At 68.4% G+C, this 57,055-nt stretch carries 54 protein-coding genes and 1 tRNA gene (2 of these 55 cut by a window edge); 41 read left to right on the top strand and 14 right to left on the bottom strand.

Annotated features, from left to right (window positions below):
• From AACX88_RS07470 to AACX88_RS07455, 4 genes are all read left to right on the top strand, one after another.
• Nucleotides 1-1,670: the 3' portion of an MMPL family transporter gene (locus tag AACX88_RS07470; RefSeq protein ID WP_339392407.1), read on the top strand. The gene continues 565 nt to the left of window position 1, outside the view; the window shows 1,670 of its 2,235 coding nt (coding positions 566-2,235); its start codon lies off the left edge, out of view; its stop codon occupies nucleotides 1,668-1,670.
• Between the two features lie 170 nt (nucleotides 1,671-1,840).
• The gene (locus AACX88_RS07465) at nucleotides 1,841-3,037 is read left to right on the top strand and encodes a sensor histidine kinase (protein ID WP_339392406.1); all 1,197 of its coding nucleotides are present in this window, start codon (nucleotides 1,841-1,843) and stop codon (nucleotides 3,035-3,037) included.
• Nucleotides 3,034-3,654, top strand: coding sequence for a response regulator (locus tag AACX88_RS07460; protein ID WP_339392405.1), 621 nt, complete (start codon nucleotides 3,034-3,036; stop codon nucleotides 3,652-3,654). The genes AACX88_RS07465 and AACX88_RS07460 overlap by 4 nt, the downstream gene beginning before the upstream one ends.
• A 90-nt stretch (nucleotides 3,655-3,744) precedes the next feature.
• A complete protein-coding gene (locus AACX88_RS07455) occupies nucleotides 3,745-5,136 on the top strand; it encodes an amidohydrolase family protein (RefSeq protein WP_339392404.1) in 1,392 nt (463 codons plus the stop codon).
• A gap of 91 nt (nucleotides 5,137-5,227) precedes the next feature.
• Here AACX88_RS07455 and AACX88_RS07450 read toward each other — a convergent pair whose 3' ends face one another.
• Nucleotides 5,228-5,848, bottom strand: coding sequence for a DJ-1/PfpI family protein (locus tag AACX88_RS07450; RefSeq protein WP_339392403.1), 621 nt, complete (start codon nucleotides 5,846-5,848; stop codon nucleotides 5,228-5,230).
• A 120-nt stretch (nucleotides 5,849-5,968) separates the two neighbouring features.
• Between AACX88_RS07450 and AACX88_RS07445 the strand changes: the two genes are divergently transcribed.
• A complete protein-coding gene (locus tag AACX88_RS07445; RefSeq protein WP_339392402.1) occupies nucleotides 5,969-7,483 on the top strand; it encodes an outer membrane protein assembly factor BamB family protein in 1,515 nt (504 codons plus the stop codon).
• A gap of 2 nt (nucleotides 7,484-7,485) precedes the next feature.
• Here AACX88_RS07445 and AACX88_RS07440 read toward each other — a convergent pair whose 3' ends face one another.
• The gene (locus AACX88_RS07440; RefSeq protein WP_339392401.1) at nucleotides 7,486-8,139 is read right to left on the bottom strand and encodes a hypothetical protein; all 654 of its coding nucleotides are present in this window, start codon (nucleotides 8,137-8,139) and stop codon (nucleotides 7,486-7,488) included.
• A gap of 164 nt (nucleotides 8,140-8,303) precedes the next feature.
• On the opposite strand from AACX88_RS07440, the gene AACX88_RS07435 reads away from it, so the two are divergent.
• The 4 genes from AACX88_RS07435 to gap all read left to right on the top strand — a co-directional run bounded on the left by AACX88_RS07435 (nucleotide 8,304) and on the right by gap (nucleotide 13,932).
• Complete coding sequence (locus AACX88_RS07435; RefSeq protein WP_339392400.1) at nucleotides 8,304-9,536, top strand: cation:proton antiporter; 1,233 nt, start codon at nucleotides 8,304-8,306, stop codon at nucleotides 9,534-9,536.
• 251 nt (nucleotides 9,537-9,787) lie between these two features.
• On the top strand, nucleotides 9,788-11,659 hold the full coding sequence (locus AACX88_RS07430; RefSeq protein WP_339392399.1) for a serine hydrolase domain-containing protein: 1,872 nt from the start codon (nucleotides 9,788-9,790) through the stop codon (nucleotides 11,657-11,659).
• 31 nt (nucleotides 11,660-11,690) lie between these two features.
• Complete coding sequence (locus tag AACX88_RS07425) at nucleotides 11,691-12,722, top strand: GlxA family transcriptional regulator (RefSeq protein WP_339392398.1); 1,032 nt, start codon at nucleotides 11,691-11,693, stop codon at nucleotides 12,720-12,722.
• Nucleotides 12,723-12,936: 214 nt separating this feature from the next.
• Entirely contained in the window at nucleotides 12,937-13,932 is a 996-nt protein-coding gene (gap, locus tag AACX88_RS07420; RefSeq protein ID WP_339392397.1) for a type I glyceraldehyde-3-phosphate dehydrogenase, read from the top strand.
• Nucleotides 13,933-14,183: 251 nt separating this feature from the next.
• Here the strand turns inward: gap and AACX88_RS07415 are convergent, their stop codons facing one another.
• A complete protein-coding gene (locus tag AACX88_RS07415; protein ID WP_339392395.1) occupies nucleotides 14,184-14,501 on the bottom strand; it encodes an XRE family transcriptional regulator in 318 nt (105 codons plus the stop codon).
• Nucleotides 14,502-14,723: 222 nt separating this feature from the next.
• Between AACX88_RS07415 and AACX88_RS07410 the strand changes: the two genes are divergently transcribed.
• Complete coding sequence (locus tag AACX88_RS07410) at nucleotides 14,724-15,683, top strand: hypothetical protein (RefSeq protein WP_339392394.1); 960 nt, start codon at nucleotides 14,724-14,726, stop codon at nucleotides 15,681-15,683.
• Between the two features lie 31 nt (nucleotides 15,684-15,714).
• Here the strand turns inward: AACX88_RS07410 and AACX88_RS07405 are convergent, their stop codons facing one another.
• On the bottom strand, nucleotides 15,715-16,263 hold the full coding sequence (locus AACX88_RS07405) for a DedA family protein (RefSeq protein ID WP_339392393.1): 549 nt from the start codon (nucleotides 16,261-16,263) through the stop codon (nucleotides 15,715-15,717).
• Between the two features lie 481 nt (nucleotides 16,264-16,744).
• Here AACX88_RS07405 and AACX88_RS07400 point away from each other — a divergent pair, with 481 nt between their 5' ends.
• From AACX88_RS07400 to AACX88_RS07365, 8 genes are all read left to right on the top strand, one after another.
• Entirely contained in the window at nucleotides 16,745-17,101 is a 357-nt protein-coding gene (locus tag AACX88_RS07400) for a hypothetical protein (RefSeq protein ID WP_339392392.1), read from the top strand.
• A complete protein-coding gene (locus AACX88_RS07395) occupies nucleotides 17,034-18,608 on the top strand; it encodes a sensor histidine kinase (protein WP_339392391.1) in 1,575 nt (524 codons plus the stop codon). The genes AACX88_RS07400 and AACX88_RS07395 overlap by 68 nt, the downstream gene beginning before the upstream one ends.
• The gene (locus AACX88_RS07390; RefSeq protein ID WP_339392390.1) at nucleotides 18,605-19,264 is read left to right on the top strand and encodes a response regulator transcription factor; all 660 of its coding nucleotides are present in this window, start codon (nucleotides 18,605-18,607) and stop codon (nucleotides 19,262-19,264) included. Before AACX88_RS07395 ends, AACX88_RS07390 begins: the two co-directional genes overlap by 4 nt.
• A gap of 65 nt (nucleotides 19,265-19,329) precedes the next feature.
• Nucleotides 19,330-20,568 (top strand): glycosyltransferase family protein, encoded by a 1,239-nt coding sequence (locus AACX88_RS07385; RefSeq protein WP_339392389.1) that lies wholly within the window; start codon nucleotides 19,330-19,332, stop codon nucleotides 20,566-20,568.
• A gap of 46 nt (nucleotides 20,569-20,614) precedes the next feature.
• A complete protein-coding gene (locus AACX88_RS07380; RefSeq protein WP_422614419.1) occupies nucleotides 20,615-21,826 on the top strand; it encodes a glycosyltransferase in 1,212 nt (403 codons plus the stop codon).
• Nucleotides 21,823-22,953 carry a glycosyltransferase family 4 protein gene (locus AACX88_RS07375; RefSeq protein ID WP_339392387.1) on the top strand — a complete coding sequence of 377 codons (1,131 nt, stop codon included), beginning with the start codon at nucleotides 21,823-21,825 and terminating at the stop codon, nucleotides 22,951-22,953. The genes AACX88_RS07380 and AACX88_RS07375 overlap by 4 nt, the downstream gene beginning before the upstream one ends.
• Nucleotides 22,950-24,929: an ABC transporter ATP-binding protein gene (locus tag AACX88_RS07370; RefSeq protein WP_339392386.1), complete on the top strand. Its 1,980-nt coding sequence runs from the start codon at nucleotides 22,950-22,952 to the stop codon at nucleotides 24,927-24,929. Before AACX88_RS07375 ends, AACX88_RS07370 begins: the two co-directional genes overlap by 4 nt.
• Nucleotides 24,926-27,316: a hypothetical protein gene (locus tag AACX88_RS07365; protein WP_339392385.1), complete on the top strand. Its 2,391-nt coding sequence runs from the start codon at nucleotides 24,926-24,928 to the stop codon at nucleotides 27,314-27,316. The genes AACX88_RS07370 and AACX88_RS07365 overlap by 4 nt, the downstream gene beginning before the upstream one ends.
• Nucleotides 27,317-27,332: 16 nt before the next feature.
• Here AACX88_RS07365 and mgrA read toward each other — a convergent pair whose 3' ends face one another.
• The 3 genes from mgrA to AACX88_RS07350 form a co-directional block, all read right to left on the bottom strand.
• On the bottom strand, nucleotides 27,333-28,373 hold the full coding sequence (gene mgrA, locus AACX88_RS07360) for an L-glyceraldehyde 3-phosphate reductase (RefSeq protein ID WP_339392384.1): 1,041 nt from the start codon (nucleotides 28,371-28,373) through the stop codon (nucleotides 27,333-27,335).
• Between the two features lie 45 nt (nucleotides 28,374-28,418).
• On the bottom strand, nucleotides 28,419-28,736 hold the full coding sequence (locus tag AACX88_RS07355) for a 4a-hydroxytetrahydrobiopterin dehydratase (RefSeq protein WP_339392383.1): 318 nt from the start codon (nucleotides 28,734-28,736) through the stop codon (nucleotides 28,419-28,421).
• A gap of 72 nt (nucleotides 28,737-28,808) precedes the next feature.
• Nucleotides 28,809-29,375, bottom strand: coding sequence for a CGNR zinc finger domain-containing protein (locus AACX88_RS07350; protein WP_339392382.1), 567 nt, complete (start codon nucleotides 29,373-29,375; stop codon nucleotides 28,809-28,811).
• A gap of 25 nt (nucleotides 29,376-29,400) precedes the next feature.
• Here AACX88_RS07350 and AACX88_RS07345 point away from each other — a divergent pair, with 25 nt between their 5' ends.
• From AACX88_RS07345 to AACX88_RS07285, 13 genes are all read left to right on the top strand, one after another.
• On the top strand, nucleotides 29,401-29,784 hold the full coding sequence (locus tag AACX88_RS07345) for a hypothetical protein (protein ID WP_339392381.1): 384 nt from the start codon (nucleotides 29,401-29,403) through the stop codon (nucleotides 29,782-29,784).
• Nucleotides 29,785-29,914: 130 nt separating this feature from the next.
• Entirely contained in the window at nucleotides 29,915-31,702 is a 1,788-nt protein-coding gene (locus AACX88_RS07340) for a hypothetical protein (RefSeq protein ID WP_339392380.1), read from the top strand.
• 157 nt (nucleotides 31,703-31,859) lie between these two features.
• Nucleotides 31,860-32,273, top strand: coding sequence for a MarR family winged helix-turn-helix transcriptional regulator (locus tag AACX88_RS07335; RefSeq protein WP_339392379.1), 414 nt, complete (start codon nucleotides 31,860-31,862; stop codon nucleotides 32,271-32,273).
• A gap of 172 nt (nucleotides 32,274-32,445) precedes the next feature.
• Entirely contained in the window at nucleotides 32,446-32,766 is a 321-nt protein-coding gene (locus AACX88_RS07330; RefSeq protein WP_339392378.1) for a DMT family transporter, read from the top strand.
• Nucleotides 32,767-32,822: 56 nt separating this feature from the next.
• Nucleotides 32,823-33,173 (top strand): DMT family transporter, encoded by a 351-nt coding sequence (locus tag AACX88_RS07325; RefSeq protein WP_339392377.1) that lies wholly within the window; start codon nucleotides 32,823-32,825, stop codon nucleotides 33,171-33,173.
• 150 nt (nucleotides 33,174-33,323) lie between these two features.
• Nucleotides 33,324-33,578 (top strand): PspC domain-containing protein, encoded by a 255-nt coding sequence (locus AACX88_RS07320; protein ID WP_339392376.1) that lies wholly within the window; start codon nucleotides 33,324-33,326, stop codon nucleotides 33,576-33,578.
• A gap of 172 nt (nucleotides 33,579-33,750) precedes the next feature.
• Nucleotides 33,751-34,047: a hypothetical protein gene (locus tag AACX88_RS07315; RefSeq protein WP_339392375.1), complete on the top strand. Its 297-nt coding sequence runs from the start codon at nucleotides 33,751-33,753 to the stop codon at nucleotides 34,045-34,047.
• Nucleotides 34,048-34,178: 131 nt separating this feature from the next.
• Complete coding sequence (locus AACX88_RS07310) at nucleotides 34,179-34,940, top strand: DeoR/GlpR family DNA-binding transcription regulator (RefSeq protein WP_339392374.1); 762 nt, start codon at nucleotides 34,179-34,181, stop codon at nucleotides 34,938-34,940.
• Nucleotides 34,937-35,884, top strand: coding sequence for a 1-phosphofructokinase (pfkB, locus tag AACX88_RS07305; protein ID WP_131247914.1), 948 nt, complete (start codon nucleotides 34,937-34,939; stop codon nucleotides 35,882-35,884). Before AACX88_RS07310 ends, pfkB begins: the two co-directional genes overlap by 4 nt.
• A 41-nt stretch (nucleotides 35,885-35,925) precedes the next feature.
• On the top strand, nucleotides 35,926-38,109 hold the full coding sequence (locus AACX88_RS07300; protein WP_339392373.1) for a PTS fructose transporter subunit IIABC: 2,184 nt from the start codon (nucleotides 35,926-35,928) through the stop codon (nucleotides 38,107-38,109).
• Nucleotides 38,110-38,183: 74 nt separating this feature from the next.
• Nucleotides 38,184-38,453 carry an HPr family phosphocarrier protein gene (locus AACX88_RS07295; protein ID WP_009380974.1) on the top strand — a complete coding sequence of 90 codons (270 nt, stop codon included), beginning with the start codon at nucleotides 38,184-38,186 and terminating at the stop codon, nucleotides 38,451-38,453.
• Nucleotides 38,450-40,171: a phosphoenolpyruvate--protein phosphotransferase gene (gene ptsP / locus AACX88_RS07290; protein WP_009380973.1), complete on the top strand. Its 1,722-nt coding sequence runs from the start codon at nucleotides 38,450-38,452 to the stop codon at nucleotides 40,169-40,171. The genes AACX88_RS07295 and ptsP overlap by 4 nt, the downstream gene beginning before the upstream one ends.
• A 127-nt stretch (nucleotides 40,172-40,298) precedes the next feature.
• Nucleotides 40,299-40,811 carry a hypothetical protein gene (locus tag AACX88_RS07285; RefSeq protein ID WP_131247918.1) on the top strand — a complete coding sequence of 171 codons (513 nt, stop codon included), beginning with the start codon at nucleotides 40,299-40,301 and terminating at the stop codon, nucleotides 40,809-40,811.
• A 145-nt stretch (nucleotides 40,812-40,956) separates the two neighbouring features.
• On the opposite strand, the gene AACX88_RS07280 is transcribed toward AACX88_RS07285, so the two are convergent.
• Both AACX88_RS07280 and AACX88_RS07275 read right to left on the bottom strand, forming a co-directional pair.
• Nucleotides 40,957-41,032 (bottom strand) — tRNA-Lys (locus tag AACX88_RS07280).
• Between the two features lie 214 nt (nucleotides 41,033-41,246).
• Complete coding sequence (locus AACX88_RS07275) at nucleotides 41,247-42,185, bottom strand: hypothetical protein (protein WP_179952606.1); 939 nt, start codon at nucleotides 42,183-42,185, stop codon at nucleotides 41,247-41,249.
• Between the two features lie 307 nt (nucleotides 42,186-42,492).
• Between AACX88_RS07275 and AACX88_RS07270 the strand changes: the two genes are divergently transcribed.
• From AACX88_RS07270 to AACX88_RS07225, 10 genes are all read left to right on the top strand, one after another.
• Nucleotides 42,493-43,545: a DctP family TRAP transporter solute-binding subunit gene (locus AACX88_RS07270; RefSeq protein ID WP_339392372.1), complete on the top strand. Its 1,053-nt coding sequence runs from the start codon at nucleotides 42,493-42,495 to the stop codon at nucleotides 43,543-43,545.
• Nucleotides 43,542-44,171 (top strand): TRAP transporter small permease, encoded by a 630-nt coding sequence (locus AACX88_RS07265; protein WP_339392371.1) that lies wholly within the window; start codon nucleotides 43,542-43,544, stop codon nucleotides 44,169-44,171. Before AACX88_RS07270 ends, AACX88_RS07265 begins: the two co-directional genes overlap by 4 nt.
• 1 nt (nucleotide 44,172) lies before the next feature.
• Complete coding sequence (locus tag AACX88_RS07260) at nucleotides 44,173-45,456, top strand: TRAP transporter large permease (protein ID WP_131247923.1); 1,284 nt, start codon at nucleotides 44,173-44,175, stop codon at nucleotides 45,454-45,456.
• A gap of 81 nt (nucleotides 45,457-45,537) precedes the next feature.
• Nucleotides 45,538-46,902: an enolase C-terminal domain-like protein gene (locus tag AACX88_RS07255; protein ID WP_339392370.1), complete on the top strand. Its 1,365-nt coding sequence runs from the start codon at nucleotides 45,538-45,540 to the stop codon at nucleotides 46,900-46,902.
• Complete coding sequence (locus AACX88_RS07250; RefSeq protein ID WP_339392369.1) at nucleotides 46,899-48,098, top strand: fumarylacetoacetate hydrolase family protein; 1,200 nt, start codon at nucleotides 46,899-46,901, stop codon at nucleotides 48,096-48,098. The genes AACX88_RS07255 and AACX88_RS07250 overlap by 4 nt, the downstream gene beginning before the upstream one ends.
• Nucleotides 48,099-48,111: 13 nt before the next feature.
• A complete protein-coding gene (locus AACX88_RS07245) occupies nucleotides 48,112-49,098 on the top strand; it encodes a GntR family transcriptional regulator (RefSeq protein ID WP_339392368.1) in 987 nt (328 codons plus the stop codon).
• Nucleotides 49,095-50,120 (top strand): Ldh family oxidoreductase, encoded by a 1,026-nt coding sequence (locus tag AACX88_RS07240; protein WP_339392367.1) that lies wholly within the window; start codon nucleotides 49,095-49,097, stop codon nucleotides 50,118-50,120. The genes AACX88_RS07245 and AACX88_RS07240 overlap by 4 nt, the downstream gene beginning before the upstream one ends.
• A gap of 57 nt (nucleotides 50,121-50,177) precedes the next feature.
• Entirely contained in the window at nucleotides 50,178-50,765 is a 588-nt protein-coding gene (locus AACX88_RS07235; RefSeq protein ID WP_339392366.1) for a hypothetical protein, read from the top strand.
• A 403-nt stretch (nucleotides 50,766-51,168) separates the two neighbouring features.
• Entirely contained in the window at nucleotides 51,169-51,789 is a 621-nt protein-coding gene (locus AACX88_RS07230; protein ID WP_339392365.1) for a DUF47 domain-containing protein, read from the top strand.
• A gap of 3 nt (nucleotides 51,790-51,792) precedes the next feature.
• A complete protein-coding gene (locus AACX88_RS07225) occupies nucleotides 51,793-52,806 on the top strand; it encodes an inorganic phosphate transporter (RefSeq protein ID WP_339392364.1) in 1,014 nt (337 codons plus the stop codon).
• Between the two features lie 325 nt (nucleotides 52,807-53,131).
• On the opposite strand, the gene AACX88_RS07220 is transcribed toward AACX88_RS07225, so the two are convergent.
• The 5 genes from AACX88_RS07220 to pstS all read right to left on the bottom strand — a co-directional run.
• Complete coding sequence (locus AACX88_RS07220; RefSeq protein WP_339392363.1) at nucleotides 53,132-53,590, bottom strand: DUF4383 domain-containing protein; 459 nt, start codon at nucleotides 53,588-53,590, stop codon at nucleotides 53,132-53,134.
• Nucleotides 53,591-53,914: 324 nt separating this feature from the next.
• On the bottom strand, nucleotides 53,915-54,694 hold the full coding sequence (gene pstB / locus AACX88_RS07215) for a phosphate ABC transporter ATP-binding protein PstB (RefSeq protein WP_009380421.1): 780 nt from the start codon (nucleotides 54,692-54,694) through the stop codon (nucleotides 53,915-53,917).
• 81 nt (nucleotides 54,695-54,775) lie between these two features.
• Entirely contained in the window at nucleotides 54,776-55,915 is a 1,140-nt protein-coding gene (gene pstA / locus AACX88_RS07210; protein ID WP_040342349.1) for a phosphate ABC transporter permease PstA, read from the bottom strand.
• 2 nt (nucleotides 55,916-55,917) lie between these two features.
• Complete coding sequence (pstC, locus tag AACX88_RS07205; RefSeq protein WP_339392499.1) at nucleotides 55,918-56,808, bottom strand: phosphate ABC transporter permease subunit PstC; 891 nt, start codon at nucleotides 56,806-56,808, stop codon at nucleotides 55,918-55,920.
• Nucleotides 56,809-57,035: 227 nt separating this feature from the next.
• Nucleotides 57,036-57,055 carry the 3' end of a phosphate ABC transporter substrate-binding protein PstS gene (pstS, locus tag AACX88_RS07200; RefSeq protein ID WP_339392362.1) on the bottom strand. 1,081 nt of this gene lie beyond the right edge of the window, so the window shows 20 of its 1,101 coding nt (coding positions 1,082-1,101); its start codon lies off the right edge, out of view; the stop codon is at nucleotides 57,036-57,038.

Below are 57,055 nucleotides of genomic sequence, written 5' to 3'. Positions count from 1 at the left end.
TCCTCATCGTCACGATCGTCATCGTCGCCCTCCTCCTCATCCTCACCTACCGGTCGCCGATCCTCTGGCTGCTGCCGCTGCTCGTCATCGGCACCGCCGACGGGCTCGCCTCGACCGTGACCGCGGCGATCGGCGATGCCCTCGACCTCCAGTTCGACGCCGGCATCATCAGCGTCCTCGTCTTCGGAGCGGGAGCGAACTACGCGCTCCTCCTCATCTCCCGCTACCGCGAGGAGCTCGGACGCGAAGCCGACCATCGCCTCGCGCTCGCCTCGGCATGGCGGCACACGGTCGGCACGATCCTCGCCTCGAACCTCACCGTCGTCCTCTCCCTGCTCAGCCTCGTCTTCGCCGTCATCCCCGGCACTCGCGGGCTCGGCATCACCGCGGCCGCGGGTCTGCTCATCGCCGCTGCCGCCGTCCTTCTCGCCCTGCCCCCGGTGCTCGCGATCTGCGGCAAGCGTGTGTTCTGGCCGTTCGTGCCCAAGGCCGACGGCGGGGTCCGTGAGGATGCCGAGGATTCCGGCGCCGAGGCGGTCGGCCCTGCCGCTGCCCGACCGTCGTTCTGGCGGCGGGTCGCGACCTGGGTGGTGCGCCGGCCGGGGCTCCACCTCGGCGTCGGGGTCGTCCTGCTGGGCATCATGGCCACCGGTCTCATCGGCACCACCGTGGGACTCGACCAGGAGGAGAAGTTCCGGGTGCAGTCGGAGTCGGCGCAGGGTCTCGAGGTCCTCGGCGATCACTTCCCGCCCGGGGAGTCGCAGCCGATCTGGATCGTCGCCGATGCCGATCAGGCCGATGAGGTCGTCGACTCCGTGAGCGGAATCGACGGAGTCGTCCGCGCCGTTCCGGTCGACGAGACGACGATCGACGGACAGTCGACCGCGAAGATCATGGTGACCGGCGAATACGCTCCCGACAGTCCCGAAGGGCTCGCCCTCGTCGAAGAGCTGCGCGCCGATGTGCACGGCATCGACGGTGCGAACGCCGAGGTGGGAGGGGCCGCCGCCTCGGAACTCGACGCCCGCGACGGCAATGCCCGGGACTTTGAAACCATCGCCCCGCTCGTGCTCGCGATCAGCTTCGTCATCCTCCTCGGGGTGCTGCGCGCACCGTTCGTCGCGCTCGCCCTGCTCGTGGTCAACATCGCCTCGGCGGCGGCCGCGATCGGACTCGGGTCGGTGCTCAGCCGGCTGTTCTTCGGGCAGGCCGCGATCGATGCGCAGGTGCCGATCCTCGCGTTCCTCTTCCTCGTGGCCCTCGGCATCGACTACTCGATCTTCCTCTCCCACCGGGCGAAGAAGGAGTCGGAGCTCCACGGCGCCCGACAGGGCATCATCGACGCCGTCGCCCACACCGGTGGAGTCATCACGAGCGCCGGCATCGTGCTCGCCGGAGTCTTCGCAGCCCTCGGCATGCTGCCGCTCATGGTGCTCGGTCAGCTCGGGCTCATCGTCGGCGTCGGGGTGCTCGTCGACACCGTGCTCGTGCGCACCGTCATCGTTCCCTCGATCTTCGGACTCGCCGGAGACCGGATCTGGTGGCCGAACCGGAGGATCGCCCGCGGCGGGATTGCCCGCGTGCAGGCTGGAGGTGTGCCGGTGAGCGGTGCGCCAGCCGGCGACGCTCCGGCGGCTGCCGGACACCCGGCGCACACGGCTCGTCACTGATGCGCGAACGACCGGCCGCCTCGGCGGTTCTGCTCTCAGACCCCGCCGATGGCGATCGCGCCCACAGCAGGGACAGTGATCAGGTCCGGGCCGCGACCCGGGGCGCACCGCGCAGCGCCGCGGTGCGCCCCGGCGCCCGATATGCTGACGGACAGAGGGGAGGGGTGGACGTGGGCTCACACGGCTGGACGGTGCGCACGATGGAGATCGGGCAGCACGCGATCGCCCTCGTCCTCACTGTCATCTCCTGCCTCCGGGCGGTCTCCGTGGGGGCCCCACTGACCGCGGTGATCGCGGTCAGCGTCGTCTTCTTCGCGTGGTACGTCCTCGGCGCGGTGCGCGCGGCGAGGTCCGATGCGGTCGTGCTCGCGAAGTGGTGGCTTGTCGTCCTCGCGGTCATCTGGCTGCTCATGCTCGTCGTCTCCGCCGAGTTCATCTGGGTCGCGTTCCTCCTCTGGCTCCTCGCCGGGCATCTGTTCTCCCTGCGCATCGCCGTGGTCTTCACCGCAGCGACCTATCTCGCGACGATCGCCGCACCCCTGCTCCACCACGGTGCGGTGAGCACGCCGAGCGTCATCGGCTCCCTCATCGGCGCGGTCTTCGCCCTCGGCCTCTCCCGCGGCTACATCGAACTCCTCCGGGAGGGCCGGCGACGGGAGGAGCTCATCCGCTCGCTCGAAGCCGCCCACCGCAGCCTCGTCGACCTGCAGGACGAACTCGCGCTCACGCAACGCCATGCGGGGGAGATCAGGGAGCGCACACGGATCTCGCGCGACGTCCACGACACCGTCGCGCAGGAGATCTCCTCGATCCGTCTCATCGCCCACGCCGAGGTGGATCGCACCAGCGACCCGCATGCGCGCGAGGTTCTGCGTCAGGTCGAGAGCCTCGCCGCTCAGGGTTCGCGCGACATCCGCCGGATCATCGCGGAACTCACCCCAGCCGAACTCGAGGACGGGGCCCTGCCGGCCGCGCTGCGGCGGCTGCTGACCCGGCTGGAGGAGGAGAGCGGTCTGAGCACGCGCCTCGACGTCGACGAGACCGTGCCGCCGCTGCCCGCCGAGGTGGAGGTCGCCCTGCTGCGCACCGCGCAGTCGGCACTCGCCAACGTCCGGCAGCACGCGCAGGCGTCCAGGGTCAAGGTCAGCCTCATCGACTCCGAGGGCATGATCCGCATGGACATCGTCGACGACGGTGTGGGCATGGCCGACCATGACACCCGAACCCGCGGCACCGACTCGGGGTTCGGCCTCGACTTCATCGCCGCGCGGATGCGCGAACTCGGTGGCGACCTCGTCATCGAGACGAACCCCGGCGCCGGGTTCGCGATCTCCGCGACCGTACCGACCAGAGGAGTGAGCGGATGACGATCCGTGTCGTGCTCGTCGATGACCATCCCGTTGTGCGGGCCGGACTGCGAGCGGTCATCGACGCACCTGAGAACATCGAGGTCGTCGGCGAGGCCGGTGACGGCGCCGAGGCGCTCGTCCTGGCGGCCTCGACCGAGCCCGATGTCGTCGTCTGCGACCTGCGTCTGGGCGAGGGCATGGACGGGATCGCGGTGACGAAGCAGCTGCGTGCCCTGCCGACCCCGCCCGCGGTGCTCATCCTCACGACCTTCGACCACGATGCCGAGATCGTCGCAGCGTTGAGCGCCGGGGCGGCAGGCTATCTCCTCAAGGACATCGAACCGGCGGAGATCACCACGGCGATCGAGTCCGCCTCCCAGGGGAAGACGTACCTCCCACCGGAGATCAGCGCGAAGGCGATCGCGCAGATGCGCAATCCGGCACCGCAGCTGACGAGGCGGGAACTCGAGGTCGTCCGACTGCTCGCGACCGGGGCGTCGAATGCGCAGATCGCGCAGGAGCTCTTCGTCACCGAGGCGACGGTGAAGAGCCACCTCGTCAACGTCTTCGCGAAACTCGGCGTCGATTCGCGGGCCCGAGCGATCCGCGTCGCCGAGGACCTCGGGTTCGCCTGACCGAGGGGTGGGATCCGACTTGTGTCTTGACTAGTCAAGTGATTCGGACCAGACTCGACGGGGAGACGTCATCGGACGAAGGAGTCAGCGATGGATACGTTCGACCCGGCAGAGACCGGACACTCAGGGGATCGCTTCGTGATCCGCGGCGGCGCAGTGATGAGCCTCGACCCTGCCGTCGGTGATTTCGACACGGGCGACGTCCTCGTCGACGGGACGACGATCGTCGAGGTTGCACCCCGGATCGACGCGGCCGACATTCCGGTCATCGACGCCACCGGAAAGATCGTCATGCCCGGTTTCATCGATACGCATCATCACCAGTTCGAGACCGGCCTGCGAAGCTTCCTCGCCGACGGACTGCTGTTCGATGACGGTCAACCGCACGGCCGCGTCAACTACTTCGACTACATCCTCGGTCGCTTTGCCGGAGCGTATCGACCCGAGGACGTCTACATCAACACCCTCTTCGGGGCATTGAGTCAGCTCGACTGCGGGGTGACGACGGTGCTCGACGTCTCCCAGATCCACCACACCCCCGACCACTCGAACGCCACAGTCCAGGCACTCAGCGATTCCGGCAAACGGGCTGTCCTCGGCTACTTCGAGGGAAGCGGGCAGCACCCTGACTTCGCGTACCCGGGCGACGCGCAACGTCTGCTCGAAGAGCACTTCTCCTCGACCGACCAATTGGTGACGATGATGATGGGCGGCGAGATCTACCTGCCCGGCTATGAGGAGACCTGGCGTCTGGGGCGCGAGCTCGGTCTGCCGGTCGTCTGTCACGTCGTCGGGAGCTTCGCCGGCATGAGACCCGAGTTCGACAAGGTCGTCGACAGTGGGGCGCTCGGGCCGGACAACCTCTTCATCCACATGACGGAAGTCTCCGATCGGGGTTGGCAGGCGGCGAAGGATGCGGGCGCAAAGGTCTCGGCGGCGGTCCCCATCGAGCTCAACATGCGTCACGGCACCCCGCCGCTGCTCAAGGCGGTCGCGATGGACATGCAGCCGTCCTTGTCGACCGACGTCGAATGCACGATGACGGCGGACTTCTTCACGCAGATGCGTTCGGCCATGACACTGCAGCGCGGGCAGGTCAATCAGATGGTCCTCGACGGTGCCGAGGACGTTCCGGAGTTGGCCACCACGCGGGATGTGCTCCGCTGGGCGACCGTCAACGGTGCGGAGGGTCTGGGCCTTGCCGACCGGGTGGGGTCGCTCACGCCCGGCAAGGAGGCCGACATCCTCATCCTCGACGCCGAGGCGATCAACGTCGCGCCGTTGAACAACGTGCCCGGTGCCGTCGTCTCGCTCATGGAGCGATCGAACGTCGAGTCGGTGATCGTCGCCGGCGCTGTGCGCAAATGGCAGGGTCGACTCCTCGATGTCGACCTCCAGCGGTTGCGCACTCAGCTCGAGGCCTCCCGCGATCATCTCTTCGATGCCGCCGGAATCGAGCGCGATCTCTTCGCCGGCGGGTGACGGCGCATGAGGCGACTGCACCTGAGCCCGCGGCGCTTGTTCGACTCCTGCACCTGAGTCCGCGGCGTTGATCGGTGGCGTGTCCCAGTGATCACCTCCCGAGTCCGTAGTGCTCGGCGAAGGGATCCCAGTCGGGGTCGTCGTGGACCTCGAGTTCGATGATCCGCGCCGCATCGAGTGCCGCCTGCTGCCCACTGAGGTGGGCGATGAGCGCAGCCGTCATGTCCATGCCCGCGGCCACTCCCGACGACGTCCACCGATCGCGATCCTCGACCCACCGCGCGTGCGGCACCCACTCGACATCATCGCCGTGGGTCGCAGCCCACGCGAAGGCCCGCTTGTTCGACGTCGCCCGGTAGCCCTCGAGCAGTCCGGCCGCCGCGAGCACGGCCGAACCCGTGCACACCGAGGTGATGAGCGGCGACGGGGATGCCCACGAGGCGAGCCGGTCGAGGAAGACCTCGTCGTCGACGAGGCGGCGAGTGCCCGCACCGCCGGGGATGAGGACGATGTCAGGAGAGCGGGCACCGGCCAGGGATTCGGTGGCGACCACCTCGGCGCCCTGACTGCTGCGCACCGGACCCGGCTCGTCGGCGAAGTAGGTGACCTCGTACTCCTCGGGCAGGACACTGAGCAGTTCGACCGGGCCGAAGACGTCGAGGAGCTCGAAGCCCTCGAAGAGGACGATTCCCACGCTGCGCTGTGCGGCCATGGACCCATCGTAGAGTGCGCCCCGGACACGGGACCGACGGCGACCGAAGCGCACTGAGGCGACGCGGTCGGCCTGACTGCGGGTGACCTATCATCTGGGTATGACCACGAGATTTCTGCCATGAGGCTGCGCTCGGTCGCGGCGCTCACCGCCGCGCTGCTGCTCACCCTCGCCGGTTGCAGTTCGGGATCGCCTGCGAGCCAGCCGAGCCCGACACCGACGACGAAGCCGGTGCTCAGCGACCCGATCGACCTCGACTACCTCTCCTCGATCATCGTCGACGACGGAGTCGGCCGCGCCCTCGTCACGGACTGGAACGCCCAGAAGGTTCGCGCGATCGATGCGAAGGGAACCGAACTGTGGAGCATGCCCACGCGCGTCGACGACGAACGCGGGGGAGCGGAGGCCTACTCGGTCGGCGACACCGTGGTCATCCACGACTACTCGGGAAAGACCGCGGCCTACTCGTGGGCCGATGGCACGGAACGATGGGCGTACACCCTGCCCGGCGGCAGCGAGTCCTGCCATATGCCCGAAGGCTTCGGACCGCAGACGACGGGAACCGACCCCATCCTCGGCGACGGCGAACTCATCCTCCTCAGCTACTACGGGGCGATCGAGGAACCGGGATGTCAGCCCACCTCGGCGAACGGCAATCTCACCGTCGTCGCTCTCGACCCGAAAACCGGGAAGGAAGCGTGGCCGGCACTGTCGGTCGGGCCGAAATCGCGGACCTTCGGCGGTGCGCGGGTGAACATCTCACCCGACCGGTCGACCGGCTACCTCTCATGGGAGGACGACGGAGACTCGGCGCTCACCCGGATCGACCTGGGCTCCGGGAAGCACTCGACGATCTCCCTCGAGCAGGCGCGTTCGGTCGACGACACCGAGTTCGACTACTACGACGTCATGCCCACCACCGAGGCGGACTCCGCCCTCTACGTCTACGGCACCGACGATCCCGACGACCCGATGAGCTCAGCGGTGACCCGTGCGGCGGTCCTCGACCTCCCGGCCGGGCCGTCGCCGGCATCGAGCCCGGTCATGGCGATCGCCGACACTACGGCGGAGGCGACGATGACAGACACCTTCGACCCGGTATGCACCGTCGACCTCCAGTTCACCCCGAAGGGCGAGGCGACGTGCGTGCAGCCCCAGCTCTACGCCTCGGCGATCAAGTACCAGGGAACGTACGGCGGACTGAAGGCGTGGGAGGCCGATGCCCCCGAGGCGGCCTTCGACTCGATCGGCTTCCCCGGTGCCCCGCAGACCGCACCGGTCGACGGACCCGAGGGCCCGCTCCTCATCGTGCCCGGGCTCGAATCCGGTGTCGACGCACTCGATGCGCGGACCGGTGTGACCGTGTGGTCGGCAGGGGATCCGCGAACCGTCGGCGAGGTGGAGTCGGAGGACGACGGACAGTTCGGAATGCCATGGGGCGGACAGGGAGTGATCCCGGAGCTCGGGCTCGTCGTCGTCACCGATGCGGGGTGGACGCGCTTCTACGACTCGGCGACAGGGAAGACCGTGAGCGAGCGGAAGGAATCCGAGTTCGCCGCTCTGTCCTCTGGGCGACGCTTCGTCCTCGTCTCCGATGAGGATTCGACGACGATGTGGGCCGTCGTCGACCGGTGACCCTAGTTCCGCCGGTCCTCGACGAGCCGGTCGAACGTCGCGCACAGCGGCCAGAACTGGGACTGCGGCAGCGGCGTGCCTGCGAGTGAGGCCTCTAAATAGCTGAGGTGTGCAAGCCAACCGGTCGCGTACGAGTCGATGAGGTCACCGAGTCCCCGGTGGCGCAGGATGAGCATCGCCGTGGGTTGACTCTCCGCGGCCGGTGCGGTGGCGTTCTGCTCCGGGACCGCGTCGAGACCGCGGCCCTCGAGATGGTCGGTGGTCGAGACGGCGACGGCGATGCGGCTCGTCGGTTCGTCGGGAAACGACCAGCTCAGTTCCGCACTGTGCTCGACGGCAGCCCCGCCAACCCGGTCCCCGTCCGCGCCATCCTGGCCGGCACGTTCCTGAGCAGGACGATCCCCGTCAACCTGGTCCCCGTCCGCACCCTTCCCGCCGATCGCGAGCACCTCGGAGCGGCAGAGGTAGCTGTCGGCATGGTCGATGATGATCTCCCCGCCGAGGCGGGTGTCGAAGACGAGCGGACGCCCCAGCCACTCACTGATCGAATCGACGTTCTGCAGGTGCGCCCACACGGCATCGGCGGTCGCAGGCAGCAGCCAGGCGATCGTGAGGCAGTCGGTGCTGCGGTCGGGGTCGAGCTGTGTCACCGGCATCGCGTGTCGCTCCTCGGATCGTCATCGACTGCCTCCGCACGGACGGGACCGGGTGCCGTACTCATGGTCCGCGCCTCGGCGAAGAGCCCTCTGCCCCGAGATTAGCGGAACTGCGCACCCGCGTGACAGACCGAACCGGCCTCAGGCCTTGTACTCTGTCGTCTATGGACACGGCAGAGGAGTTCGCGCCACTGGTTCTCATGGTCCTCGTCGTGTGCGTGTCCCCGCTGCTGGCCAGAGCCTCCCGCGGCTGGGTGCCCGACACCGTGTGGCTCCTCCTCGGTGGGCTCCTCATCGGTCCGTCGGTCCTCGGCCTCGCCGCGCCGAGCGAAAGCCTCGGCCTGCTCTCCGAGATCGGACTCGGCCTCCTCTTCCTCCTCGCCGGCTTCGAGATCGACCCGCAGGCGATGCGCTCCCGCCAAGGCCGGCTCGCCTGGCTGGTATGGGCGGTCAGCTTCGCCCTCGCCGTCGTCTTCACCGCCGTCTTCGCCGGTGAGATCGGCTTCTTCGGCTGGGCGGCCGTCGGCATCGCCCTGACCTCGACCGCGCTCGGCACGCTCCTGCCGATCCTCAGCAACGCCGGCGTGCTGCGAACTCCCGTGGGCGCGGGCACGATGGTCCACGGCGCCGTCGGCGAACTCGGTCCCGTGCTCGCCATGGCCCTGCTGCTGACCGGCCGCGACTTCTCCCTCAACGCCCTCGTCCTCGTCGCCTTCGTCATCATCATGGTCCTCACCGTCGTCCTGCCCCTCCACCTCGGCAGCCGCATCCCCGCCCTGCGCCGCGCCCTCATCGACGGCGCCAGCGGCACCTCGCAGCTCGTGCTGCGGGTCATCATGCTCGTCCTCATCAGCCTGATGTTCCTCTCCGCCGTCCTCGACCTCGACGTCGTCCTCGGGGCGTTCATCGCGGGCATGCTCGTGCGCAGGATCGCCCCCGCCGAGGCGACCGATCGTCTCGAGACCGGCTTGCAGACCTTGGGGTTCTCCTTCTTCATCCCCGTCTTCTTCGTCTACTCGGGCATGGGCATCGCCGTGGCCGCCGTCGCCGAGGCGCCGCTCATGCTCCTCGGATTCTTCGCCGCGATCGTCCTCCTGCGCGGACTCCCGCTCGTCCTCGGCGAACGGTTCCTCCACATCACCCCGGGCGTCACGGGACTGCGCCAGCAGACGCAGATCGGCCTCTACGGGGCCACCGGACTGCCGATCATCGTCGCCGTGACCTCCCTGGCCGAGAGCTCCGAGCTGATCACCGCCGAGGTCGGCTCCCTCCTCGTCCTCGCAGGGGCCTGCACGGTGCTCATCCTCCCGGCGCTCGCCGCGCTCCTTCAGGCGACAGCGCCCACGACGGGGACAGATCCCGCCGAGGCGGGGCCCGCGGTGGACGGACAGCGGTGAACTTCCGCGGTGAACCGCCTCGGCGGACCCCCTCGATGAACCGCCTCGACGAATCGGCTCGACGAACCGACTGCGGCCCGGAGCTGAACTCTTCGTATCGGATGGTTGTAAGTTAAATAACTGATGGGTAACGTGGGTGAGCGTTGTGCCTGGTGGCAGACCTGAGTCTCAGAGCGTGACTCAGCGGTTACCGCGATTCGATGGTCCGGTGACTGTTGTCGCACATGTCCGAGAGGTAGGCTCAACGGTGCATGAGACGACAGACGGAGGCAGAGATGGCGGATATGAAGAAGGTGCTCCACAGCCTGACTCGTAACCCCGCCACCCGACGCATCGGGGCGCTGTCGGGCAACACGAAGGGCATCGACGGCGACGACAAGACAGCCGCTGACAGCCCCGAATCGACGGACCCCGGGCAAGATACCGGGCACGACGCCGGCACCGATCGTCGCCGCGGACGCGGCAGCCAGGGCAACGGCGGCAGTCGCAGGGATCGCGATTCCTCCGGTAAGGACCGCCTCGGCGAGGATCCGACCGACGACACCGACACGAACGGGCCGGGCGCGAACGGACCCGGCGGCAACGGCAGGCGGCCGCTGCCGCACGTCGGGGAGCTCACCTCTGCGAGCGAAGACGCGATCGTCGACCCCTCCGAGGCGATCCTCGAGAGCATCGACCTCGATTCGTGGAAGTGGCCGGAGTACTTCGCGTTCGCGCTCACCCGGATGGAGGAGATCTTCCCCAGCGCCGGGATTCCGCGCGGCATCGGCTCCGTGAGCGAATACGTCTCCCAGGACAACGACTTCCGACCCCTGAAGATCGACGCGAAGAAGTGGGCCGCGGCCGACGATGAGGGCTGGGCGACGATCGGCGACGTGCTCGAGAACACCTACACCGACGCCTGGCTCGTCACCCGCGGCGGCGTGGCCATCGCCGAGGAGTACGCGTGGCCGATGAAGCCCGCGCGCCGGCACATGCTCTTCTCCGTGAGCAAGTCGATCGTCTCGATCGTCGTCGGCGCCCTCGCCGATGCGGGGATGCTCAGCGTCGACGACCTCGTCACCACCCACATCCCCGCGCTCTCCGAGAGCGGATACGCCGGCGCCACCGTCCGGGACCTCCTCGACATGCGTTCGGGGGTGAAGTTCTCCGAGGAATACCTGACGAAGGGCTCGGAGATCCGCAGCCTCTTCGAAGCCGTCGATTTCGCGCCCCGGACCCCCACCTCGGCGCATGGGATCAAGGACTTCCTCACGAAGCTCACGAAGGTCCGCGACCACGGCAGCTCCTTCGTCTACCGCAGCTGTGAGACCGACGTCCTCGCATGGATCTGCGAGAACGTCGTCGGCCGTCCCTTCGCCGTCGTGGCCAGCGAGTTCGTGTGGTCGCGGATCGGTGCCGCCCATGCCGCGCAGGTCTGCCAGGACCGGTGGGGCGGGTCGATCGCCGACGGCGCGATCAGCACGACGCTGCGCGACCTCGGGCGCTTCGGCGAGATGATCGCCCGGGGAGGCGTCAACGCGGACGGGACCCGGGTGGTCTCGCAGGCGTGGATCGATGACATCTTCGCAGGCGGTCCTGACTCGGCCCAGGTCTTCGCCGACTCCCCGTCAGGACAGTCGTACCCGGGCGGGATGTACCGCAGCCAGTTCTGGGTGCCCTCGGCCAACCGCGACGTCGTCATCGGCATCGGCATCCACGGCCAGATGCTCTACGTCGACCGGGCCACCCAGACCGTCGGCGTCAAGCTCTCCTCCGATCCCGAGCCGGTGTCCCTGGCCGCCCAGCACGGGACCCTGGCCATGTTCGAAGCCATCACCGAGGCTGTTCCCGTCGAGGCGGTCCCTCCCACGCCGTCCGCCGTGCCCGAGAAGGCAGTGGCCCCGGGTCCGCTGACGGGTGTCGCCGAGGCGCGCGCCGGGCTTCCCGCGGCCGTGGGCACTGCGGTACCCGGCAGTGATGTTCCCAGCGGTACTGCGGCTGCTCCCGGTGCGGCGGGGGCAGGGGCCCCGGCACCGGCGGGGCTCGTCGCCGGAAGCGGAGGCGCGGGAATCACTGCGGGTGGCAGCGGAGGCGCAGTCGCCGCCGTGCCCGGCGTCATCCCCGGCGGCTACGCATACTGAGCGGGCTCTCACTGCCTAGACTTGAGGCACGATGACAGCCGACGATCTCCTGCCCCAGCCTCGGCGCAGTGCACGCCGCGAACCGCACCGCATCGCCGTGCTCGCGCTCGACGGGGTCTCAGCGATGGACCTCGGCGTCCCGGTCCAGGTCTTCGGGGCCGAGTCGAACAGCGTCACCGGGCAGGTGAGCGGGTCGGCGACGACCGCGACCGCCTGGCCGTACTCGGTCGTCGTCTGCGGCGTCGAGGCCGGAACGGTCACCGGCTCCGATGGTCTGGCATACGCACTCGACCGGGGCCTCGACGCCCTGGCCGAGGCCGATACGATCCTCATCCCCGGTGCCGCCTCGGCGGTCGACGGGGAACCTCAGGCAGCCGTCATCGGTGCCCTCCTCACAGCCTTCGAGCGGGGAGCGCGGATCGCAGCTCTGTCGACCGGCACCTTCGTCCTTGCCCGCACGGGGCTGCTGTCGGGTCGGCGGGCGACGACGCACTGGTCGACGGCGCAGGCGCTGGCCCGGCGGTATCCGACGATCGACGTCGACGAGAACGTCCTGTTCATCGACGAAGGGCAGCTGCTCACCTCGGCGGGCGCCGCCTCGGCGATCGACCTCTGCCTCCATCTCATCCGCAGCGATCACGGGGTCGGGCTGTCCAATCAGGTGGCCCGGCGGCTCGTCGCCGCCGCCTATCGCAGCGCCGGTCAGGCGCAGTATGTGCCGCGCAGTGTGCCCGAACCCCTGGGCGACGTCTTCGCCGACACCCGGCAGTGGGCGCTGCAGCACATCGGGGAGGAGCTCACGCTCGCGCAGCTCGCGGCCAATGCGGGGGTGTCGGTGCGGACGTTCTCACGACGGTTCGTCGAGGACACCGGGTACACGCCCATGCAGTGGGTGCTGCGCGCCCGCGTCGACCTGGCCCGAGAGTTGTTGGAGAACAGCGACCTGGGGATCGAGCAGATCGCTGACCAGGTCGGACTCGGCACGGGGGCGAATCTGCGGATGCACTTCCAGCGCATCCTCTCGATCTCCCCGAACGAGTATCGCCACTCGTTCTCCGGATGAGCCGAGGGCTGGCGCGAGTCGGTTCTCGGGAGTCCGGGGCACGCCACCCGGTGGGCGATCTCCGCGCAATCGACCTTGTGGCCGGAAACTTGCGCTCTCTGGCAATAAGACTGGCAAGAACCTTTCGCAGACTGTCGTGCTGGCCACTGTTGCCGATGCTCCGAACTCGAGATCATGGTGATGTACCGGTTATCAGACCTCCCAAGGAGAGACATTGACCCGCATCGCCATCAACGGATTCGGTCGCATCGGTCGCGCCACCCTGCGCGCACTGAGCGAGCGCAACAGTGAGATCGACGTCGTCGCGATCAACGACCTCGGTGACCTCGAGGAGCTTGCCCGTCTGCTCAAGTTCGACACCACGCTGGGACGATTCCCGGGGACTGTCGAGGCCTCCGGCGACAGCCTCGTCGTCAACGGACATTCGATCCGCGTCTTCGCTGAGAAGGATCCCACTCAGCTGCCGTGGGGCGACCTCGACATCGACGTCGTCCTCGAGGCCACCGGCCGTTTCACCAAGGCCGACAAGGCCCGCGCGCACATCGAGGCCGGTGCCAAGAAGGTCCTCGTCAGCGCCCCCTCGAAGGGTGCCGACGTCACCCTGGCCTACGGTGTCAACACCGAGGCGTACACCCCCGATGCGACGATCATCTCCAATGCCTCGTGCACGACGAATGCGCTCGCGCCGCTCGCGAAGGTCCTCGACGACCTCGCCGGCATCGAACACGGGTTCATGACGACCGTCCACGCCTACACCGGCGACCAGAACATCGTCGACGGACCGCACAAGGATCCCCGCCGAGCCCGTGCCGCCGCCGCGAACATCATCCCCACCTCGACCGGTGCGGCGAAGGCCATCGGCCTCGTGTTGCCGAGCCTCGACGGCAAGCTCAGCGGCGATGCGATGCGCGTGCCGGTGCCGGTCGGTTCGATCGTCGAACTCAACACGACGGTGTCGAAGGACGTCACCCGCGACGAGGTGCTCGCCGCCTACCGTGCGGCCGCGGACGGTCCGCTCAAGGGCGTCCTCGACTACGAGGAGGAGCCGGTGGTCTCCTCCGACATCGTCGGTCAGCCCGCCTCCTCGATCTTCGACGCCGAGCTCACCCGCGTCGACGGCCGCAACATCAAGGTCGTCGCGTGGTATGACAACGAGTGGGGCTTCTCCAACCGCGTCGTCGACAACCTCGAGCTCATCGGCCGCAGCTGAGCGGTCCGCCGGTTTCCGTGCGGAGTATCTGCGCGGACCGGTTGCGTAGACAACCGCGCCAGCTCAGCCGCTGACCGCGCACTGAATGCCGTGTGGGGCGCTCCTCGAATCGAGGGGCGCCCCACACTGCTGTGATCGTGCGCATGCCGGCTTCGGTGCGGCGGCCCGCATGCTCGGTGTGACGGGCCCATAGGCTCAGACGGGCGCTTGCAGCCTCGGTGCAGCGGCCTGCTCAGCCTGGTGCCGGAGCCTCACACGTCGTCGGCTCCGGTCGTGCCGCCTTCGTTCTCCCAGCGCTCGACGGCGCGGACCTTGAGGCGGTTGAACTTCAGGCGGACTCCGTAGCCGCCGTCGCTGTCATCGGGGACGAACCGGGCGCCGTAGTGTTCGAGGGCGAGGACGAGGCGACGTTCCTGCTCCGCGGTGAGGTCGTCGCGGCACTTCTCGTAGTCCTTGAGGGCTGCCTTGTCGATCTCGGCCTGCACGGCGACGTCCTTGAGGGACACCTGGGTGAGGATGCGGGCGGCACGGGCCAAGGGGCCGTCGATGATGATCTCTTCGCTGCTCATGTCCTAACCCTGCCAGATGGCCATCGTGCCTGCCAAGGCGGGGTGTCGGCTGACCTGGGGCGGCAGTCTTCCGTTGCTGGAGCTACCAGACGAAATTCCTGTTCTATTCCGCGCCGATGATGTCGTGTCAGTGCCGATGGTTACGCTGTTCGTCAATCTCGCGGCCGCTGGGGCCCGAGCAGCCGCACCGCATCGCGCGGTGCCTGATGGAAGGTCAGATCAATGGAGATCACGACAGAGAGCGTTCGACGTCTGGCGAATCGCTGCCGAGACGTCACCGACACCGAGGCGGGCCCGCGCGGCCCGATCGGCTACCCGCTGAGTCTTGCGCTGTGCATCATCGACGCGATCTACTCCACCGGGTCGCATCCGACCGCGGTTGGGAACATCGTCGACCGCTACATCGCCAGACATGGGAATGCCGACGGCGCGAAGTCCCTGCGGTATTCGATCGCCTCGGTCGGCGGGGAGAGAGCATGGGCGGAGACGGTGGCCCACAATCTCAAACCGGCCAGCACGCAGGCGGGCGCGCCGCTCAAGGCCGCAGTCATCGATCAGGCGACGAGGCTCATGGCCGATCTCGACATCGAAACGGTTCCCGATCTGCTCTCGGCAGTCGAGGCGAACCCCGAGGATAACGAGGTGCTCAGCGGGTGGACGACCCTGCCGAGCCAGAGTTCGAAGGTGACGTTCTTCCACCTCCTCGCCCTTGCCGGATCCGCTCATTTCGAACCGGATCTTCGGGTCCGACGGTTTCTCACGGACATCACCTGCGAGTTCCTCCCTCCTTTCGCCGAGGTGGGTCCCGGTGACGACGACCACCCCGGTACCGCTGAATATGAGAGCCGCTTCGCCGAGGCGGTCGATACGGAGCCGTCCGACGAGGAGGTCGGCGAGGCGGTCGTCGAGGAGGGGGCGGGTCTCGGAGATGAGTGGGCCGGCCCCGGTGGAGACTGGTCGCCGGCAAACGGTCGGTGGGACTTCAGCGGCCCGGGATTCGGCGATCACCCGATGGAGGCAGACGACGCCCGCCGCCTCATCAGCGAGACCGCCGATGTCCTCGGAATGCGCGTCGATGAGCTCGGGCGACTCGTCTGGCAGCTGGCTCACGGACGCATCCGGCCGCCACGTCGCAGGCAGGACACCGAAGCGTGGAGCGGCCTCGCCATCAGTGCGGGGTGAGCCGTCGACAGCGAGGGGCGATCACCTGACCTCAGCCCTTCTGCTTCGCCTTCCGGTTCTCCTTGACGAAGGCGAAGACGAAGACTCCGACGATGAGGGCGATCGTCACCCACAGCGAGTATTTGTCGATGACCTTGAGGACGTCGACGGCGGCCCTGCCGAGCTGATAGCCCAGCAGCGCCCAGAGCAGGGTGAAGAGCATGCTGCCGAGGAAGTTCGCGGCAAGGAAGAGCCTCAGACGCATACCCGTCCACCCGGCGACGATGTAGACGAGCGGCTGGGGCACACCGGGGCACGGGGCGATGAGCGTCATGAGGAAGAGTGCCCACTTGGGGATGCGCTTGAGCCGATCGATGCGGCGAAGCTGACGCTCATCCTGGGCGAAGAGGCGCAGCACCCCGTCGGCCCAGCGTCGTCCCGCGAGCCAGAACGCCCAATCGAGTTTCACCATGCCGATGAACCCGGCGAGGATGACCAGCCACAGCGGAATCTCGCCGACGCGGGCATAGGCACCGGCCGCAACGATCGCCGTCTTCGCGCCGTTGATGAATTCCTGGAGCACCGGCGCGTTGACGAGCATCCACGGTCGCACCGGCAGCAGCGCGAGATAGATGACCGGGACGCCGATGATGATGAAGAGGAGGAGTTTGTCGAGCGGAGCGGCCTTGCCCTGCCACGGTTTGATCGCTGCCCAGGGGTTCTCCTCGGCGGCCGGCTTCTCTCCGGACTCCTCACCGGTGCCGTCCGGCTCCTCGCCCGCCGAGGCGGTGGTCCCGGCTGATTCGGAAGAGGCGTCGGGGGTGGCCGCCTGAGCGTCGCGGTCCTCGACGGAAGAGCCGCCGGTCTCAGCGGAGGACTCGTCGCGGCGGATGGACTCGTCGTGGCGGCGTTCCTCGCTGATGGCATCTCCTGCGACTGCGTCGACGGTGGGCGTTCACAGTATCGCACGACAGCCCGGAGTCTGCTTAAGAAGACTCTCATCGCCGACGACTCGACAAAGCCGACCCCCCTTGGGCAGGGTGGACAGTGTGGGGCGACACTCGAAGTTTCTCAGCGCGGCGGTGACCGGGCTGGTCGTTGTTCTCGCCGGATTGGCCTTCGTCATCGTCCGCGGCACCGCCCAATCGCAGACACCCGACCTCACCCCGGTCCACGTTTCTCCCACCCCGACTGATCCGGGCGGAAGCGCAGAAGAAGACCCCGCCGATGCCGACGCCGGCGGCTCAGGTGACGGACGCTCACCTGGAGGAGGCGCGTCGGCCTCCGGCGATGCGTCATCGCAGGGACAGGGCGAACTCCAGCACAGCTACGAACCGGCCCCGAACCCGCCGCGAGAAGTGCCCGACGACGATGACGCAGACGACTCAGGCGACGACGATGACGACGACGATGACGGAGATGTCGATGACGACGACTGATCGTCGCATCAGGCTCACCGTCGAGAACCGTCTGACCATCGCGGTCTCCGTGCTCTCGGTCCTCACTCTCACGATCGTCGGACTGGTCCTCTACTCGGTGGAGTCGAACAACGTGTCCAATCGCATCTCGTCCTCGATGTCACAGGAGATCGGGGAGATGCGGGCATTCGCCCAGACCGGCGTCGACCCCGAGACCGGTCGACCCTTCGTCTCCATCGACCACATCCTCGGTCAGTTCCTCGCCCAGAACCAGCCGGATGCCCACGAAGCCCTCTTCGCGTTCCTCAGCGACGGACGGGTCCTCTACCAGGGCGAACCGAGCGCACTCGTGCGCGGCTCGCAGCCCCTCGAACGGGCGGTCGCTGCGGAATCGGACCAAGGAGGGGAATTCTCGCTGCGCGTCGACGGCAGCGAGTACGTGGGCTTTGTCCTCCCCGTCGCAAGCGTCACCTCGAGCAGCGAGGCGACCAGCACCTCATCCGCTTCGCCCCCTGCCCCATCGGCCGCGCCCACGTCAGCGGGAGCGCCTGCAGGCGGCTCGGCCGGAAGCGGCGGTGTCGACCCGGAGAGCGCACGCGGGTCGTTCGTCATCGTCACCAACGCCACCGCCAGTCGGGCCGACCTCACACAGGTCATGCAGCTCTACGTCGTCGTCGCCCTCTTGGCGACGCTGATCATCTCCGGCATCTCCTCCGTCCTCGCCCGACGTCTGCTCTCCCCGGTGACAGAGCTCAGGCAGACCGCACAGTCGATCTCCGGCGGCGATCTGAGCAATCGGCTCGAAACCCGCGGCAACGACGACATCGCCGAACTCGGTCGCACCTTCAACGCGATGCTCGACCGCCTCGAATCCTCGTTCGCGGCCCAACGGCAGTTCCTCGACGATGTGGGTCACGAACTGCGGACGCCCCTGACGATCCTCAGCGGTCACCTCGAGACCATGAACGCCGCCGATGTCGACGATGTCGACGAGACTCGGGCGCTCCTCCTCGACGAGACCGACAGGATGGCCCGACTCGTCGAAGAGCTCCTCGTGCTCGCCCGGTCCCGCCGGCCCGATTTCGTCCGCCCGGAGACGGTCGATGTTCCGAGCCTTCTCGACGATGTCCTCGCCAAGGCGACAGGACTGGCAGACCGGCAGTGGCAGATCGAGGTTCCCGCCCACCTCGAGCTGCGCGCCGACCGTCAGCGACTCACCCAGGCGCTCCTCCAGCTGGCGGCGAACGCCGTCGACCACACCGACGACGCCGGCACGATCACCTTCGGCGCCGAGGAGGACGCGACGCACGTTCACCTCTGGGTGCGCGACGACGGTGAAGGGGTGCCCCCGGAGATCGCCGCGGACATCTTCGACCGCTTCACCCGCGGAACCTCGGAGGGCGATGGCTTCGGGCTCGGTCTGTCCATCGTCGGCGCCATCGCCCACGCCCACGGCGGCACCATCGTCCTCGACCCCACCGAGGAGGGTGCCCGGTTCCGTCTGATCCTGCCGAAAGGACACCCGTGAAGAGAATTCTCGTCGTCGAGGACGAAGACCGGATCTCCTCGTTCATCGCCAAGGGCCTCGGTGCCGCCGGATTCGCAGCAGAGATCGCCGCGGACGGCATCACCGGCCGTGACCTGGCGGTGACAGGCGAGTTCGACCTCCTCGTCCTCGACATCGGACTGCCCGGCCTCGACGGCTTTCGCGTCCTCGCACAGCTGCGCGAACAGCGCCCGACGCTTCCCGTCCTCGTCCTCACCGCGCGGGACAACGCCGAGGACACGATCTACGCCCTCGAATCCGGGGCCGTGGACTACATGATCAAGCCGTTCCGCTTCGGTGAACTGCTCGCCCGCATCCGGCTGCGGCTCAAGGAGACCGTGCAGGAGGTCCCCACGACCGAACTGACGCGCGGTGATGTGCGCATCGACCTCCTCGGTCGCCAGGTCTGGGTCAGGGACCGTGCCGTGGACCTCTCGGCCAGGGAGCTCTCGTTGGCCGAGATCCTGCTGAAGAACCGCGGCAACGTCCTCTCGAGAGAACAGCTGCTCTCCCACGTGTGGGGATTCGACTTCGACCCGGGCTCCAACGTCGTCGACGTCTACGTCGGCTACCTGCGGCGCAAGCTCGGAAGCGACTTCGTCACCACGGTCCGAGGGTTCGGCTATCGCGTCGACTGACCTGATGAGAGGTCTCTCATCCTCGTCTCATCGCGACCTTAGTCTTCGCGACCACGCTGAAGGGTATGACAGAGAACCTGAGAATCGCGCTCTTCTCCCATGACTCCCTGGGCCTGGGCCATATCCGCCGGAACCGTGCGCTCGCCTTCGCGCTGGCCGCTCAGCTGCCGGAACTCACGGGACGCTCGGTGAGCGGACTCCTCATCGCCGGCAGCCCCGAGGCCGCCCGCTTCGACCTGCCCGGCGGCTGGGACTGGGTGATCCTCCCGGGCGTGACACCATCGGCCGGCGGCTACGCCCCGCGCGCGCTCGCCTCGACGATGGAGGGACTCAAGAGCCTGCGATCGGCGGCCATCACAGCGGTCCTCGAACAGCAGCAGCCCGACCTCTTCATCGTCGACCGGCATCCTTTCGGCATCGACGGCGAGCTGACCGAGGCGCTCGGCCGGGCCCGCACCCACGGGACCCGCACGGTGCTCGGCCTCAGGGAAGTGCTCGACGACCCCGCTGTCATCGCCTCGGAATGGGCACGTGTCGGCGGTCCCGGCGCGGTCGCCTCGGCGTTCGACGAAGTGTGGATCTACGGCGATCCGGAGGTCTACGACCCGCGCACCACCGGCGAAGTGCCCACCGAACTCGCCCGCCTGGCCAGAACCACCGGCTACCTCAGCCTCACCCAGCGGGAGAAGGTCGCATCCTTCGCCGATCCGGTCCTCAGCGCGGCAGAACCGTTCGTCCTGACCTGCCTCGGCGGCGGATCGGACGGAGCGGCCCTGGCCGAACGCGCCATCCTCGCCGCGCCGCCCGACGGCCACCGGCACATCGTCGTCGTCGGCCCGCAGATGCAGTCCGCCGAGGTCGACCGCCTCACCCGGTCAGCCCCCGAACGGGCGCACATCGTCCGGCACTGCCCGGACATGCCCGGACTCATCGCCCGCGCCGCTGCCGTCGTCTGCATGGGCGGGTACAACACGATGGCCGAGGTCATGGCCACCGCGACCCCGGCCCTCGTCGTTCCCCGGGTCGGTCACCGGGAGGAGCAGCCTCGTCGAGCCCGAGCGCTCTCCGCCGCCGGAGCCCTCGAATCCTGCCTTTTCGCCGAGGCGACTCCCGAATCCCTCGGCGACTGGTTCGCCCGGTGGGTCGGGTCGACGATGTCGAGAGGGCACATCGACCGCAGCGGCCTGCACACCGTCCCCCGCCTCGCCGCTGAGCTGCTCGGCCAGGTCAGCGCAGTGCCGCTGGCGACCACGACCGCCCGCCCCCATCCCACTCTCACCGAGGAGGCCCGCTGTGCCGTCTGAGACCGCCGTGACGCCGATCCCGCCTCGGCGGGGCTACGTCCTCAAGATGTATCCCCGCTTCTCCGAGACCTTCATCGTCTCCGAGATCCTCGCCCGCGAAGCGGCGGGTGAGGACATCGTCATCTTCTCCCTGCGTCCCTGCACCGACGCGCGGTTCCATCCCGAGCTCGCCAGGGTCAGAGCCCCGGTCATCCACGTTCCGCGGCCCTCGAGCGCTCGTGGCTTCTGGGAGCTGTGGCAGGAGGCGAACGCGGACCCGGTCGTCGCGCAGGCGGCAGCCGAGCACCTCGGCGAGCTGCTCGACCTCGACCACGACGACGTCGCCCAGGGCCTCGCGGTCGCCCGGCTGGCCCGGGACCACGGCGTGACCCATCTCCATGCGCACTTCGCGTCGGTGTCGACGACGATCGCCCGAGCGGCCTCGCTGCTCACCGGCATCCCCTACTCGTTCACCACGCATGCGAAGGACATCTTCCACGACAGCGTCGTCACCGCCGATCTCGCCCGCAAGGCCGCCGACGCCCACCACATCGTCGCGATCAGCGATTTCAACAGGGCATTCCTGGCCGCTCGGCTCGGCCCGGCCCTGGCGAAGAAGATCCATGTCGTCCGCAACGGCCTCGAGATCGACCGCTTCCCCTACCGTCCCGCACGCCCCGCGACGACGACACCGGCGCTGCTGGCCGTGGGCCGACTCGTCGAGAAGAAGGGCTTCGCCCATCTGCTCGACGCGCTCGCCCTGCTCGCTCGACAGGGACGGCGCTGTCGCCTCGACCTCGTCGGCACTGGCCCGCTCGAGGCGGACCTGCGAGCGCAGAGCACCGCACTCGGCCTCGACGACGCCGTGACGATGCACGGGGCACTGACCCAACGGGAGGTCCAGGCGATGGTCGACGGGCACGACATCCTCGTCGCCCCGTTCGTCCCCGCCTCCGACGGCAATGTCGACGGTCTGCCCACCGTCCTCCTCGAAGGCATGGCCGCGGGCATCCCCTGCATCGCAGGAAGTGTGACCGCCGTGCCGGAGATCGTCGTCGACGGAGTGACCGGGTGGCTCGTCGACGGCACCGACCCGGGGGCGATCGCAGCCGCCGTCGCCGAGGTGGTCGACCGACGAGCAGACGACCCGGAGTCGCTGCGACGGATCACCGACACAGCCCGTGACCGCGTCTGCGCCCTCCACGACTCCCGCGTGCAGGCCGAGGAGCTCGCAGCACTCATCGCCGCTCCCGCAGAAGAACTCGAGGTCGCCTCATGAGAATCGCCTACCTCCTCCTCGACCCCGGCATCGGGGTGTTCGGCACGAAGGGCGCGAGCGTCCACGTGCAGGAGGTCATCCGCACGTTCCGGTCCCTCGGTCATGAGGTCACCGTGTTCTGCACACGCACAGACACCGAGGTGCCCGCCGATCTGGCCGATCTCGACGTCGTGCGCCTCGACCTTCCCGCGGGGCTCGATCGGGGCAGTCGGGAGGTCGAACTGCTGCGGGTCTCCGACGCGCTCGCCGATCTGGTGGCCACGCAGCACCCGGAGACGGAACTCGTCTACGAGAGATACTCCCTGTTCTCGACGGCCGGTGCGCGGATCAGTGACCGTCTCGATGTTCCCCTGCTCCTCGAGGTCAACGCACCGCTCATCGACGAACAGCGCACTCACCGTGGTCTGGTCCACGACGACCATGCCGCTGCGGCCACCGCGGTCAGCTTCGGTCGGGCACGGCGCCTCGTCTGCGTCAGCGACGCCGTCGCGGACTGGGTGCACAGAGAGCACCCGGGGCTGCCCGATGTGACCGTCGTGCCCAACGGCGTCGACACCGACCGGATCGTCCCCGGACAGGGGGGAGACGGTCCGGTGCGCATCGGCTTCGTCGGCACCCTCAAACCGTGGCACGGCACCGACCGACTGCTGAGCGCCTGCGCAGGACTGCGAGGACCGTTCGCACTCGACATCGTCGGACACGGGCCCGAAGCCGAGACCCTCGCCGAGCTCGCCGCCGACCTCGGGCTGGGCGACCGAGTCACCTTCCACGGTGCGCTCGCCCCCGCTGAGGTTCCCGCCCGGCTGCGCGCCTTCGACATCGCTGCGGCCCCCTACCCGTCGGGGCCGAACTACTTCTCACCGCTCAAGGTCTACGAGTACATGGCCGCAGGGCTGCCCACGGTCGCCTCGGCAGTCGGAGCCCTCCCCGACCTCATCGACGGAACCGGGCTGCTCGTCCCGCCCGATGACACCGGCGCCCTCACCGCCGCGCTCCAGACGCTGCTGGACGACCCTGCGCTGCGCACCCGCATGGGAGACACGGCCCGCGCCCAGGCGGTGGCGAACCATTCGTGGGCCCGTCGCGTCCGCGACATCCTCGACCCCGTCCTCCAGGAGACCGCATGAAGCTCCGCCCGAAGCGCACCGCCGCTCAGCGCGCCGCCGACGACCGGCACGGTGGTCGGCCGGCGGGGACATCCTCCGCCCCGCCGACCGCCACCGCTCTGCGCCGGACCCTGCGCATCATCACCCCGCATCTGAGCCGGCACACGTGGCTGATCATCGCGGGCCTCGCCGCGCTGCTGGCCGATGTCGTCTTCCGCATCCTCGAGCCGTGGCCGATCAAGATCGCCGTCGACGCGGTCACCGCAGCGCTCGGAGCGAACATCGGCACGAGCTTCGGCCTCGGTTCGGGGCCGGCGACGACACTGGCCGCAACGGCGATCGGGCTGGCCGTCATCGTCGCCGGACGCGCACTGGCCAACTACACGTCGACGATCTGCTTCGCCCTTGTCGGCGCCAGGGTGGCCACCCAGCTGCGCTCCCGGGTCTTCGACCACATCCAGGCGCTGTCGCTGAAGTACCACTCCCGCGCCTCGATCGGCGACACCTCGCAGCGTCTCGTCGGCGATATCGGCCGTCTCCAAGAGGTCGCCGTCACCGCGGGACTGCCCCTGCTCGGCAACATCATCACCCTCGCCCTGCTGCTCGTCGTCATGGTCGTCCTCGACCCGGTGCTCTCAGCGATCGTGCTCGCCACCGCCGTCGTCTACGGTCTCCTCTCACGGTTCTCGACACCGAAGATCACGACCGCCTCACGATCGACGCGCAAGGGAGAGGGCCGCCTCGTCGGATCCGCCGCCGAAGCCCTCGGGGCGATCCGCGTCGTCCAGGCCTACGGGCTCGAACGTACGGTGGCTGCCGACTTCGCCGACGGCAACGAACGCGCGCTGCGGGCCGGGGTCCGCGCCCGTCGCCTCGCCGCCGGTCTCGAACGTTCGACGGATGTCCTCGTCGGCATCTCCCAGGCGCTCGTCCTCGCCTTCGGCAGCTATCAGGTGCTCCGAGGTGCGATGACGCCCGGAGATCTGGTCCTCTTCCTCCTCTATCTCAAGATCGCGATGAAGCCGCTGCGCGATATGGCGAAGTACACCGGACGCATCGCCCGCGCCACCGCCTCGGGAGAGCGGATCGCCGATCTCCTCGACGAGCCGATCGAGATCGCCGACCGTCCGGATGCACTGACGATGGGCCCGGTGAGTGGGGACGTCGTCTTCGACGGCATCCGGTCCCAGGACGGGCACGGCCGCCCGCTCTTCGACGGACTCGACCTCCTCATCCCCGCCGGGCAGAGGGTCGGGATCCTCGGCGCCTCCGGGGCGGGCAAATCGACCCTGACGAGCTACCTGCTCCGCCTGGCCCAGCCCGAAGAGGGACACATCTACCTCGACGGCTACGACACCGCCAAGGTCACCCGGTCCTCCCTGCGCGGCAGTGTCTCGGTCCTCCTCCAGGAGTCGGTGCTCTTCGCCGCCAGCGTGCGGGAGAACATCCGCTACGGGCGCCTCGACGCCACCGACGCCGAGGTGGAGGCCGCCGCCCGCGCGGCCCGCGCCGATGAGTTCATCCGGGAGCTTCCCGACGGGTACGACACAGTGCTGGGCAACCGCGGGGACACGCTCTCCGGAGGTCAGCGGCAGCGGCTGGCGATCGCCCGCGCCCTCGTCCGCTCCGCTCCCGTCGTCGTCTTCGACGAGGCGAGCACCGGACTCGACCCGCGCACCCGAGCGCAGGTCACCGAATCGCTGTGGGCGCTCACGGAGGGACGCACCGGCATCGTCATCACCCACGACGTCGCAATGGTCAGAGGCCTCGACCGAGTCGTGTGGCTCGAAGGCGGCCGGATCGTCGAGGACGGTTCGCCCCAGGTTCTCGCCGCCGACCCGTCGAGCCGGCTCGCCCAGTGGATGCGCGACCAGGACGATGGTCAGGGCAGCGACCGGTTCGCCGAGGCTGCCCCGGCCCGGATCCGGTCCGCGGTCACCCGCAGGGGCGGGCAACCGCGGCGATCGACGGCCGTGGAAGCAGGGGCGCACCGATGACGACGCTCGAGACCACACCACCGGTGCCCGGCCACGCCCGCGGCCTCGGCGTGCCCTTCGTCGACGAGCTGCGTTCGGACTCCGCGCTCAGCGCTCGCCTCGGGTTCCCTGTCCGCCCCGTGCGGATCCGCGTCAAACCCGGCCGCAGTGCGATCGTCGCGTGGCAGCGGCTCGGGGGCGAGGGCCTGGCCGGGTGGGGGTGGTCGGCGGTGATGCGGGATCCCGACAAGCTGGGCAACCTCGATCGGCGTGCCGCACGCAGCGGGGAGGCTCTCCACCGTCACGCGGTCGGCGATGGCGGTTTCGTCCTGCTCAGCGGGGGAGTGCGCGCGGATCCGAAGCTCGGGCGGCTCATCGGGCGGGCCGCTCGGGCCATCGACATCGACACGTGCGCCGTCGTCGGCTGCAACCCCGGGCGCAGGGTGCTGCTGCGCCATCCCGGCCGCACGGTCATGGCAGCGGGAGCAGACACGGCGGACGGCGGCGGTGGTGTCGAGCTCGTGCGGATCGGCGCCGATTCCTTCGACCATATGATCACCGCCTCGGCGTGGTGGCGGACTCGGGGGCTGCCGACTCTGCCCGTCACCCGCCTCGGCGGGCAGGCAACAGCGGTGCGCACCCCGTGGTGGGGGTCGGGGGACCTCGACCGGTTCCCGGACCGATCGCTCGCCGAGGCGGTCGGCGGGGTGATCGCGGAACTCCACGCGCACAGTCCGACCGGGCTGCCCGCGGCAGGGCATGACCCCTCACCTCTGGCGATGCTCGCCGGGGCGCAGCGCCTGCTCTCGCGTCTCCTCGGCGAGGACGACCGTCTCGCCGGTCTCGTCCGGCGGATCGGACAGCGACTCGAGGCGGCGGACATGCTCGATGGCCCGCGCCCCGTCCATGGGGATCTCAGCCCGGATCAGGTGCTCATCGGAGACGGTGAGATCCGGATCATCGACCTCGACCGGGCGGGCGTCGGGTCGGCGGGGATGGACCTCGGGCGGTGGCTCGCGGCCTGCCGTCTCCGTGATGACGGCAACGGCCGGAACCTCGAGGAGGGGTTCCTGAGCGGGTATGCGCGCGCCGGCGGCACATCGGTGTCCGGCGGACCTGCTGCCTCGGTCCATGATGCCTGGGCGGCGTGGGCGCTGCTGGTCACCGCGGTCGAACCGTGGCGCACGTGCCGACCCGATTGGCAGGAGCGGACCGACCGGCATCTCGTCCTCGCCGAGGAGGCGCTGAGCGGTGTTCCGGGGCGCGGCGGCCTCCGGTCGGCAGTCCCCGAGCCCGAGGCCGCCGTTCCGATCCCCCGGACGGTCGCCGTCGACGGCGTCGACGCGCAGGTGCGACGGGCGTGGCCGGAGAAGAGCGGGCGGATCGCCTTCGAGGCGGTCGCCGACGGGAGGCTTCGCGCCGGATACCTCGCACTCGGCTCCGACCGGAATGCGCCGCGAGTGACGGTGCTACGTGAAGGCGTCGACCCGCAGCTGCCGGGACTCGCGCCGCTGCTCAGCGGGACGGAGCCCGGACGGCTCATCTCGCATCGGCCCGGTCGGCGTGCCGTGGTCGCTCTTGCCGACGGCACCTTCGCCAAATGCGTGCGCGAAGGCCGGACGGGGACGATCCTCGCCGGTCAGGAACGCTCTGTCGCCTTCGCCGCAGGGTTCACCCTCCCGACGGTGCTCGATGCCGACGCCTCGACGGTGCGTCTGTCCCGGGTGCCGGGCGTCGAACTCCACGACCCCGGTCGCCTCGGTGAGCACTGGGAGCGTGCGTGGACGGACTGCCTGGCAGCCTGGGCACAGGCCGGCTCGTTCCCGGAGCAGGGCCCGGCTGCGTCCGGCGACTCTCACGGTCCGACGTCGGCGACCACGCATTCGGCCGCAGACGAAGCACGCGTGCTCGAGGACTGGCGCGACCGCGCCGCCGGCCCCCTCGGCGCTCTCACGGCCGGACTCGACCCGTTCCTGGCCGAGGTCACCGCAGAGCTGCGCGAGGGCGCTGCGGTGGGGGCCGATACGACCGGGATCGCCGCCTCTGCGGCGGATGCTCGGGGCAGCTGGGGGCCGGTGCACCGGGACCTCCACGACAAGCAGCTGATGTGGGATGCCGCGGCGGGGCCGGGTCTGCTCGACGTCGACACGGCATGTGCGGGCGAACGGGAGCTCGACCTCGGCAACCTCTGTGCGCACGCCGTATGGCGGCGCGAGCAGGGGATCTGGTCTCCGGCCCACGCCGACGTCGTTCTCACGGCGATCCGGGCGACCGCCTCGGCGAACGGCTTCGACCCGGTCAGGGTGAGACTGTACGAGCGGGCGACCCTGCTGCGCCTGGCCTGCGTCTATGCCTTCCGCCCGCAGTGGGCGGGCAGGACCGGGGCGCTCCTCCGGGCGGCGCGGTGAGGAGCGCTGAGCGGTCTCAGCTCTGCGTGCTCCGGCGGGCGTCGCCCCAGATGTCGACGCCCGAGTCGACGGCGAAGGCATCGATCGAGGCGAGCTCATCCTCGGTGAACGGCGGGGCGTCGAGCGCGGCGACATTGTTCTCCAGCTGGTCGATGCGGCTGGCGCCGATGACGAGGGAGGAGACCCGCGGGTCGCGCAGCGCCCAGGCGAGTGCCATCTGCGCGAGCGACTGACCGCGCGCCTCGGCGATCCGGCCGAGACCGCGGATCCGTTCGAGGTTGTCGGCGGAGAGGAACCCATCCTTGAACGAGGGTGTGGCCTTGCCTGCTCGGGAGTCCTCGGGCACTCCGCCGAGGTACTTGTCGGTGAGCAGACCCTGGGCGAGAGGGGAGAAGGCGATGACCCCGAGTCCCTCCTCGGCGGTCGTGTCGAGGAGGTCGTCGTCTTCGATCCATCGGTTGAGCATCGAGTACGAGGGCTGGTGGATGAGCAGGGGAGTGCCGAGGTCGCGGGCGATGCGCGCGGCCCGCGCGGTGTCGGCCGCGGAGTACGAGGAGATTCCGGCGTAGAGGGCGCGACCGGAGCGGACTGCGGTATCGAGCGCGCCGATGGTCTCCTCGAGCGGGGTCGAGGCGTCGGGTCGGTGGGAGTAGAAGATGTCGACGTAGTCGAGGCCGAGGCGGGCGAGGGAGGCGTCGAGGCTCGAGAGCAGGTACTTCCGACTGCCGCCGGGACCGCCGTAGGGCCCGGGGTGCATGGCCCAACCGGCCTTCGTCGAGATGATGAGCTCGTCCCGATAGGGGTGGAGGTCTTCGCGGAGCAGACGCCCGAAGTTGGTCTCGGCGGATCCAGCGGGTGGGCCGTAGTTGTTCGCGAGGTCGAAGTGAGTGATGCCGAGGTCGAAGGCGCGGTGAACCATGTCGCGCTGAGTCTGGAAGGCGACGTCGTCACCGAAGTTGTGCCACATGCCCAGCGACAGTGCGGGCAGGACGAGGCCGGATCGCCCGACGGGACGGTAGGTCATCGAGTCGTAGCGGTTCTTCGCGGCGGTGTACACAGATGTCTCCCCGGGCAGGCGAACAGTGGCTCTCTTCAGCTTAGGTCACGGGGCCTGTTCGGCTGCGATGTCCGCCTCGGCGGCGAAGTTGCTGATGCGGGCGGCGAGTTTGAGGTCGCGGTCGGTCACCGCACCGGTGTCGTGGCTGGTCAGGGTGATGGCGACGCTCGGGTAGGTGAGGGTGATGTCCGGATGATGGTTGGCGGCCTCGGCTGCGGCGCCGATTCGGTTGACGAATTCGAGCCCGGTCGCGAAGTCTCCCGTGGCGTATCGGGCGACGATGGTCTCGTCCTCGCCACGCCAATCGGTCAGCCCAGCTGCTTCGAGGGCATCGGTGAGTGTGTGTCCCGTGTATTCAGTCATGGTTCCATGCTAGGAACCGCGGTCTGTCGCGGGAACCCCTCGGCCGCGATTGCTCCCGAACTGTGTCGACGCTCAGTGCGGACGGTTCGCGATCGGCTGCGTCCGTGGCCCGGTTCTGGCCCGGTGCCGGCGCACGGCGTCGCGGTTGGCGCATCGGACCGAGCAGTAGCGCTGACGTCCGCCGCGCGTGACATCGACGACGACGTGCTCGCAGTCATCGCCGGGTGCCAGGCCTGCCGCGCATCTGCCGAGGCGGTGCATGCCGCGTGTCGTCAGGTGCAGAGCTGTGCCCACGGAGATGACGGCGCGCAGCACGTGGGCCAGGGACTGGTCGGCATCGCGGTAGTGCAGGTGCCAGCCTTCGCCGTCGTGGTCGACCAGCCGTGGGAAGGTCGCGGCGTGTGCCATGACCGCATTGAGCATCTCGGCGCGGTGCTCGGCGGTGTCGGCATCGACGATCTTCAGCCATTCGTCGATGACGGCACGGGTGTCGCCGAGGTCGGTCGGCGTGCGGGTGAACCCCATCGTCATCCCGAACTCCCTGGTCCGGGCTTCGATGCCGTCGCGATCCTCAGGCCAGTCGTCTGCGAGCGAGGCGGCGAGCAGCACCGCATATTCGCCGTAAGGGTTGAGTTGCATAAGACCATTACACCAGGGTGGAGTCATGGACACCAGAGCAGAACGCGAACACATCCACGGTGAGCCGCAGCCGAGTGGGCATTCGTCGACCGAGGCGGACCTCCGCTTCCCGCGGACCGGAAGTCCCTGCGCAGAGGACATGCCCACGCCGGGCGGACATCCGGCTGGCTGCCACGACGCCGCGGGCGGCTGCCGCGACGCCGATGGGGGCGGCGGCGCATGTGAGCACGGGTGGCTGACGGAATCGCGCCACCGAATCTCGACGGGGACGATCGTCTACGTGCGCTGCGTGCGGTGCGGGGCTCGGCGGGTCGATCACCTCGGCGGAAGCGCCCGTGTCCCCGACGCACTCAGTCGCACGCTCTTCGCCGATGCGCTCAGTCGCGCAATCGGCCGACCGTGCGGTTGACGTCCACACGGTATGGATAGATCCATGCCCTGTGGACCAGAACCGCGCGGTCACCGCCGTCCTCGAATGTTCACCTGATCTGCACCCGCGGATCAACCGGCGGCCAGGAGGCGCACGCACAATCACGATTGTGAGAATCAGTCCTGAACCGTCGCCTGCCGCCGGTCGCTTTCACCGCTCAGGCAGCCACTCGTCTCCGGTCATCCTCCCCGCGAGCGATCGCACGCCCGGCTCGCTCGGTCGCACGCCCGGCCCCATCGGTCACACCCCTCGCAAGCGATTCGTCGACCTCGAACTGCCCACCGGGGAACGCACCCGTGCCTACCGCGTCTTCGAGGCGCTGCCGGCCGTGGTCAGCTACACCGCGATCGCCCTCGTCTTCATCCTGCCCTTCATCGACCCGATGCTCGGCGCGGTCTATGTCCTCGCCATCGTCGGTCTGACGTTCGTCCGGGCGATGCGCGGGGCCGTCGACGTCGCCCGCGGGTTCGCGCGGTACCGGCGGGCGGCGCGCGTCGACTGGGGTGCCCGGCTCGTCGACCTCGAGCGGGCGATGGACGGTCTGCCGGCGCTGCCGTTCCCGCAGAGCGGGTTCCGTGCCGCTGAGCATGCGGCGACCGTGGAGCGGGTGCGTGAGCATCCCGCCGAGGCTGTCCGCCCGTCCGCGCTCATCCACGCCGTCGTCGTGGCAGCCTACAACGAGCCGTTCGAAGTCATCGCCGGGACGATCCGCACCCTGTTGCACACCTCGACCTCGCCCGGGCAGATCGCGGTGTTCTTCGCATACGAGGAGCGCGGGGGACCGGCGATGGCAGCCACGGCGCGGCGCCTCGCCGCCGCGTACGGTGACCGGTTCCGCGCCTTCGAGCTCGTTGCGCATCCAGCAGGTGTGTCGGGCGAGATCGCCGGCAAGGGTGCGAACATCACCCACGCAGGGAAGCGGTTGGCCGCTTGGGTGCGGGAGGAGGCGATCGACCCCGAACGGGTCATCGTCACCAGCCTCGACTGCGACAACATCCCGCACGAGTCCTACTTCGACTGCGTCGCCTACGAGTACGCGATCGCTCCCGATCGGCAACGGGTCTCGTTCCAGCCGATCAGCCTCTATGTCACGAACATCTGGGATGCCCCGGCTCCCTCGCGGGTGGTGGCGAGTGCGAACTGCTTCTGGAACCTGACGACGACGGTGAGGCTCTTCGCGCTGCGGAACTTCGCCTCGCATTCGCAGCCTCTGCCCGCGCTCATCGCGATGGGGTTCTGGTCGACGAAGACGATCGTCGAGGACGGTCACCAGTACTGGCGCAGCTGGTTCCACTTCGACGGGGACTACCGGGTGGTGCCCGTCCACGTGCCGATCTATCAGGATGCCGTGCTCGCCGGCAGCTTCGCCCAGACGATGGTCGCCCAGTTCAAGCAGCTCAGCCGGTGGTCGTACGGAGCCAGCGACGTCCCCTACGTCGGAGTGCGGGTGTTCGCCGGAGACGCGCGCTCGCCGTTCTGGCCTGGGTTCCTGCGCTTCCTCTCCCTCCTTGAAGGGCACGTCAGCCTGGCGTCGCTGTCGGTGATCATCGCCGTCGGCGGGTGGATCCCGTTCGTCATCGCCACGCACACCGGCCAGTCGACGGATTTCATCGACGTCATGCCCATGACCGTGGGCATCGTCCAACAGGTGGGGATGATCGGACTGCTCGTCTCGGTGCTCGTGTTCAGGGCGCTCCTGCCGCCGAGGCCGGTTCACGTCGCTCCGGTGCGCAGCCTGACGATGTGGCTGCAGTGGCTGCTCTATCCGCTCACCCTCCTCGTCTTCAACTCCGGGACCGCGCTGTATTCGCAGTGGTGCCTGCTCACCGGTCGCTACCGTGAGCGCTTCGACGTCACGGAGAAGCGACACAGCGCGGAGCTGCGCCGGTCCGCGTGACTCGGGCACCCTCGCCGAGGTGGTGGCTGGCCGGATTCGTCCGAAGAAGTCCTGGCCGAAGGTGGTGCTTCGCTCACACCACTGCTAGCCTAAATGCATGCACACGCAAACAAATCGCTCACAGGGGCCTGCTGACCTCGGGGGGTCGTGGTCGCGGGTGGCGGTCTTCGCCTCCGCGGTCGACGGCAATCTCGACAAGTGGCTGGCCGATAGCTATCGGCTGGGGCTGACGGAGTACCGGGCCTTGGGTTTCCTCCGTTTCGCCGACGACCGCGAACTGAGGGTGAGTGAGCTGGCGCGCAAGGTCGGGCTCAATCCGAGTTCGGTGACGCGGCTGGTGAGCAGGCTCGAAGCGAAAGGGCTGGCGGTGCGCGATGTGTGCGAGGATGACGGGCGCGGCGTCTTCGCGGTGCTCAGCGACCGTGGGGAGAGTCTCGCCGCAGAGATCGAACAGCCGTTCGCAGATCGACTGCGCGACGTGCTGGCCAGTCCGGATGTGCACTTTCCGGAGTTCGACGCCGAGGTGGTCGGTTCGGCGATGTCCGATGTCCGACGACTGCTGGGCGAGTGACTTGGGTGAGCGCCTCGGGTGGATGGCTCGGACCGCTCGCACGGACGACTCGGCATCGTTCGAACCTCGATCGCCCGGCCCTCTGCGTTCAGTGAACTGAAGATCGGTCGACATGTTTGCTGCTTCATCCTCATATAACTGTATGTACACACAAATAGAAAGGCTGAATACGATGAGTTGGCTCTATCTGGCGATCGCGGTGATCTTCGAGATCGCCGTCGGCATCGCCGCGGGCAAGGCAGAAGGATTCACCCGGCTGTGGTGGACGATCGCGACGCTGGCTGCGGGAGGGATCGCCACGTTCTTCCTCAGCCTGGCACTGCTGACCTTCGACGTCGGCGTCGGCTACGCACTGTGGACCTCGCTGGCCGGAGTGGGGATCGTCATCCTCGGCGCGCTGTTCCTCTCTCAACGTCTGACGTGGAGGAAGGCGGTCGGCATCGCCATCGTCATCGCGGGGGTCGTCGGCCTCAATCTGGCAGGAACGGCATGAGCGGGGCGCGCGAGGTTCCTCGCCGTACTCATTCGACGAGCAGGACCGGACAATGGTTGGCACTGCTGCTGGCCGGCGGCTTCGAGGTCGGTTATGCCCTCAGCGTCAACGGAAGTGCCGGATTCACCGACCTCGGCTGGTCTCTGGTGGCGATCGTCTTCTTCCTCTTCACGCTCTTCTTCCTCAGCGTCGCACTCAAGCGGATCGACGTCGGCATCGGCTATGCGGTGTGGGCGGGGATCGGGGCTGTGGGCGCTGCGGTGCTCGGACCCGTCTTCTTCGATGAGACGCTGACTGTGACGAAGGGAATCTGGTTGGCCGTGATCATCGGCGGAGTCGTCTGGCTCAAGCTCGCCGACAGCCCGGCGCTCGAGCGACGCGGACATGTGGAGCGCGCGGGGGAGTGATTGTCGGCACCCTCGCCGAGGTGGTGGCTGGCCCGGGGTGTCTGACGGCATCTCAACCCGCGCCGCCCCCACCGGTTTACGGTTTTCCTCAGTCGGGTCTCAGGTCTTCACCCCTGTGGAGCGGGCCGGGGGCGGCGTAGTGTCGAAGACATGAACTCACTATTCGATTCCATTCGCAAGATCGGTTTCCGCCGCGGACCCGACCGCATCCTCGGTGGCATCGCAGGCGGGCTCGCCGCCGTCACGGGACTCAATGTCTGGCTCGTGAGGATCCTCGTCCTCCTGTCATTCCTGCTTCCGGTGCTCGGTGTCGGCGCCTATGTCGTCGTCTGGGCGATCACCCCATGGCAGGACGGGAGCATCCCGCTCCAGCGTGCCTTCGGCGGAGGTCAGCTCGAACGCTAGGCACCTGCCGCCGAGAGGCCCATAGCTCGCGTGATCGTGATCGGCAGTTCCGGTCACGCGATGACGCCCCGCGATCCCTTGTCAGGGAGGGATCGCGGGGCGTCTGTGCATTCCGGAGCACGGCCGGTGTCTGCCGCCACTCCGGTCGTGAGACGATTCTCCGATGACACGGATGAGAACGCGCACCACTCAATCGGCGATGACGATCTGGGCGGCAGGTGCGCTCATCGCCGTCGACACCGTGTTCGTCGTCGCCTACATCCTCTGGTTCAACGCCGACGAGGCGGCTGTGAGCAGGGCTGAAGCTGCGGGCTTCGATACTTCGCAGTTGCTGCCTGCCTCAAATCTCCTCTGGGTGGCGATGAACGGTGCCCTCGTCGTTCTCCTCGGTGTCAACATCGTCGCCGTCAGCGCCTGGTTCGCCATGCTCGCGAGGCCGACCATCGCCCCAGACGGCCGCACGCACTAGGTTCGTCACCCGCGCTCACGCCCCGCGATTCCTCGACAGGGAGGGTGCGCGGGGCGTTTCCGTGTGTGCCCGAACACAAATAGATGTGGTTATCTCTGTGTTTATGCCCGAATGTGTGACATTATGAACATGTGTACGCCGCCGAACGCCAACAGACCATCCTCGACGCCGCGAGATCGCGGGGCCGAGTCGAGGTCACTGCTCTCGCTGAACAGCTCAATGTGACAGCCGAGACGATCCGCCGGGATCTCACTGCCCTCGAGCGGCGCGGACTCCTCAAGCGCATGCACGGCGGCGCGATCCCCGCCGACGCCGTGGCGCTCGAGCCAGCACTCGAAGAGCGCATCGGACACCGGGCCGCAGAGAAGCAGCGGATCGCCCTGCGCGCGATCGAAGAGTTCCCCGACGGCGGCAGCGTCCTCCTCGACGCGGGCACGAGCACGCTCGCGATCGCCCACGCCCTGCCCGACGACCTGTCCCTGACCGTCGTCGCCAACAGCCCGATGATCTGCGCGATCCTCGCCTCCAAACCCGGCATCACCCTTCTCCAGCTCGGTGGCCGAGTCCGTGAGCGGACGGGAGCCGCCGTCGGCCGCTGGACCACCGACGCTTTGGCCGAACTGACCATCGACGTCGGCTTCATCGGCGCCAACGGCTTCGACGCGGAGCGCGGTCTGACGACCCCCGACGAATCCGAGGCCGCAACGAAACGGGCGATGGTCGAGGCCTGCCGCTCCACGGTGCTCGTCGCCGACTCGAGCAAAGCCGCACACGCCCACCTCCACCGCTTCGCCGCCATCGACGAAGTCGACCTCATCGTCACCGATGCCGGCATCGACGAGTCGATCGCCGGGACCCTCCGCGCGGCCGGACCGAAGGTCGCCGCCGTATGATCATCACGCTCACCCCGAATCCCAGCGTCGACCGGGCTATCACCGTCGGTGCGCTGCGTCGCGGCCATGTCCTGCGCGCCGCCTCCTCTCGCGTCGACCCGGGCGGCAAAGGCGTCAACGTCGGCCGGGCACTGACGTCCATGGGCGCCCGCCCGCTCGTCGTCGCTCCCTCGGGAGGGCCCGAAGGAGCCCTGTTCGAGTCGCTGCTCAGTGCCGACGACATCCCCGCCGAGGTGGTCCCCATCGCTGAGAGCATGCGGATGAACATCAGCGTGCTCGAACCCGACGGCACGACGACGAAGCTCAACGAAGCCGGACCCGAACTCACCAGCGTTGAGGTCGACTCCCTGCTCGCGACCACCCTCGACCACGCGGCCCCCGGCGTCTGGATCGCCGGCTGCGGGAGTCTCCCGCCGGGAGCCCCCGCCGACCTCTACGCCTCGCTTGTGCGCGAGGCCAAGAGCCGTGGCGCCCGCGTGGCCATCGACTCCTCAGGGGCCCCGTTCGAGGCCGCCGTCGCCGCCGGCCCCACACTCATCAAACCCAACCGCGTCGAGCTCGCCGAGCTCTGCGGACGACCCCTGACCCACCTCGGCGCAGTGATCGAGACCGCTCGCGAACTCGTGGCCGGCGGCATCGAGAACGTCGCGGTCAGCCTCGGCCGCGACGGCGCCGTGCTCGTCACCGCTGACCAGGCCATCCACGCGACCGCGGTGATCTCCGACCCGGTCTCGACCGTGGGCGCCGGTGACTGCATGCTCGCCGGGCTGCTGCTCGGCCTCGACGACGGCACCGAGGCCCGGAGCGCACTCGCTCAGGGCGTGACCTGGGGAGCTGCCGCCGTGCGGCTCGAGGGCACAGCGGTGCCGACCCCGGCCGACCTGGTCGACATCCCCCTGACGATCTCGAGCGAACCCGACCTCGCTCTGCCCCTGGACGACTGATTCGCGCCCGAACGACGGACCGAATGACGAAAGGAATCGACATGCCGCTGATCAATGACGAACAGGTCCTGCTCGACCTGGGCGGGGCCGACCGCCCCGAGGCGACGCGCAGACTCGCCGAATGCCTCGTGGCGACCGGTCGCTGCACCGACCTCGAGCTCTTCGTCGCCGACGTCGAGGAGCGCGAGTCGAAGACGGCGACGGGCCTGCCCGGCGGCATCGCCATCCCCCACGCCCGCAGCGCCGCCATCACCGAACCGTCCCTCGTCTTCGGCCGGACCACCGACGGCATCCCGTGGGGCGCGAAGGACGGCCCCGCCCACCTCGTCTTCCTCATCGCGGCCCCTGCCGACGGCGGCGACGCCCACATGAAAGTGCTCCCGCAGCTGGCCCGCGCCCTCATGCGCGAGGACTTCCGCACCGCCCTCCTCAACGCTGAGACCCCCGCCGAGGTCGTCGCGATCGTCGACGAGCAGGTGCGCCTCGAACCCGCAGAGGCGTCCCCGACGGAATCGAAGGCCGCCCCCGCCGAGGCGGTCGAACCGGAACCCGCCACCACCGCTTCGGCCGCCCCCGCAGCCGCAGCACCCGCGGACACGACCACCGCCTCGGCGACCGATGCCCCATCCGCAGCCGAGGTTCCGGCACCGGCAGCAGCCGCCTCGGCGAGCGAGTCCGCACCGACCGACCGACGCTTCCGGTTCGTCGGGGTGACCTCGTGCCCCACCGGCATCGCCCACACCTACATGGCCGCCGAGGCGCTCGAGAACGCCGCCCGCGACGCAGGCTTCGAGATCGTCGTCGAAACGCAGGGATCGGCAGGGTCGACCCCGCTGACCGCGGCACAGATCGCCGAGGCGGACGCCGTCATCTTCGCCCACGACGTCGAGGTGAAGGAACGGGCACGCTTCGCCGGCAAACCGACTCTCGACGTCGGCGTGAAGAAGGCGATCTCGGAGGGACCCCAGCTCATCAGCAGGGCCGCCGAACTGGCCGCAGCCGGACCGACCGAGGCCACCGCCTCGGCGATCATCGACGAACGGACCGAAGACGAGGCGACCGAACGGCTCGGATTCGGCACCAAGCTGCGGCAGTGGCTGATGACGGGCGTGTCGTACATGATCCCGTTCGTCGCCGCCGGCGGCATCCTCATCGCCGTCTCCTTCATGCTCGCGCAGATCGCTCTCGGGGAGAACGGGGCGATCGAGATCGTCAAGTACAGCCTCACCGGTGACGACCAGTACAACATCGCCCAGAACTTCGACCTCGTCAGCCTGACCTCATGGGCGGCGCTGGCCTACGTCATCGGAGCCGCGTCGTTCGGGTTCCTCGTCCCGATCCTCTCCGGCTACATCGCCTTCGCGATCGCCGACCGACCCGGGCTGGTGCCCGGCATCGTCGGCGGATTCGTCGCGGTGACGATGAACGCCGGCTTCCTCGGCGGCATCGTCACGGGCCTGCTCGCCGGCGCCGTCGCGAAGTGGATCTCGAGCTGGAAGGTGCACAAAGGGGTGCGCGGTGTCATGCCCGTCGTCGTCATTCCGCTGCTCTCGACGCTCATCACCGCCGGTCTCTTCATCACCGTCCTCGGCCGACCCATCGTCGCGCTCATGAACGGACTCAACGAGGGACTCAACGGGCTGACCGGGGGCGGAGTCGTCGTCCTCGGACTCATCCTCGGCGCGATGATGGGCTTCGACCTGGGCGGTCCCGTCAACAAGGTCGCCTACGGGTTCGCGACTGCCGGTCTCTCTGCCGCGGGCACCGCGATGGACGCCCCGCAGCTGAAGATCATGGCCGCGGTCATGGCCGCCGGGATGGTTGCGCCGCTCGCGCTCGCGCTGGCGACGACCATCGCACCGAAGCTCTTCTCCGCCCCCGAGCGCGAGAACGGCAAGGCCGCATGGCTGCTCGGCGCGTCCTTCATCTCCGAAGGGGCGATCCCCTTCGCCGCGGCGGATCCGATCCGCATCATCATCGCCTCGACGATCGGATCGGCGGCGACCGGCGCCCTCGTCATGTTCTTCGGGTCGACGCTGCTCGCACCCCACGGCGGCATCTGGGTGCTCCCGCTCATCGGCCAGCCGCTGCTCTTCGTGCTCGCCCTCGCCGTCGGCGTCGCCATCACCGCCGCCCTCGTCGTCCTGCTCAAGGCGCTCGCGGCCCGGCGCCGGGCTGAGAAGGCTGCCGACAGCCTTCCCGAGGCGGCCCCGGTCGCCGCATGATCAGACCTCGCACCACCCGCACCATCGCACCGCACAGTTCACGCACCACAACTCACGCACCACAAGGAGAGATCATGGCAACTCGCACCGTCACCATCGCCTCGACCGTCGGACTCCACGCTCGCCCGGCCTCGCTCTTCGTCGAAGCCGTCTCCGAATCCGGGGTCGACGTCGAGATCAGCCGCCCCGGTGAGGACGCCGTCGACGCCGGCAGCATCCTCGGCGTCATGGCCCTCGGTGCCAAGCACGGCGAAGAGGTCGTCCTCTCCGCTGAGGGTGAGGGCGCCGAGGCGGTCCTCGATCGTCTCGTCGACCTGCTCGCCACGGACATGGACGCACAATGAGCGGCCACGGCGAGGCCCTCGGCGCGCCCGCTGCGGGGGCGGAGTCGGCGACGCTCCACGGAATCGGAGTGAGCCCGGGATCCGCGTACGGGCCCGTCGTCCAGGCGGCAGCGCCGGTCGCGCCTCCCGAGGATGAGCCGGCGGCGGAGGATCCGGCGGCGGCCTCGGAGCAGGCCATCGCGAGCTTCATGCACGTCGCCGACACGCTCGATCAGAAGGCGCTGAGCGCCGATCCGACGGCCCGCGACATCCTCAAGGCTACGGCGATGATCGCCCGCGACCGGTCGCTGCACCGTGAGGTGACGAAGCGTCTCAACGCGGGGAAGGGCCCGGCAGGTGCCGTCGCCGAGGCGATCGAGGTGTTCGCGGCACAGTTCGAAGCCCTCGGCGGGTACTTCGCCGAACGCGTCACCGACCTCCGTGACGTCGGGGCCCGGGCCATCGCCGAGGTGCTCGGGAAGCCTGCGCCGGGACTGCCGACGCTGACCGAACCGAGCATCGTCGCAGCCGAGGACCTCGCGCCCGCGGAGACCGCGACGCTCGACCGTTCCCTCGTGCTCGGCATCGTCACCCGGGCCGGCGGGCTGACGAGCCACACCGCGATCCTCGCCGCGCAGATGGGGATCCCCGCCGTCGTGCAGCTGCCGGAGGCGACGGCGATCCCGATGGGCACTCCGCTGCTCATCGACGGTGGCAGCGGTGAGGTCGTCGTCCGTCCGGATCCGGAGTCCGTGGAGGCGCAGCGGCAGCGTCGTGAACGACGTGCGGCAGCGCTCGCCGAGGTGAGCGGTCCGGGTGCGACATCCGACGGTCACCGGGTGGCGGTGCTGGCCAACATCGGGGGAGTCGATGACGCGGAGCTCGCCGGCGCCGAGGATGTCGAAGGGGTCGGTCTCTTCCGCACCGAATTCGTCTTCCTCTCCGCTGTCAGCGCCCCGAGTGTTGAGGAGCAGACGGAGATCTATCGGAAGGTGTTCGCCCCGTTCGCGGGTCGTCGCGTCGTCGTGCGCACCCTCGATGCGGGTGCCGACAAGCCGCTCGCGTTCGCTGACCTGGGGCCGGAGGAGAATCCGGCGCTCGGGCGACGGGGTCTGCGTCTGTCCCAGGCGAGGCCGGATGTGCTCACGGCTCAGCTCGAAGCGCTCGCGGCTGCGGCGGAGGCGACGGGTGCCGATGTCAGGGTCATGGCCCCGATGGTCTCGACCGCGGCGGAGGCCCGATGGTTCGCAGACCAGGTGCGGGCCAACGGTCTCGCCTCGGCGGGCGTGATGATCGAGGTGCCTGCGGCGGCGCTGCGTGCCCGACAGGTGCTTCAGGCCGTCGACTTCGGCAGTCTCGGGACGAACGACCTCGCGCAGTACACGATGGCGGCCGACCGGATGGAAGGCGAGCTCTCGGAGCTGCTCGACCCATGGCAGCCTGCCGTGCTGTCGATGATCGCCGCAGCCGCCGACGGTGCGAAGGCCGCTGGCAAGCCGCTCGGTGTCTGCGGGGAGTCCGCGGGTGATCCGCTGCTCGCGCTCGTCCTCGTCGGTTTGGGAATCACGAGCCTGTCGATGGCTCCGGGCAAGGTCGGTGCCGTGAGGCTGGCATTGCGGAGCCATGCGTTCGACGACTGTCGTGCCCTCGCCGAGGCGGCGCTCGCCGCCGAGTCGCCGGAGGAAGCCCGCGAAGCCGTTCGCGCAGGCGCGGCACCCGAACTGCTCGACCTGCTCTGAGACGGCTCAGCCGGGGTCGGCGGCCACCGTGTGGTGGGCGTCGTCGAGAGTGGTCGGTTCGCCGCGCAATAAGAGTTTCATTGGATTTGTCACATTCGGGACGATGCGAATGTGGTCTGATTGCGACATGCGCGAAAAGATGACAGTGACGTTTGAAACACTGCTGAACGGTTACATCGACGCACACCTCCGTTTCGAAACAGCAAGGCGTACCCAGAGTGCTGAAGCAACATTCCTCCCGCTTTTCGAAGCACTTAACTGGGCCGTTGTGATGGATGATCATATCGTTCATCACTGGAAGCCTGGGGGTGAGTTGCTGAAATACCGATGGAGAGATCTCCTGGAAGTAGAAGAGCGCGCGACAATCAGAGGAATCCGCTTCGCGAGGAACCGGGTTCACCACCAGTGGGCCGACGCTCTCCAGCTCAACACAGGCGGGTTTCAGTTCCCAATTGTGTTCCCCATGGTGACCCATGAGTGGTCTTGGGTGTCTGCCGATGTGATCCCACTCAGTAAGAAAGATGACCAGAATCGGGGCATTGACGAGTACCGATCGGAATTGCAGGGGCGGCTCGCCCGACGCTCTCTTGCAGTGCTCGAGCAGGTCTATCGGAAGATGGCTTCGGAGTACCTGAAGTAGAGCGACAATCCAGCCTTGGGGCGACCACGCCTCTTCGGTGAATGCAAGCAGGCCTGTGTGACATTCCAGTAAGTCTCCACAGCGAACGCAGTCTATGAACGAGAGCGCCCCACCAGAGTTTTTCCTGGTGAGGCGCTTATTCCTATGGTGGGCCCCGTGGGGATCGAACCCACGACCCGCGGATTAAAAGTCCGCTGCTCTACCAACTGAGCTAGAGGCCCGGTCCCAACAGATCGGCATGGGCGTGCGCCCGGAAGCTGCTGTTGGAGACTCCCCAATACTAGGGCCAGACCAGGCGTTCGCTCAAACCCGAAAGGGTGCCCCTCGCAGTCCGAGAGGGTGCCCCACGCAGTTCGCGGGACACCCTCTCGATCCGGCAACGGCGTCAGCGGCGACCGCGGTCACCACCGCGCACTCACCGCCGCCTGCGAAACCTCAGCGACCGATCTCCTTCGACGGCTTCGTCGAATCCGAGACCGACGAGTCCGAATCGTACTTCGTCGCATCGTGCTCGACGCCCTCGTCGACGACCTCGCCGTCGACGGAGTCCTTGTCCTTCTTCCGCACCAGCGCGGCAACGTGCTGCAGTGTTCCCAGCAGCTTGTTGTCGCTCTTCGGTGCCACATACTGCGGGTCGGTCTCGAGCGGGAAGACCGTCGGCGCTGCACCGAACGCGGTCTTAGACTCGTTGGCGACCTTGCGCGACATCTGCGCATTGACGACACCGCCGATGACCGCGCCGATGCCGAACGGCAGCAGACGACCGAACAGCGATCCGCCGGCCTTCGCAGCGAACTTCCGGATGAACGTCTTCCGCAGCTTCCGCAGCAGCAGGTCGACGACCGGCGCCGGCAGCTGCTTCGTCAGGGTCGCACCCCAATCGCCGAGGAGCGCCTCCGGCCCCACGGACTTCTTCCCGAACCGCTGGACGAGGTTCTTCCCGTCCTGTCCGAGCATGAGCCCGAGCACCAGCGCATTCGCCCGCGCCGGATCGTTGACCGGCAGACCGTGGATCTCCGAGATCGCCTGCGCGAACAGCGCCGTGAGCTCGAGGAACCCGGCCGTCTCAGCCGTCGCCACACCGAGCGCAGCCATCGTCCCGATGCCGGGCACCGCAGCCGTCGCACCCACAGCGGCACCACCGGTCGTCGCAAGTGCTAGATAGCGCTTGCGGATGATCGCGACGAGCTCCTCAGGGGTGGCATCCGGATTCCGCCTGCGCAGCGAACGCACATAGGCCAGCACGACGGGCCGCTGCACCGACAGCAGCTTGGACAGCGCCGACTGCGCACGCGGGTTCAAGGACCCATCGTCGTTGATCGCAAGCTTCGTCGCCTTGCCGAGACCCTTCTGCACCATTGTCTGCTTCGCCACGGGAGCTCCTCCTCGTTCACTGTCTTCACGGGCCGATTCTTCAGCCCGGATCCGAGATCATTTTAGTAGGGCACGCTGTGATTTTCGTACAAGCAGCCGAGCATTTGCTGACCGAACATCGAGACCGGGTCGAGGCCAGAGCGGGATCAGGTCTGGTCTCGCCCGCACCCCGAGGGTTGTGTCCGTTACATCTAAACTATATGATTCTGGCAAAAGCTATACATTCCGGCTCCTGGGTGTCCCGCCCATCAGCTTGTCACAACGTCGTGACGCCCCACACCGCGGTGGGGCGGTCTGAGGGGAATCCATGAAGAAGCGTCTGACCGCCATGATCGGAGCCGGCCTGTCCGCGCTCACGCTCACCGGCTGTGCGATGTTCCAACCCGTCGACGTCGACCGCGCCGCCACCGAGGCGGTCGACCCCAACGCCATCACTCTGCGCTTCGGCAACGTCTACGAAGCCAGCCACCCCGTGAACTCGTGCGGCCTCGAACCGATGAAGGAAGAGCTCGCAGCCAAGGGCTTCAACGTCCTCATCTACCCCGCCGCGCAGATCGGCAGCGAAGCCGAGATGGTCGAACAGGTCGCCACCGGTGCCCTCGACTTCGTCAACAGCGGCCCCTCCTTCCTCGGCGCCTGGTATCCCGAAGCCGCCGTCCTCGACGGCGCCTACCTCGCCGCCGATGCCGCCGAACTCCAAGCCGCGACGACCGGTGACATCATGACCGGGGTCTTCGACCGCATGGCCGCCGAGACCGACCTCCGCGTCGTCAGCAACTTCTACTACGGTGCCCGCCAGGTCACCGCCAACAAACCCGTGCGCACCCCCGCCGACCTCAACGGACTGAAGATCCGCACACCCGACGCACCCCTCTACCTCACGACGCTCGACATCATGGGCGCCACCGCCACCCCGATGGCCCTGAGCGAGGTCTACCTCGGCCTCCAGCAGAACACGATCGACGCCCAGGAGAACCCGATCCCGACGATCGCCTCGGCGAAGTTCTACGAGGTCCAGGACTACATCAGCATCACCGAGCACATCGTCCAGGGCGTCTACCTCGTCGGCAATCAGCGCCTGCTCGACAGCATGGACCCTGCCAAGCGCGACATCCTCACCCAGGCCATCGACGACGCCCGCGTCCGCGTCGAGGAGTGCACCGTCAAACAGGAGAAGGAGATCCTCGCCGACTGGAAGAAGACCGGCGAGATCACCGTCGTCGACGACGTCGACATCGACGCCTTCCGCGACCTCGTCGCGAAGGAACTGCCCAACCGGGTGACCTGGGGTGACACCTACCTCGCCGTGAAGAAATCCCTCGAAGACGCCCGCGCCGAGGCGGGGGAGGAGAACTCATGAACCCCACCGACCCGAACCCCGACTCCACCGACCCGAACCCCGACCCCGCCGCCGCCGACAGCATCGCCGACGCCGAGGCGACCCTGGCCTTCGAGCAGGACTCCTTCGAGAGGCGCAGCACCCTCTACCGCTGGGCGATCGGACTCGAACGCACGATCGGCATCCTGCTCATGGTCGGCGTCTTCGTCCTCGTCCTCCTCCAGGTCATCACCCGCTACGTCTTCGACTCGCCCCTGTCGTGGACCGAGGAGGTCGCCCGCCTCACCCTCGTGTGGCTGACCTTCATCGCCGCGGCCTTCGTCAGCTCCCGCCGCTCGCACATCACCGTCGATCTCATCGCCACAGTCGTCCCGCCCCGGGTGGGCAGGGTGATCGGCACCTTCGCCCGCCTCGTCGTCCTCGCCGTCTCCGCGTTCATGGCCGTCGCCGGGATCATGATGGTCGACATCGTCGCTGCGATCGCGATGCCCGCCTCCGGCCTGCCCACCGCCCTGCTCTACCTCGCAGCGACCGTCGGCTTCATCCTCATCTTCATCCACACGATCATCGAGATGATCATGATCGCGAGATACCCCGAGGAGAACCCCGACACCGTCGACACCGCAGCCCAGTTGGAAGGACTGTGACATGACTCTGCTCCTCATGCTCCTAGCGCTCCTCATCCTCCTGGCCCTGCGTGTGCCCGTCGGCATCGCCCTCCTCGTGCCCTCGATCATCTATATCGCCTTCGACCCCTCGTCGAGCCCGGCGCTCGCCGTCCAACAGGCCACCTCCGGCGTGTTCGACTTCGCGATCCTCGCGGTGCCGATGTTCATCCTGCTCGGCAACCTCGCCAACATCTCCGGAGCCACCGACCGCCTCTACGACGCCGCGGTCGCCGCCATCGGCCACGTGCGCGGATCGCTCGGCTACGTCAACATCCTCACGAGCTTCGGCTTCTCCTGGGTCTCGGGTGCGGCGATCTCCGACGCCGCGGCGATGGGCCGCATCCAGGTGCCCGCGATGATTCGCCGCGGCTACCCCGTCGGGCTCTCCCTCGGCGTCACCGGCGCCTCGTCCCTCATCGCCCCGATGATGCCGCCGTCGATCCCCGCGATCATCTACGCCGTGACCGCAGGCGTCTCCGTCGGCGCCCTCTTCGTCGCCGGCATCGTCCCCGCGGTCCTCCTCGTCATCACGCTCAGCATCATGTGCTGGTTCCTCACCCGCAAACGCGAGGACCTGCGCCTGCCCAAGGCCGACCTCGGCGAACGCGTCCGGTCCGGTCTGCGCGCCCTGCCCCCGGTCGGCGCCGCCGTCGTCATCCTCGGCGGCATCCTCTCCGGAGTCTTCACCCCCACCGAGGCGAGTGCCGTGGGTGTGGCCTACATCGGCATCCTCGCGATCGTCTACGGCAACTTCACGTGGCCGAAGGTCCGGCACGCCCTCGTCACCGCGGTCGAGACGACCGGCGGCGTCCTCATCATCGTCGCCGGCGCCGCCCTCTTCGGCTGGGTCCTCGCCCGTGAGCAGGCACCGCAGCTCGCCGCCGATGTGCTCCTGTCCATCACCGACCGCCCCATCGTCTTCCTCATCCTCGTCAACGTCCTCCTCCTCATCATCGGCTGCGTCCTCGAACCCACCTCGGCGATCCTCATCCTCGTCCCCGTCCTCCTCCCCGTCGCCGAGGTGTTCGGACTCAGCCCCGTCCACTTCGGCATCATGATCATCTTCAACCTCCTCATCGGCCTGCTCACCCCACCCGTGGGCCTCGTCCTCTTCGTCCTCTCCTCGGTGACGAAGTACCCGGTGACGACGGTGATCAAGGGCACCCTGCCGTTCTTCGTCCCGATGCTCGCCACCCTCGTCCTCATCTCCGTCGTCCCGTTCCTCAGCCTGTGGCTGCCCTCGCTGCTGGGCTACCCCGTCTGACCCGTCGCCACGAGCCCGCCCTGATCTGCCGGTCCTGACCCGTCCGCCCGACTCCCCACCGCACAGAAAGACCACGATCCCGTGCCTCTCATCACCGACATCAGCGCCACCGACGTCCGCTTCCCCACCTCGCTCGAGCTCGACGGCTCCGACGCCGTCAACGTCGACCCCGACTACTCGGCCGCCTACGTCACCATCCGCGCCGGTGAGGGCGATTCCGCCGAGGTGGGGCATGGGCTCGTGTTCACCGCCGGACGCGGCAACGAACTCATCGTCGCCGCGGTCGAGTCCTACGCGGCCCTGCTCATCGGCCGTGAACTCGACGACCTCCTCGCCGACCTCGGGGCCGCCTCGGCGCTGCTCGTCCACGATTCGCAGCTGCGCTGGCTCGGACCCGAGAAGGGGGTGACGCAGATGGCCGCAGGCGCCCTGGTCAGCGCCCTGTGGGACATGTCGGCCCGGCGCGCAGGCAAACCGCTGTGGAAGTTCTTGGCCGAACTGCCCGCCGAGGACCTCGTCGCCGCGATCGACTTCACCCACATCCGCAACGCCCTGACCGAGGACGAAGCCCTCGAGATGCTGCGCGCAGGAGAAGCGGGGCTCGCCGAGCGCATCGCCGATCTCGAGGCGACCGGGTTCCCCGCGTACACGACCTCGCCTGGGTGGCTGGGCTACGACGACGAGAAGCTCGTGCGGCTGGCGAAGGAGGCCGTCGCCGAGGGGTTCACGCAGATCAAGCTCAAGGTCGGCGGCAGCCTCGAGGCCGATCGACGTCGCCTCGCGCTCGCCCGCGAGGCCGTGGGGCCGGATATCCGCATCGCCATCGACGCGAACCAGAAGTGGGAGACCGGTGAGGCGATCGACTGGGTCAACGCGCTCGCCGAGTTCGACCCCTACTGGATCGAGGAGCCCACGAGCACCGACGAGATCCTCGGACATGCGGAGATCCGCCGCGGCGTGACACCTGTCAAGGTCGCCACCGGTGAGGCCGTCCACAACCGGATCATGTTCAAACAGCTCCTCCAAGCCGAGGCGATCGACATCCTCCAACTCGACTCGACCCGGGTCGCCGGCGTCAACGAGAACCTCGCGATCCTCCTGCTCGCGAAGAAGTTCGGCATCCCCGTGTGCCCGCACGCCGGGGGAGTCGGCCTGTGCGAACTCGTCCAGCACTACTCGTTCTTCGACTTCGCCCGCCTCTCCGGCACCGAGGACGACCGTGTCATCGAGTTCGTCGACCACCTCCACGAGCACTTCGTCGCTCCGGTCTCCGTCGTCGACGGCCGCTATCAGGCACCGAGTGCGCCGGGCACGAGCGCGGAGATGGTCCCGGAATCCGTGTCCGAATGGACCTACCCGACCGGACCCGGCTGGGTCCGCACCGGCGACCGGGCCGCCGTCGGCTCCTCCACCTCTGATTCGGCTGGCAGGGAAGGAGACGCATGAGCATCCGCGACCTCCTCCCCGCCGAGGCGACCGGAACCTTCCTCGGCCGCCTCCGCGTCCCCGGACGCCGGGCCCCCGTCCCCGTCCTCGTCACCGGGAACGCCGTCCATGACATCTCGGGCATCGACCCCACGATCTCGGGAATCCTCGAAACCCGGGACCTGCCTCGGCGGCTGGACGAGGTGAGGACCAGGCCTGCGGACTGGGCGATCGACGACATCTTCACCCCCGCCGAGGCGGCCCCCGCGGACATCTCCGCTGAGCCGGCCGCTCCTGCAGCTCCCGAGTCGGCGGACGCCCCCGTCCTCCTCGCCCCGATCGACCTCCAGGTCATCAAGGCGTGCGGGGTGACCTTCGCCGGGTCGATGGTCGAGCGCCTCATCGAGGAGCGCTGCGACGGCGATCCCGCCAGGGCTCAGTCCGTGCGCGAAGAACTCGCCGAGGCGGTCACCGCCGACCTCAGCGCGATCGTGCCCGGATCCGCCGAGGCGGCGCGCCTCAAGGAGGCCCTCATCGCCAAGGGGTGGTGGTCGCAGTATCTCGAAGTCGGCATCGGTCCCGACCCCGAGGTCTTCACGAAGGGCCCGGTTCTCTCGGCCGTCGGGTCCGGGGACGCCGTCGGCATTCCCGCGTTCTCGCAGTGGAGCAATCCCGAGCCCGAACTCGTCCTCGTCGTCGACTCCGCCGGTGCGATCCGTGGGGTGACGATGGGCAACGACGTCAACCTCCGCGACGTCGAGGGCCGCAGCGCTTTGCTGTTGGGCATGGCGAAGGACAACAACCGGTCGACGGCGATCGGGCCGCTCATCAGGCTCTTCGATGAGGGCTTCGAGCTTGATGACGCGAGGAGCCTCGAACTCAGGCTCACCGTCACCGGTGACGACGGCTGCGAGCTCACCGGGGTCAACTCGGTCGGATCGCTCAGCCGACGCTTCGAGGAACTCGTCTCCGCGGCCCACGGCAGGCACCATCAGTACCCGGACGGCTTCGTCCTCTTCACCGGCACCCTCTTCGCCCCGACGCAGGACCGGGATGCAGTCGGACTCGGATTCACCCACCACCTCGGCGATGTCGTGACGATCGCCAACGACCGGTTGGGAGCGCTGAGGAACACGGTGGGTCGATGTGAGGACCTGCCGGCCTGGGACTACGGAATCCGTGCCCTCTTCGCCGATATCGGTGCAGGACAGCGGTAGTCTCGTGGGCACAGTGGAGACCATCGAGGGCGGCCTGGCGCGAGCCGCCGCGAAACGCGCGAAGGGAGACGGGATGCCGAGCGAGGCCGACCCGACCGTCTACGCGAGGATCAAGGCGATGATCCTCGACGGCACAGTGCCGCCGGGGGAGCGGATCACCATCGACCGGATCGCCCGGGAGCTCGGGGTGTCGCAGACTCCGGTGCGGGAGGCGATGCAGCGGCTCGAGGGGGACAAGCTCGTGCGCACCCGGCAGCCGCGCGGGTACGCGACGACCCCGCTGCTGACGAAGCGCGATCTCGAGATGATGATCGAGGTCAGGCTCCTGCTCGAACCGTGGGCGGCGCGCATGGCCGCCGTCGATCGGGCCTCGAACCCCGGCCGGGCGCTGCTGGCCGAGCTCGCGACCTTCTCCGGGGCCGCGGCGGACGGGGCGGCGTGGAAGCACGAGCTCTTCCGGCACGACACCCGCTTCCATCTGCTCATCCTCGAGGCGACCGGCAACAGCTTCCTCCTCGACGCGTACCGGCAGATGCACCCGCACCTCCACCTCTTCCGCCTCTACCCGGGCGACCCGCACGGCACCGACACCTCCCACGAGCACGCCGAGATCGCCGCCGCCATCGCCGCTTGCGACCCCGATGCCGCCGAGGCGGCGATGCGCGAGCACATCCTCCGCGCGCTCAGCCGGTTCTCGGCGAGCACGAGCGACGGGGGCGGTGCGGAGCGTGATGACGCGGGTTCCAGGGCCAGCGGCGGTGCCGATGTCAGCGGCGCTGCGACCGATCAGGCGGAAGCTGCTCGTGACGTCCGGCGCGACCTTGCCGACACGTATGCGTCGGTCCTCGGCAGCGTGCCAGGATTCCCCGACGCCGCGAACATCACGGTCGCGGCCGAGGGCAGGAGCGGGCACGACGACGAGCCAGCTGAGGGAGCTGCAGGCGCCGAGGACGGCGGGATCGCGAGTGTGGCGACGGGCACGCAGGAGCAGGCAGGATGAGCGAATTCTCCGTCGATTCCCTCCGCGAGTTCGCCCGCGCCGCCCTGGCCGTGAGCCAAGTGCCCGAGGACGATGCCGCTCTGACAGCCCACTCGCTCGTCCAGGCGGACCAGCGGGGCATCGCCTCGCACGGTCTCCTGCGTCTGCCGCTTTACGTCCGTGCGCTCGAAACCGGCGGCATCGCCTCGGTGCCTGAGATCGCGTTCGTCCGTGACGGCGGGGCCACGGCGGTGCTCGACGGCGGCAGCGGCCTCGGGCAGGTCGTCATGCAGGTCGCCGTCGACTGGGCGCTCGAGCGCACCCGAGAACACGGGGTGAGCGCGATCGCGGTGGAGAATTCGAGCCACTACGGAGCCGGAGCGTTCTGGACCGATCAGCTCGCCGCCGCCGGCTTCTTCGCGTTCCTCACCTCGACGACGGGACCCACCGTCGCCGTCCACGGCGGCAGTGAGAAGGTCATCGGCACCAACCCGCTGACCCTGACCGCGCCGAGCACCGACGGCACGCCTCTCACCGTCGACATGGCCACCTCGGCGGGGGCGTTCGGCAAGGTCATCGCCGCCCGCAACGCTGGCCGGCCGATCCCACCGGGGTGGGCCGTCGACCGCGAAGGACGTGAGACGACCGACGCCGAGGCGGCCGCGGCGGGCTCACTGCTCGCCTTCGGCGGGCACAAGGGCTCAGGACTCGCAGTGCTCCTCGAAGCGTTCGCCGGGGGCCTCACCTCGGCGACCTTCGCCTACGAGACCCAGGACATCTGGGACAACCCGGCCTCGGAGATGAACAACGGACACATGCTCATCACGATCGACTCCGCAGCGTTCAACGGCCGCAGCGCCGCCGAGGAGAAGGTGAGTGCGCTCGGCGCCGCGATCCGAGGCTCCGGCGACGGCGTGCGGCTGCCCGGGGAGATCGAACACGAGACGGAAGCCGACAATGCCGTGACGCTCGACCTCGAGGACTCCACCGGCCAGGCGCTGCTCGCGCTCGCCGGTCGCCTCGACCTCGAGCCGCCTCGGTGAGGGGCAGTTTCGTCTGCCCTACCGGTGTCCAGGCTCGGGGACTAGACTGCACGCACGATGAATGAGCGCCCGTTCCACCGCCCTGTGCCCCTCGCCGACCTCGACGCCGTGAGCGACCCGAGCGACCCTGTCACGCGTTCGGAGACCTCGCACGCGACGGCGGCGCTCCTCCTCGGCGACTGCCGCGGCAACCGCGACGAGGCCGCGACCAGGCGCTTCGTCGAGCTCGCCGACGAGATCGGCCTCGAAGTCATCGCCGAGATGTGGTCGGCGGCCCCCGCGGTCTCGGCACCCGGCGCCCTGTGGCGCCTCTACGCGCTGCGCGAGTGGATCGTCACCGCCCCGCGTGAGGTCTCCGACCTCTTCGACCTCGGCCTGCGCCGGACCACCGACGGCATCGGGCTCGAGGAGATCCTCGCCGGCGTCGAGATCCCGGCCGGACCCGACGAGGTGGCCCGCGCGATCGACGAGATCCTCGTCGGCGCCTTCCGCGGCGACGTCGTCATCGCCCTGCTGCGGGCTGCCGCCTTCGTCGGCATCTGCGCGGCCGGAGCCGACGAACCGGAGACCCGGACACGACTGCGTCAGCTTTCGAAGGACCTCGGCGACGCCGCGATGTCCCGCCGCCACGGCGGACTCGACTGACCCGACGGATACCGAACCGACCGCACTGACCGTTCCCCGCCTCGCCGACGGAACTGAACGACGAATACGGAATCGACCGCACCGACCGTTCCCCCACCTCGGCGAGGGCATCGCCCCTGGCAGGGACTCTTGCCCGGGCACGAGACCAGACGTCGCGGACTGTGAGATTTTTCAAGCTTTCCCAGGTCGGCGCGGGGTGGACGCACGGGGAGGAAGCGGTATCGTGGAAGACGGCCCTCGTGGCCACCGGACGTTGGATCGCTGAAGCCCCGGGCTCCAACCTCAGCCGCTTCGAGCGGCCTATCGCCGAGAGGCGCTCTCGGTTCAGCGTCCGGTTCTCAACGTCGACAGAGAAATATCGGCACGCGTCCGGCGGTGTCCGGGTCCCGGCAGGAGGATACGCATGCGGCTCCGACGTGTACCGCAGGACACTGTCTTCTACGAGCGGATGGCCGATCTCGTCGGTCAGATGCGCCAATGCAACCTCGTCCTCGCCGAACTCTCCGGCGTCGATGTCGGCCAGCGCCGTGAAGTCGCTGACAAACTCCGCGAGATCGGCGACCGGGCCGACGAGGACATGGGCGCGGTGCTGCGGGCGCTGCGGGAGAACTACATCACCCCCTTCGACCGCTACGACCTCTACCTCCTCTGCCACCACATGCGCGAGATCTGCCACCGCCTCCACGGCGTCGGCTACGTGCTCGCCTCGGAGGCCTTCGACACTCTGCCCTCGGGCGTGCTCGAGACCCTCGCGGTTCTGTCGAACCAGACCGACCACACCTCGCGGATGGTGACGAAGCTGCCGGGCAAGGTCGACCAGTGGGACTTCGTCGACTCGATCAACCGACTCACCCACCAGGTGGAGACCCTGCAGTGGCGGATGTCCGACGCCGTGCCCAATGCGAAGCGGGGCCTGACGTATATGGCGGCGGTCTCCCAGCTCGGGCAGGCGTTCGTCCGCGCGGCCCACGGATTCACCGAGCTCGGCAAGGCCGTGGCCTCGATCGCGATCAAGGAGTCATGATCCGTGGAGCTGCTCATGGCCGGAGTCATCGTGGCTGCGGTGATCTTCGCCGGGTCCAACGGCTTCCATGATGCGGCTCTGACGATCGGCAACGCGGTGGTCGGCCGCGCACTCAGCCCCAAGTGGGCGCTCGGACTCGCCGTCGTCTTCAACTTCATCGGCGCACTGCTCGGCGAAGGCATCGCCATCGTCGTCGCCAACCAGATCATCCGGTTCTCCGGGATGTCGACGGACATCATCCTCACCTGCATCCTCATCGCCTTCGTCTCGGCGACGATCTGGAGCCTCTTCACGTACTACCTCGCCCTGCCGGTGTCCTCGACGCACTGCCTCATCGGAGGACTCCTCGGTGCGGGGCTGATCCTCGGCTTCACCTTCGACAGCCTCGAGTTCTTCGACTCCGTGATCCTGCCGCTGCTCATCTCACCCGTGCTCGGCTTCTTCCTCGCCTGGGGGCTGACGCTGCTGCTGTCGAAGATCTTCGCCTCGACCCCGTCGAAGCCACTCTTCCGCGGCGCCCGCATGGTCGACTCGGTGCTCACCGCCTCGCTCTCCCTCGTCCACGGAATCCAGGACGCGCAGAAGACCGCGGCGCTCGTCATGGTCGCGATCCTCGCCGTCGACACCATGCCCCACAGCGAGCTCGCCGTCGTCGAGATCTCCTGGCCTGTGCGCATCACCATTGCGCTGGCCCTTGCGCTCGGCACGGGGCTGAGCGGGTGGCGGGTCGTGCGCACGCTCTCGGTGCGGATGGCCAGGCTCGACCCGGTGAAGTCGGCGGCGGCCGATGCGACCGCCTCGGTGCTCATGTACGCGGCGGCGCTGATCATGCGCGTGCCCGTGTCGCTGACCTTCGTGCTCGGCTCGGCGATCCTCGGCACCCAGTACGCCGGACGCCAAGGGCATCCGCGGGCGCGCTACTTCATCCCGATGTTCGCCGGCTGGCTGCTGACGATCCCCGCGGCTGCGCTGCTCGCCGTGACCATCGGCGTCATCGTCATCGCCGCCGGGCAGTGAAGGCGGGATAACGAGAGCGTGGCAGCGAGCGCCGGCCAGTGAGGGCCCGGGAGTGAGCGCCCGGGAGTGAGCGCCCGGGAGTGAGCGCCGGCGGCACTCGGCCAGGGGCGCGGCCAATCGCACGTTGACTCGCCGCTCATCCCCGCCTTATTCCGCCGAGACTGCCACTTAGCAACGAGACCGCCAGTTACAGCCGGCGGTCTCGGCGCAAAGTAGCGGTCTCGATGAGTGGCGACCCCTGGGCAGGCGCCCGCCGAGGTGGAACCCGGCGTTCTAGGGGGAACCGGGAGCCGCCTCGGCGGGATTGGGGATGCCGGGGAAGGGGTCAGTCGGACTTGGCCCTGCGGCCGAGGAGCACTCCGGCGCCGATCATGGCGACGGACAGGGCGAAATGCAGCCAATTGTCGGCGGAGTTGAGTGGGACGAAGTTGCCCATCGAGTCCATCGGAACGATGAGGCCGTAGATCCACAGCACCGCGTAGACGATGCCGCCGACGACGAGGTAGCCCTTCGCGAGCGTGCGCGATCGGAGCGCGGCGAGGCCGACGACGCCGAAGAGCAGGTGGACGATGTTGTGAAGCACCGAGACCTGGAAGATGCCGAGGAGAGCGGCTTCCGAATGGTGCCCGGCGAACATGAGGGTGTCGGTGTTCTGTGTGATGCCGGGGACGAATCCGAGGATCCCGACGAGCAGGAACACCGCACCGAAGATGCCTGCGACGATCTGCACGGCGCTGCGGGTCGAGTGAGCGGCGGCAGAGGCTGAGGCGTGCGACGTGGTCATGACGATCCCTTTCGGCTTCGACACTGAAACTTCTGATGTCGTGTGTTCGGAGCCGACCGTCGTGCGGATGGGATGGACATCTGATGAAGTGACCGAGGCTGGGCCGGGTGAGGTCTGACTACCGGCTGGTAGGTGGAGGATCCGCCTCGATCTGGAGGCGGATATCGCGACGGATCCTCCACACAAGTGGGATGGGCGTGCGGACGGGGGCGCACCCAGCGGACGCGAAACGCCGGACCGGGCACGAAGCCCGATCCGGCGCTGAGGCAAGGACGGAGTCGCTCAGGCGAGGACGGAAGGTCCCTCACCCGAAGCGGCGCTCGATCACCCGAAGCGGCCGGAGATGTAGTTCTCGGTCTCTTCCTTGTCCGGGTTGGAGAAGATCGTCGAGGTGTCGTTGAACTCGATGAGCTTGCCGGGCTTGCCGGTGCCGGCGATGTTGAAGAACGCGGTCTTGTCGGACACGCGCGCGGCCTGCTGCATGTTGTGGGTGACGATGACGACCGTGTACTTGTCCTTGAGGTCGTTGATGAGGTCCTCGATCGCGAGCGTCGAGATCGGGTCGAGCGCCGAGCACGGCTCGTCCATGAGGAGCACCTCGGGCTCGACGGCGATCGCACGGGCGATGCACAGACGCTGCTGCTGTCCGCCGGACAGTCCCGAACCGGGCAGGTTGAGACGGTCCTTGACCTCGTTCCACAGGTTCGCGCCCTTGAGCGCGCGCTCGGTGAGATCGTCGGCCTCGGACTTCGACAGGCGCCTGTTGTTGAGACGCACACCGGCGAGCACGTTCTCCTTGATGCTCATCGTCGGGAAAGGGTTGGCGCGCTGGAAGACCATGCCCACCTCGCGGCGGACGTTGACCGGGTCGACGCCGGCGCCGTAGATGTTGTTGCCGTCCATGAGGACTTCGCCGCGCACGCTCGCGCCAGGGATGACCTCGTGCATGCGGTTGAGGGTGCGCAGCACCGTCGACTTGCCGCAGCCGGAGGGGCCGATGAACGCGGTCACCGACCGCGGCTTGATGTGCATGGAGACATCGTCGACGGCCTGGAAGTCGCCGTAGTAGATGTCGAGGTCTTTGATGTCGATCTGCTTTGACATGGTGTGTCCTTGTCTTGTCGAGGCGTCAGAGGTGCGGAAGCGTGGTGGAGGAGGGGATCCCCGCCGAGGCGGTCGCCGGGGTCATCGTCCGGCCTTCGGTGCGAGCACCTTGGCGATGACGCGGGCGAGCAGGTTGAGCAGCATGACGAGGAGGACGAGGACGAGGGCCGCAGCCCACGCGCGCTCGGAGCTCGCCAGGGCCGCCTCGCCGGGGGAGACCGGCCGCAGCTGCGAATCGTAGATGTAGGTCGGCAGCGTCGACATCCAGCCGGAGAACAGGTTCCAGTTGAGCGACTTCGCGAAGCCGGCGGTGACCATGATCGGGGCGGTCTCGCCGATGACGCGGGCGATCGCGATCGTCACACCCGAGAGGATGCCGGAGATCGAGGTGGGCAGGACGATCTTGACGATCGTCTTCCACTTCGGCACGCCGAGCGCGTACGAGGCCTCGCGCAGGTCCATCGGCACCAGGCGGAGGATCTCCTCCGTGTTGCGCACGACGATCGGGATCATGAGCACAGACAGGGCCACCGAGGCGGTGAAGCCCGTCTTCGCCGCCCCCGCGGCATCCGGCATGACGATGCCGAGGATCGTGGAGAAGAGCGCAAAGGCGAAGAGACCCGCGACGATCGAGGGGATGCCCGTCATGACGTCGACGAGGAACGTGATCGCCCGACCGAGCTTGTTCTTGCCCGCGTATTCGACGAGGTAGATCGCGGTGAGCACGCCGATCGGGATCGAGATGACGCAGGCGGCGAGCGTGATGAGCACGGTGCCGACGATCGCGTGGTAGAAGCCGCCGGCCAGCGAGGCCTCACCGGCGACGTACTGCTGGTCGAGCACACCCTTCATGCCGAGCATCGTGCGGGTGAGCAGATCGATGTTGATCGCCGATCCGCCCTTCGACACGGTCAGCCACAGCAGGGAGATGAGCGGCACACAGGCAAGCACGAAGGTCGAGGTGACGATCGTCGTGGCGACCCGGTCGACGGCCTTGCGCCGGCCTTCGTAGGCGCCGGAGATGACGAGCACCGCGACGAGGTTGATGAGGCCGGCGAGGATCGCGGCGATCGCGACGGAGAACCCGCCGGTGGCCGCGAACGTGATGCCGACGGCGATGAGGATCGAGGCCACGGCGATGATCCACGGGGTGGCCTTGGGCAGCTGCTTCGAGGTCAGCGCGCGGGTCTTGGTCGTCGAATTGTCTGAAGTGGTCAACATCATCAACTGCCCTTCACGGATGTCTTGGCAACAATTGCGCGCGCCGCCATGTTCACCAGCAGGGTGATGACGAAGAGGACGAGGCCGATCGAGATGAGCTCGGAGAGCCTCAGCCCTGCGGCCTCTGGGAAGTTCTGCGCGATCTCAGAGGCGATGGTCTGGTTGCCGCTGACGATGAGCGAGGCGGTGAGCAGACCCGGGGAGAGGATCATGGCCACGGCCATCGTCTCACCGAGTGCGCGGCCGAGGCCGAGCATGGTCGCCGAAGCGATTCCGGACTTGCCGAACGGCAGGACGGCCATGCGGATCATCTCCCAGCGGGTCGCGCCGAGCGCGAGCGCGGCCTCCTCCTGCAGGCGCGGGGTCTGGAGGAAGATCTCGCGGGTGAGCGAGGTGATGATCGGCAGGATCATGATCGAGAGGACGAGCGAGGCGGTGAGCAGCGTGCGACCGGTGTTCGAGACGCTGCCGTCGGCGTCGGGGGCGAAGAGGGGGATCCACCCGAACCACTGGGCCAGCCATGCGTAGAAGCCGGTGAGGTTGCCGGCGAGCGTGAGACCCCAGAGGCCGTAGACGACGGACGGGATCGCGGCGAGGAGGTCGATGACGTAGCCGAGCGCCGGGGCGAGCTTCCGCGGCGCCATGTGCGTCGTGAACAGTGCGATGCCCAGGGCGAAGGGCGTGGCGACGACGAGCGCGATCGCCGAGGACACGAGGGTGCCGATGACGAGCGGCCAGACGTAGGCGAAGAAGCCGTTGCCGCCGGTGATCGAGCTCGGATCGGAGATCTGGGCCTCGATGGTTTCGCTCGACTGGGCGAGGAGGAAGAGGGCGACGCCGGCCAGCGTGAGCAGGATCAGGATGCCCGCGAGCAGGGTCGCGGTGGAGAAGATCCGGTCTCCGGGCCGAACGACAGCCTTCGTCGTCGGGCTCGGACGGTCCTCAGCGCGCGGCTGAGGCGTGCCGGCGGGGCCGGTCTCAGTGGTTTGTGTGCTGGTCGGCACAGCTGCTCCTCAGGTGACGAGTGTGGATCAGAGGGCGATCCTGGGCACCGAAGAGCGGCGTAGCGCGAGCTACGCCGCTCTTCGACTGTACGGAGTTCCAGGTCAAAGCGTCAGTTTCAGCCTGAGACCTTGATGG

Origin of the sequence: Brevibacterium metallidurans, assembly GCF_037101285.1 — a bacterium.
In the GTDB taxonomy this organism is placed as follows: domain Bacteria; phylum Actinomycetota; class Actinomycetes; order Actinomycetales; family Brevibacteriaceae; genus Brevibacterium; species Brevibacterium metallidurans.
This window is presented reverse-complemented; position numbering and strand designations above follow the sequence as displayed.

Coding starts and splice junctions, on each gene's coding strand:
- AACX88_RS07365 (WP_339392385.1), top strand. CDS start 24,926: ATGACGACGCTCGAGACCACACCACCGGTGCCCGGCCACGCCCGCGGC.
- AACX88_RS07425 (WP_339392398.1), top strand. CDS start 11,691: ATGACAGCCGACGATCTCCTGCCCCAGCCTCGGCGCAGTGCACGCCGC.
- AACX88_RS07395 (WP_339392391.1), top strand. CDS start 17,034: ATGACGCAGACGACTCAGGCGACGACGATGACGACGACGATGACGGAG.
- AACX88_RS07260 (WP_131247923.1), top strand. CDS start 44,173: ATGACTCTGCTCCTCATGCTCCTAGCGCTCCTCATCCTCCTGGCCCTG.
- AACX88_RS07460 (WP_339392405.1), top strand. CDS start 3,034: ATGACGATCCGTGTCGTGCTCGTCGATGACCATCCCGTTGTGCGGGCC.
- AACX88_RS07435 (WP_339392400.1), top strand. CDS start 8,304: ATGGACACGGCAGAGGAGTTCGCGCCACTGGTTCTCATGGTCCTCGTC.
- AACX88_RS07405 (WP_339392393.1), bottom strand. CDS start 16,263: ATGCTCGTCAACGCGCCGGTGCTCCAGGAATTCATCAACGGCGCGAAG.
- AACX88_RS07430 (WP_339392399.1), top strand. CDS start 9,788: ATGAGACGACAGACGGAGGCAGAGATGGCGGATATGAAGAAGGTGCTC.
- AACX88_RS07450 (WP_339392403.1), bottom strand. CDS start 5,848: ATGGCCGCACAGCGCAGCGTGGGAATCGTCCTCTTCGAGGGCTTCGAG.
- AACX88_RS07455 (WP_339392404.1), top strand. CDS start 3,745: ATGGATACGTTCGACCCGGCAGAGACCGGACACTCAGGGGATCGCTTC.
- AACX88_RS07410 (WP_339392394.1), top strand. CDS start 14,724: ATGGAGATCACGACAGAGAGCGTTCGACGTCTGGCGAATCGCTGCCGA.
- AACX88_RS07230 (WP_339392365.1), top strand. CDS start 51,169: ATGCGGCTCCGACGTGTACCGCAGGACACTGTCTTCTACGAGCGGATG.
- AACX88_RS07415 (WP_339392395.1), bottom strand. CDS start 14,501: ATGAGCAGCGAAGAGATCATCATCGACGGCCCCTTGGCCCGTGCCGCC.
- AACX88_RS07445 (WP_339392402.1), top strand. CDS start 5,969: ATGAGGCTGCGCTCGGTCGCGGCGCTCACCGCCGCGCTGCTGCTCACC.
- pfkB (WP_131247914.1), top strand. CDS start 34,937: ATGATCATCACGCTCACCCCGAATCCCAGCGTCGACCGGGCTATCACC.
- AACX88_RS07385 (WP_339392389.1), top strand. CDS start 19,330: ATGACAGAGAACCTGAGAATCGCGCTCTTCTCCCATGACTCCCTGGGC.
- AACX88_RS07270 (WP_339392372.1), top strand. CDS start 42,493: ATGAAGAAGCGTCTGACCGCCATGATCGGAGCCGGCCTGTCCGCGCTC.
- AACX88_RS07370 (WP_339392386.1), top strand. CDS start 22,950: ATGAAGCTCCGCCCGAAGCGCACCGCCGCTCAGCGCGCCGCCGACGAC.
- AACX88_RS07285 (WP_131247918.1), top strand. CDS start 40,299: ATGCGCGAAAAGATGACAGTGACGTTTGAAACACTGCTGAACGGTTAC.
- AACX88_RS07240 (WP_339392367.1), top strand. CDS start 49,095: ATGAGCGAATTCTCCGTCGATTCCCTCCGCGAGTTCGCCCGCGCCGCC.
- ptsP (WP_009380973.1), top strand. CDS start 38,450: ATGAGCGGCCACGGCGAGGCCCTCGGCGCGCCCGCTGCGGGGGCGGAG.
- AACX88_RS07265 (WP_339392371.1), top strand. CDS start 43,542: ATGAACCCCACCGACCCGAACCCCGACTCCACCGACCCGAACCCCGAC.
- AACX88_RS07235 (WP_339392366.1), top strand. CDS start 50,178: ATGAATGAGCGCCCGTTCCACCGCCCTGTGCCCCTCGCCGACCTCGAC.
- AACX88_RS07330 (WP_339392378.1), top strand. CDS start 32,446: ATGAGTTGGCTCTATCTGGCGATCGCGGTGATCTTCGAGATCGCCGTC.
- AACX88_RS07220 (WP_339392363.1), bottom strand. CDS start 53,590: ATGACCACGTCGCACGCCTCAGCCTCTGCCGCCGCTCACTCGACCCGC.
- AACX88_RS07380 (WP_422614419.1), top strand. CDS start 20,615: ATGTATCCCCGCTTCTCCGAGACCTTCATCGTCTCCGAGATCCTCGCC.
- pstA (WP_040342349.1), bottom strand. CDS start 55,915: ATGTTGACCACTTCAGACAATTCGACGACCAAGACCCGCGCGCTGACC.
- AACX88_RS07350 (WP_339392382.1), bottom strand. CDS start 29,375: ATGCAACTCAACCCTTACGGCGAATATGCGGTGCTGCTCGCCGCCTCG.
- AACX88_RS07440 (WP_339392401.1), bottom strand. CDS start 8,139: ATGCCGGTGACACAGCTCGACCCCGACCGCAGCACCGACTGCCTCACG.
- AACX88_RS07315 (WP_339392375.1), top strand. CDS start 33,751: ATGAGAACGCGCACCACTCAATCGGCGATGACGATCTGGGCGGCAGGT.
- AACX88_RS07300 (WP_339392373.1), top strand. CDS start 35,926: ATGCCGCTGATCAATGACGAACAGGTCCTGCTCGACCTGGGCGGGGCC.
- pstB (WP_009380421.1), bottom strand. CDS start 54,694: ATGTCAAAGCAGATCGACATCAAAGACCTCGACATCTACTACGGCGAC.
- AACX88_RS07320 (WP_339392376.1), top strand. CDS start 33,324: ATGAACTCACTATTCGATTCCATTCGCAAGATCGGTTTCCGCCGCGGA.
- AACX88_RS07345 (WP_339392381.1), top strand. CDS start 29,401: ATGGACACCAGAGCAGAACGCGAACACATCCACGGTGAGCCGCAGCCG.
- AACX88_RS07375 (WP_339392387.1), top strand. CDS start 21,823: ATGAGAATCGCCTACCTCCTCCTCGACCCCGGCATCGGGGTGTTCGGC.
- AACX88_RS07355 (WP_339392383.1), bottom strand. CDS start 28,736: ATGACTGAATACACGGGACACACACTCACCGATGCCCTCGAAGCAGCT.
- AACX88_RS07250 (WP_339392369.1), top strand. CDS start 46,899: ATGAGCATCCGCGACCTCCTCCCCGCCGAGGCGACCGGAACCTTCCTC.
- AACX88_RS07295 (WP_009380974.1), top strand. CDS start 38,184: ATGGCAACTCGCACCGTCACCATCGCCTCGACCGTCGGACTCCACGCT.